Annotated in this window: 52 protein-coding genes (2 of these 52 only partly in view); 30 read left to right on the forward strand and 22 right to left on the reverse strand. The window is 38.3% G+C overall.

Translation table 11 applies throughout. From position 1 onward, the window contains the following. Positions 1-232, reverse strand: partial view of a hypothetical protein gene (locus tag FHR28_RS17360; protein WP_166783160.1) — the beginning only. 797 nt of this gene lie to the left of the window's left edge; 232 of the gene's 1,029 nt are visible here — the first part of the coding sequence; the start codon lies at positions 230-232; its stop codon lies beyond the left edge, outside the window. 217 nt (positions 233-449) lie between these two features. Between FHR28_RS17360 and pheS the strand changes: the two genes are divergently transcribed. The 3 genes from pheS (at position 450) to FHR28_RS17375 (ending at position 4,235) form a co-directional block, all read left to right on the forward strand. After that, positions 450-1,430: a phenylalanine--tRNA ligase subunit alpha gene (pheS, locus tag FHR28_RS17365; protein ID WP_004723046.1), complete on the forward strand. Its 981-nt coding sequence runs from the start codon at positions 450-452 to the stop codon at positions 1,428-1,430. A gap of 130 nt (positions 1,431-1,560) precedes the next feature. Next, the gene (pheT, locus tag FHR28_RS17370) at positions 1,561-3,942 is read left to right on the forward strand and encodes a phenylalanine--tRNA ligase subunit beta (protein WP_166783161.1); all 2,382 of its coding nucleotides are present in this window, start codon (positions 1,561-1,563) and stop codon (positions 3,940-3,942) included. Continuing rightward, positions 3,939-4,235 (forward strand): integration host factor subunit alpha, encoded by a 297-nt coding sequence (locus FHR28_RS17375; RefSeq protein ID WP_004723042.1) that lies wholly within the window; start codon positions 3,939-3,941, stop codon positions 4,233-4,235. The genes pheT and FHR28_RS17375 overlap by 4 nt, the downstream gene beginning before the upstream one ends. Positions 4,236-4,791: 556 nt before the next feature. Here the strand turns inward: FHR28_RS17375 and FHR28_RS17380 are convergent. The 3 genes from FHR28_RS17380 to trxA form a co-directional block, all read right to left on the reverse strand. After that, on the reverse strand, positions 4,792-5,052 hold the full coding sequence (locus FHR28_RS17380; protein WP_004723040.1) for a hypothetical protein: 261 nt from the start codon (positions 5,050-5,052) through the stop codon (positions 4,792-4,794). A gap of 380 nt (positions 5,053-5,432) precedes the next feature. Then, on the reverse strand, positions 5,433-6,701 hold the full coding sequence (gene rho, locus FHR28_RS17385) for a transcription termination factor Rho (protein ID WP_004723038.1): 1,269 nt from the start codon (positions 6,699-6,701) through the stop codon (positions 5,433-5,435). A gap of 344 nt (positions 6,702-7,045) precedes the next feature. Then, positions 7,046-7,372: a thioredoxin gene (trxA, locus tag FHR28_RS17390; protein ID WP_004723035.1), complete on the reverse strand. Its 327-nt coding sequence runs from the start codon at positions 7,370-7,372 to the stop codon at positions 7,046-7,048. Between the two features lie 292 nt (positions 7,373-7,664). Here trxA and ppx point away from each other — a divergent pair, with 292 nt between their 5' ends. From ppx to FHR28_RS17420, 6 genes are all read left to right on the forward strand, one after another. Next, complete coding sequence (ppx, locus tag FHR28_RS17395) at positions 7,665-9,185, forward strand: exopolyphosphatase (protein ID WP_096733198.1); 1,521 nt, start codon at positions 7,665-7,667, stop codon at positions 9,183-9,185. Between the two features lie 102 nt (positions 9,186-9,287). Next, positions 9,288-10,112 (forward strand): acetyl-CoA carboxylase carboxyltransferase subunit alpha, encoded by an 825-nt coding sequence (locus tag FHR28_RS17400; protein ID WP_004819131.1) that lies wholly within the window; start codon positions 9,288-9,290, stop codon positions 10,110-10,112. Beyond that, a complete protein-coding gene (gene tilS, locus FHR28_RS17405) occupies positions 10,049-11,428 on the forward strand; it encodes a tRNA lysidine(34) synthetase TilS (RefSeq protein WP_166783162.1) in 1,380 nt (459 codons plus the stop codon). The genes FHR28_RS17400 and tilS overlap by 64 nt, the downstream gene beginning before the upstream one ends. Continuing rightward, positions 11,425-12,255, forward strand: coding sequence for a pyrroline-5-carboxylate reductase (gene proC, locus FHR28_RS17410; protein WP_004819135.1), 831 nt, complete (start codon positions 11,425-11,427; stop codon positions 12,253-12,255). The genes tilS and proC overlap by 4 nt, the downstream gene beginning before the upstream one ends. A 26-nt stretch (positions 12,256-12,281) precedes the next feature. After that, a complete protein-coding gene (locus FHR28_RS17415; RefSeq protein WP_004723028.1) occupies positions 12,282-12,851 on the forward strand; it encodes a YggT family protein in 570 nt (189 codons plus the stop codon). A 113-nt stretch (positions 12,852-12,964) separates the two neighbouring features. Further along, positions 12,965-13,327 (forward strand): hypothetical protein, encoded by a 363-nt coding sequence (locus FHR28_RS17420; RefSeq protein ID WP_151957190.1) that lies wholly within the window; start codon positions 12,965-12,967, stop codon positions 13,325-13,327. Positions 13,328-13,482: 155 nt separating this feature from the next. Here the strand turns inward: FHR28_RS17420 and polA are convergent, their stop codons facing one another. Further along, entirely contained in the window at positions 13,483-16,245 is a 2,763-nt protein-coding gene (gene polA / locus FHR28_RS17425) for a DNA polymerase I (RefSeq protein WP_166783163.1), read from the reverse strand. Between the two features lie 162 nt (positions 16,246-16,407). Here polA and FHR28_RS17430 point away from each other — a divergent pair, with 162 nt between their 5' ends. Further along, a complete protein-coding gene (locus FHR28_RS17430; RefSeq protein WP_166783164.1) occupies positions 16,408-19,125 on the forward strand; it encodes a DUF2339 domain-containing protein in 2,718 nt (905 codons plus the stop codon). Positions 19,126-19,225: 100 nt separating this feature from the next. Here FHR28_RS17430 and FHR28_RS17435 read toward each other — a convergent pair whose 3' ends face one another. Beyond that, positions 19,226-20,401: a thiolase family protein gene (locus FHR28_RS17435; protein WP_004723023.1), complete on the reverse strand. Its 1,176-nt coding sequence runs from the start codon at positions 20,399-20,401 to the stop codon at positions 19,226-19,228. 117 nt (positions 20,402-20,518) lie between these two features. Next, positions 20,519-20,941, reverse strand: a complete 423-nt coding sequence (locus tag FHR28_RS17440; protein ID WP_228722098.1) for a GspH/FimT family protein — start codon at positions 20,939-20,941, stop codon at positions 20,519-20,521. Between the two features lie 484 nt (positions 20,942-21,425). On the opposite strand from FHR28_RS17440, the gene omp38 reads away from it, so the two are divergent. The 3 genes from omp38 to FHR28_RS17455 all read left to right on the forward strand — a co-directional run bounded on the left by omp38 (position 21,426) and on the right by FHR28_RS17455 (position 23,636). Beyond that, on the forward strand, positions 21,426-22,457 hold the full coding sequence (gene omp38, locus FHR28_RS17445; protein ID WP_056514838.1) for an outer membrane protein Omp38: 1,032 nt from the start codon (positions 21,426-21,428) through the stop codon (positions 22,455-22,457). Positions 22,458-22,574: 117 nt separating this feature from the next. Next, positions 22,575-23,030 (forward strand): OmpA family protein, encoded by a 456-nt coding sequence (locus FHR28_RS17450; RefSeq protein ID WP_166783166.1) that lies wholly within the window; start codon positions 22,575-22,577, stop codon positions 23,028-23,030. Positions 23,031-23,105: 75 nt separating this feature from the next. Next, positions 23,106-23,636 (forward strand): cysteine peptidase family C39 domain-containing protein, encoded by a 531-nt coding sequence (locus FHR28_RS17455; RefSeq protein WP_166783167.1) that lies wholly within the window; start codon positions 23,106-23,108, stop codon positions 23,634-23,636. 75 nt (positions 23,637-23,711) lie between these two features. Here the strand turns inward: FHR28_RS17455 and FHR28_RS17460 are convergent, their stop codons facing one another. From FHR28_RS17460 to FHR28_RS17475, 4 genes are all read right to left on the reverse strand, one after another. Next, a complete protein-coding gene (locus tag FHR28_RS17460) occupies positions 23,712-24,917 on the reverse strand; it encodes an RtcB family protein (RefSeq protein WP_166783168.1) in 1,206 nt (401 codons plus the stop codon). Positions 24,918-25,312: 395 nt separating this feature from the next. Beyond that, positions 25,313-26,776, reverse strand: coding sequence for an amino acid permease (locus FHR28_RS17465; RefSeq protein WP_004723010.1), 1,464 nt, complete (start codon positions 26,774-26,776; stop codon positions 25,313-25,315). Between the two features lie 2 nt (positions 26,777-26,778). Further along, positions 26,779-27,810, reverse strand: coding sequence for a class I SAM-dependent methyltransferase (locus tag FHR28_RS17470; protein WP_166783169.1), 1,032 nt, complete (start codon positions 27,808-27,810; stop codon positions 26,779-26,781). Between the two features lie 69 nt (positions 27,811-27,879). Beyond that, positions 27,880-29,253, reverse strand: a complete 1,374-nt coding sequence (locus FHR28_RS17475) for a uracil-xanthine permease family protein (protein WP_004723006.1) — start codon at positions 29,251-29,253, stop codon at positions 27,880-27,882. Positions 29,254-29,427: 174 nt separating this feature from the next. On the opposite strand from FHR28_RS17475, the gene typA reads away from it, so the two are divergent. From typA to FHR28_RS17490, 3 genes are all read left to right on the forward strand, one after another. Further along, complete coding sequence (gene typA / locus FHR28_RS17480; protein ID WP_004723004.1) at positions 29,428-31,263, forward strand: translational GTPase TypA; 1,836 nt, start codon at positions 29,428-29,430, stop codon at positions 31,261-31,263. A 193-nt stretch (positions 31,264-31,456) separates the two neighbouring features. After that, positions 31,457-31,888, forward strand: a complete 432-nt coding sequence (mscL, locus tag FHR28_RS17485) for a large conductance mechanosensitive channel protein MscL (protein WP_056514824.1) — start codon at positions 31,457-31,459, stop codon at positions 31,886-31,888. A 140-nt stretch (positions 31,889-32,028) separates the two neighbouring features. Beyond that, positions 32,029-32,667, forward strand: a complete 639-nt coding sequence (locus tag FHR28_RS17490) for a hypothetical protein (RefSeq protein ID WP_166783170.1) — start codon at positions 32,029-32,031, stop codon at positions 32,665-32,667. Positions 32,668-32,922: 255 nt separating this feature from the next. Here FHR28_RS17490 and FHR28_RS17495 read toward each other — a convergent pair whose 3' ends face one another. Both FHR28_RS17495 and mutM read right to left on the reverse strand, forming a co-directional pair. Then, positions 32,923-33,207: a peptidylprolyl isomerase gene (locus tag FHR28_RS17495; RefSeq protein ID WP_004819160.1), complete on the reverse strand. Its 285-nt coding sequence runs from the start codon at positions 33,205-33,207 to the stop codon at positions 32,923-32,925. After that, entirely contained in the window at positions 33,204-34,055 is an 852-nt protein-coding gene (mutM, locus tag FHR28_RS17500) for a bifunctional DNA-formamidopyrimidine glycosylase/DNA-(apurinic or apyrimidinic site) lyase (RefSeq protein WP_166783171.1), read from the reverse strand. Before mutM ends, FHR28_RS17495 begins: the two co-directional genes overlap by 4 nt. A gap of 390 nt (positions 34,056-34,445) precedes the next feature. On the opposite strand from mutM, the gene FHR28_RS17505 reads away from it, so the two are divergent. The 4 genes from FHR28_RS17505 to FHR28_RS17520 all read left to right on the forward strand — a co-directional run bounded on the left by FHR28_RS17505 (position 34,446) and on the right by FHR28_RS17520 (position 40,123). Further along, entirely contained in the window at positions 34,446-35,744 is a 1,299-nt protein-coding gene (locus FHR28_RS17505; protein ID WP_166783172.1) for a carbohydrate porin, read from the forward strand. Between the two features lie 20 nt (positions 35,745-35,764). Beyond that, a complete protein-coding gene (locus FHR28_RS17510) occupies positions 35,765-37,942 on the forward strand; it encodes a TonB-dependent receptor (protein WP_166783173.1) in 2,178 nt (725 codons plus the stop codon). Between the two features lie 19 nt (positions 37,943-37,961). Further along, a complete protein-coding gene (locus FHR28_RS17515; protein ID WP_166783174.1) occupies positions 37,962-39,089 on the forward strand; it encodes an NADH:flavin oxidoreductase/NADH oxidase in 1,128 nt (375 codons plus the stop codon). A gap of 110 nt (positions 39,090-39,199) precedes the next feature. Next, a complete protein-coding gene (locus tag FHR28_RS17520) occupies positions 39,200-40,123 on the forward strand; it encodes an AEC family transporter (protein ID WP_166783175.1) in 924 nt (307 codons plus the stop codon). Positions 40,124-40,162: 39 nt separating this feature from the next. On the opposite strand, the gene FHR28_RS17525 is transcribed toward FHR28_RS17520, so the two are convergent. The 5 genes from FHR28_RS17525 to FHR28_RS17545 all read right to left on the reverse strand — a co-directional run bounded on the left by FHR28_RS17525 (position 40,163) and on the right by FHR28_RS17545 (position 44,431). Then, entirely contained in the window at positions 40,163-40,975 is an 813-nt protein-coding gene (locus FHR28_RS17525; protein WP_166783176.1) for a tetratricopeptide repeat protein, read from the reverse strand. A gap of 222 nt (positions 40,976-41,197) precedes the next feature. Next, on the reverse strand, positions 41,198-41,905 hold the full coding sequence (locus FHR28_RS17530) for a DsbC family protein (RefSeq protein ID WP_004819173.1): 708 nt from the start codon (positions 41,903-41,905) through the stop codon (positions 41,198-41,200). A 101-nt stretch (positions 41,906-42,006) separates the two neighbouring features. Further along, entirely contained in the window at positions 42,007-43,746 is a 1,740-nt protein-coding gene (locus tag FHR28_RS17535) for a DKNYY domain-containing protein (protein ID WP_166783177.1), read from the reverse strand. Between the two features lie 110 nt (positions 43,747-43,856). Continuing rightward, positions 43,857-44,177, reverse strand: coding sequence for a low molecular weight protein tyrosine phosphatase family protein (locus tag FHR28_RS17540; RefSeq protein ID WP_166783178.1), 321 nt, complete (start codon positions 44,175-44,177; stop codon positions 43,857-43,859). Further along, a complete protein-coding gene (locus tag FHR28_RS17545; RefSeq protein ID WP_166783179.1) occupies positions 44,174-44,431 on the reverse strand; it encodes a hypothetical protein in 258 nt (85 codons plus the stop codon). The genes FHR28_RS17540 and FHR28_RS17545 overlap by 4 nt, the downstream gene beginning before the upstream one ends. 175 nt (positions 44,432-44,606) lie before the next feature. On the opposite strand from FHR28_RS17545, the gene FHR28_RS17550 reads away from it, so the two are divergent. Both FHR28_RS17550 and FHR28_RS17555 read left to right on the forward strand, forming a co-directional pair. Beyond that, a complete protein-coding gene (locus tag FHR28_RS17550) occupies positions 44,607-44,852 on the forward strand; it encodes a hypothetical protein (RefSeq protein WP_004722984.1) in 246 nt (81 codons plus the stop codon). A 363-nt stretch (positions 44,853-45,215) separates the two neighbouring features. Continuing rightward, the gene (locus tag FHR28_RS17555) at positions 45,216-46,400 is read left to right on the forward strand and encodes a PQQ-dependent sugar dehydrogenase (RefSeq protein WP_166783180.1); all 1,185 of its coding nucleotides are present in this window, start codon (positions 45,216-45,218) and stop codon (positions 46,398-46,400) included. Between the two features lie 250 nt (positions 46,401-46,650). On the opposite strand, the gene FHR28_RS17560 is transcribed toward FHR28_RS17555, so the two are convergent. Beyond that, positions 46,651-47,373, reverse strand: coding sequence for a YgfZ/GcvT domain-containing protein (locus tag FHR28_RS17560; RefSeq protein WP_166783181.1), 723 nt, complete (start codon positions 47,371-47,373; stop codon positions 46,651-46,653). A gap of 238 nt (positions 47,374-47,611) precedes the next feature. On the opposite strand from FHR28_RS17560, the gene acnD reads away from it, so the two are divergent. From acnD to FHR28_RS17600, 8 genes are all read left to right on the forward strand, one after another. After that, positions 47,612-50,218 carry a Fe/S-dependent 2-methylisocitrate dehydratase AcnD gene (acnD, locus tag FHR28_RS17565; RefSeq protein WP_166783182.1) on the forward strand — a complete coding sequence of 869 codons (2,607 nt, stop codon included), beginning with the start codon at positions 47,612-47,614 and terminating at the stop codon, positions 50,216-50,218. A gap of 152 nt (positions 50,219-50,370) precedes the next feature. Beyond that, positions 50,371-50,523, forward strand: a complete 153-nt coding sequence (locus FHR28_RS17570; RefSeq protein ID WP_004722970.1) for a hypothetical protein — start codon at positions 50,371-50,373, stop codon at positions 50,521-50,523. A gap of 169 nt (positions 50,524-50,692) precedes the next feature. Next, complete coding sequence (locus FHR28_RS17575; RefSeq protein WP_004722968.1) at positions 50,693-50,827, forward strand: zinc ribbon-containing protein; 135 nt, start codon at positions 50,693-50,695, stop codon at positions 50,825-50,827. 126 nt (positions 50,828-50,953) lie between these two features. After that, positions 50,954-51,529: a DUF4126 domain-containing protein gene (locus FHR28_RS17580; RefSeq protein ID WP_004722967.1), complete on the forward strand. Its 576-nt coding sequence runs from the start codon at positions 50,954-50,956 to the stop codon at positions 51,527-51,529. Between the two features lie 291 nt (positions 51,530-51,820). After that, positions 51,821-52,024 carry a hypothetical protein gene (locus FHR28_RS17585; protein WP_004722965.1) on the forward strand — a complete coding sequence of 68 codons (204 nt, stop codon included), beginning with the start codon at positions 51,821-51,823 and terminating at the stop codon, positions 52,022-52,024. Between the two features lie 392 nt (positions 52,025-52,416). Continuing rightward, positions 52,417-52,866 carry a hypothetical protein gene (locus FHR28_RS17590; RefSeq protein WP_004722963.1) on the forward strand — a complete coding sequence of 150 codons (450 nt, stop codon included), beginning with the start codon at positions 52,417-52,419 and terminating at the stop codon, positions 52,864-52,866. Between the two features lie 248 nt (positions 52,867-53,114). Then, on the forward strand, positions 53,115-53,582 hold the full coding sequence (locus tag FHR28_RS17595; protein WP_166783183.1) for a hypothetical protein: 468 nt from the start codon (positions 53,115-53,117) through the stop codon (positions 53,580-53,582). A gap of 693 nt (positions 53,583-54,275) precedes the next feature. Next, positions 54,276-55,124 carry a GGDEF domain-containing protein gene (locus tag FHR28_RS17600; protein WP_105713275.1) on the forward strand — a complete coding sequence of 283 codons (849 nt, stop codon included), beginning with the start codon at positions 54,276-54,278 and terminating at the stop codon, positions 55,122-55,124. 558 nt (positions 55,125-55,682) lie between these two features. On the opposite strand, the gene FHR28_RS17605 is transcribed toward FHR28_RS17600, so the two are convergent. The 3 genes from FHR28_RS17605 to FHR28_RS17615 form a co-directional block, all read right to left on the reverse strand. Then, the gene (locus FHR28_RS17605) at positions 55,683-56,216 is read right to left on the reverse strand and encodes a GTP-binding protein (RefSeq protein ID WP_105713274.1); all 534 of its coding nucleotides are present in this window, start codon (positions 56,214-56,216) and stop codon (positions 55,683-55,685) included. A gap of 14 nt (positions 56,217-56,230) precedes the next feature. Continuing rightward, positions 56,231-57,202 carry a hypothetical protein gene (locus FHR28_RS17610; protein ID WP_166783184.1) on the reverse strand — a complete coding sequence of 324 codons (972 nt, stop codon included), beginning with the start codon at positions 57,200-57,202 and terminating at the stop codon, positions 56,231-56,233. 457 nt (positions 57,203-57,659) lie between these two features. Continuing rightward, positions 57,660-57,671, reverse strand: partial view of a hypothetical protein gene (locus FHR28_RS17615; protein ID WP_056514768.1) — the final stretch only. The gene runs 648 nt beyond the window's last position; only the last 12 of its 660 coding nucleotides appear in the window; its start codon lies beyond the right edge, outside the window; its stop codon occupies positions 57,660-57,662.

Below are 57,671 nucleotides of genomic sequence, written 5' to 3' on the forward strand. Positions count from 1 at the left end.
TGCTCGCGCTATGTAAGCTGAGTCGATACACCCCTTGTTTTTTTAGCCCTTCAAGCCAAATCTGAAAATGCTGTGCCAATAGGTGCTGGTTGGTTAAATCACGAAAGCCAAAAGCATGCTGATTAAAAATGGCATGATTGACCCAACGAGAAAAACTGATCCCTTGAGTGAGATACTCATTGCCATAAGTGACGAGTGTAAGTTGACGTTTCCAGATTTGATCGAGTGCCATTTTTTATAGATCTCAGCGACATTAAATCCATTTTATACTTTTTATAAATCAAAGTTCTAGCATTTCAACAGGAATCAAACAGGGAAATATACAAATTATTTAGAATAAGTTGTGACTAATCGTATTTTTTGTAAAGCGGAAACTTCATTCAACTGCATAAAAACTGTTAGAATATAGAGTTATATTATTTTTCTAAAATATTGCTTTGAGAGTTACTATGTCACTGGAAGCCCTGACCACTGAAGCGCTCGCTGCGATTGCAGCAGCTCAAGACCTGACTACACTCGACCAAGTACGAGTGCAATTTACAGGGAAAAAAAGCCAGCTTGCGGAACAATCTAAGGCACTTGGCAAAATGGACCCTGAAGAGCGTAAAGTTCAGGGTGCTGCAATTCATGCAGTACGTGAAGCGATCAGTGCAGCGTTGACTGAACGCCAAACTGAATTACAGAAAGCTGAATTAGAATTAAAGCTAGCAAGTGAAACAATCGATATTACTTTGCCTGGACGTGGGCAAGCTGTAGGAAGTATTCATCCCGTTACTCAGGTTCAAGAACGTATTTGCCAATTCTTTACCAAAGCGGGTTTTACTGTTGCGACAGGGCCAGAAGTTGAAGATGATTATCACAACTTTGAAGCATTGAATATTCCAGGACATCATCCAGCACGTGCGATGCATGATACGTTTTATTTTGATGCAAACCATTTACTACGTACCCATACTTCAGGTGTACAAGTACGCACAATGGAAAACTCGCAACCACCGATTCGTATCGTTTGTCCGGGGCGTGTTTATCGTTGTGACTCAGATCAAACCCATTCTCCAATGTTCCATCAAATCGAAGGTTTATACGTTGCTGAAAATACCAGCTTCGCAGAATTAAAAGGTTTGTTGATTAATCTGCTAAATGAATTTTTTGAGAAAGATTTAAAAGTACGCTTCCGTCCGTCTTATTTCCCATTCACTGAGCCAAGTGCTGAGGTGGATATTATGGATGAGCGTGGTCGATGGTTAGAGGTTTTGGGTTGCGGTATGGTGCATCCAAATGTTCTACAAGCTGCGGGTATTGATCCTGAAAAATATAAAGGCTTTGCATTTGGTCTTGGTGTAGAGCGTTTCGCAATGTTGCGTTATGGCATCAATGATTTGCGTATGTTCTACCAAAACGATGTGCGTTTTTTACGCCAATTTGCTTAACAAATTTATACCTCTCCCTGACCTCTCCTAAAAGGAGAGGGGATGTCTAAGATAATGAGACGAAGGGTTCTGCCTCTTTTTTAAAGGGAGTCAGAGAGGAATTCATAGATATTGAATATAGGTTTTAGAAATGAAAATTAGCGAAAATTGGCTTCGCACATGGGTCAACCCTGCAATTGATAGCGATACCTTGTCTGATCAACTGACCATGTTGGGACTTGAGGTGGATGAACTGGTTCCTGCAGCTAAACCATTTACAGGTGTGGTGATTGGTGAAGTTTTAACTGTTGTACAGCATCCTGATGCAGATCGTTTACGTGTCACCACAGTGAATATTGGTTCGGGTGAACCTTTGCAAATCGTATGTGGTGCGCCAAATGTACGTGTTGGGATGAAAGCACCTGTTGCAACCATTGGTGCAGTGCTCCCGGGTGATTTTAAAATTAAAAAAGGCAAACTTCGTGGTGTTGAATCACAAGGAATGCTCTGCGGTGCTTCAGAAATTGACCTAGAAGATAAAATTGATGGTCTGTTAGAACTTCCTGCTGATGCGCCTGTAGGCACAAATATTCGAGAATATTTAAATCTTGATGATCATGTGATTGATATCAGCATCACACCAAACCGTGGTGACTGTTTCAGTATTCGTGGGGTGGCACGTGAAATTGGGGTAATTAACCAATTGCCTGTAACAGCATCTGAAATTCAAGAGGTTGCGGCTACGATTGCTGATCAGAAGCAAGTTGTTGTGACAACGGATGGTTGTCCTCGTTACTTAGGTCGTGTGATTAAAAATGTAAATACCAAAGCAGCTACGCCTGCATGGATGGAGCAAGCTCTAGCACGTTCAGGTATTCGTCAACACAGTATTCTTGTTGATATTACCAACTATGTGCTTATGGAACTTGGTCAACCGTTACATGCGTTTGATGGTGGTCAGGTTCAAGGTTCAGTGCATGTGCGTCAGGCAAGTGCAAATGAAAAGCTTGTTTTGTTAAATGAACAAGAAATTGAATTGACCAAAGATGTTATGGTGATTGCAGATGATGTAAAAGCATTGGCGATCGCGGGCATCATGGGTGGTTTGTCCTCATCTGTAACAGATGAAACCACTGAGATTTTCCTTGAATCTGCATTCTTTGCACCATTACATATCGCAGGCCGTGCACGTCGTTATGGTTTGCATACAGATGCGTCACAACGTTATGAACGTGGTGTGGACTTTGAATTGCCTATGATCGCAATGCAACGCGCTTCACAATTGATTCAAACTCTTGCAGGTGGTGATTTCGGTCCAATTACTGTATCTGAAAAAACTGAATTGTTGCCTAAACGTGAAGCAATTGAGTTGAATCAAGCACAAGTGGATCAATTGCTGGGTTATCAAGTTCCTACTGCATTTATTACAGATGCGCTGCAACGTTTGGGTTGTGATGTGACTGTAAAAGCTGAAGGTGAATGGACTGTTGTACCACCATCACATCGTTACGATATGGCAATTTATCAAGATTTAATTGAAGAAGTTGCGCGTATACATGGTTATGACAATATTCAAATTAGTCTGCCAGTGATTGATGTAAAACTTGCTAAACATCAGGATCAATTTGAACTGACTCAGTTACGTCAAACTTTAGTAACACTGGGTTATCAAGAGGCGATTAGTTTTAGTTTTGCAGATTTAAAACTTGAAAAACAATTGAATTCACAAGTAAATCCATTAGCGCTTGCAAATCCGATTTCAAGTGATTTGGCGGTCATGCGTTCAACTTTACTTTCAAGCTTAATTCCGTGTGTTCAGTACAATATCAATCGTCAACAAAGTCGTGTGCGTTTCTTTGAGCTAGGGCTACGTTTTGATTATCAAAACGCAAAAAGTATAGAAGATTTGAAACAGATTCCAACTTTGGCTATGATTGCTGTAGGATCAAAACAAATTGAATCTTGGCATGGAAAAGCTCAAGTTATGGATTTCTTTGATCTCAAGGGCGAGGTCGAAGAGATTTTAGCAGCTGGACGTGTTCACGTTGAATATGTTCGTTCTGATCGTGAATGGTTACATCCAGGTCAGTCTGCGGAAATTCTCGTGGATGGGAAATCAGTAGGTTATTTAGGTCGTCTACATCCATCTTTGGAAAATGCACTGGATTTGAGCACAACTTGGATCGCAGAGCTCGACCAATCGGCTGTTTTGCAAACTTATGTATCTAATTTTACAGAATTATCACGATTTCCATCGGTTAGACGTGATATTGCGCTTGTAATTAGTGATAAGATTAATGTTAGTGAAATTCAGCAACTTATCGAAAAAACGGGTGGAGAGCTTTTAGACTCTACTTGGTTATTTGATGTGTATACAGGGCAAGGTGTTGAACAAGGTAAGCGCTCTTTGGCATTTGCATTGTTATGGCAACATCCATCACGTACACTCGAAGATGCTGAGATTAAATCCGGTATGGATCATATTATTCAAGTGTTAGAAGACACTTATCAAGCGACATTGAGGGCCTCATGACAGCATTAACAAAAGCAGAAATGGCTGATCATTTAAGTGAGCTTACGAGTTTAAACCGTCGTGAAGCAAAACAAATGGTCGAGTTGTTCTTTGACGAGATTAGCCAAGCATTAATTGCAGGCGAACAAGTCAAACTTTCAGGTTTCGGAAATTTTGAACTACGTGACAAACGTCAACGTCCAGGTCGAAATCCTAAAACTGGAGAAGAGATTCCAATCTCAGCACGTCGAGTTGTAACATTCCGTGCAGGTCAAAAATTTAGACAACGTGTGGGTACAGAACAAGAAGATTAATCGGCAATTTGTGTGTCGTAAGATGAAAGCTCTGTAATCTAAAAGTTTTGTAAGATAAAAACCCTGAGTAATCTGCTTGGGGTTTTTTATTGCAAAAAATAAACATCATTTGAATTCGGTCAACCAGCTTTGCTGTAATCACTGTGATAAGACTGGAATATTGTTTTTACCCTTATATTAAAAGATCAAATGGTTTACCTAGATGCGGTTTTAATTAACAACAGGGTGGGGAGAGATTTTGTAATTGTTGAATAAAGGCAAGGCCCTTATGCAGGATAAATTTATTTTAAGAAAGTTCTTAGCATCTTTATAAAAATGCAAATAAGTAAACCTATTCTAGTATTGGTTAAGTTGATCTGAATACGCTTGCAATTTTAAAGGGCAATAACCAAAGTAGAGTATAGTGCCATGTTTTTGTACTTATGGGATCTAAGGGGGCTGTAGTGAAAGCTAATGCGGCTTGTTTATGATGATTTAAACTTTAAGGTAAAAAACAAAGCAAAAAAAAAAGAGAACCTAAAAGGTTCTCTTTTCTTGATAATAATCTAAGCGATTATTATTGAGCAGCTGAAGCAGCAGCAGAAGCGTCTGCAGCAGCAGCAGTAGCATCAGATGCAGCAGCAGTAGCGTCAGCAGCAGCATCAGTAGCAGATGCAGCAGCAGCGTCAACAGCAGCAGTAGCTTCAGAAGCAGCTTCTACAGCTTGAGAAGCAGCAGTGTTTGCATCAGCAGCAGCTTCTTCAGTTTTTTTAGCACAACCAACGAAAGCTAAAGTAGTAGCAACTGCAGCAGCAATAGCGATTTTTTTGAATAACATGGCATCACTCTCATAAATTTAATAGAGACAAAAAACCCAAGTTAGCCTGTTTTTTGCTTTTTGCATGAGCAGTCTAACTGGTATGCGAATATGCTATCACTGCGCATTTTGAATTGCTACTGTTTATCTTAAAAAAACTGACCAAATTGATGAAAAAATGATGTTTTTTTAACAGTATTTTACAATCAAGTTGCGTTTTTAGATTGGTTTATTGATAAATAAGTTATTAATAAATATAAAAAATCTTGATGAATAATTTTTATATTCAAATATTTGCAATATCGTGTAACGTTGAAACTCGATGATTGTATATTTATGTAAATAATGTCAACCAAATAAAAAGGCTACTCTTAGAGTAGCCTTTTTAAGTATTTATTGAATTAGTTGGCAGCTTTGCGCTTCATTTGATCAAAGAAATCATCATTGGTTTTGGTTTCTTTCATGCGATCCAACAAGAATTCCATCGCCACTAATTCATCCATAGGATGAAGAAGCTTACGAAGAATCCATACTTTACGTAGGTTTTCTTCGCTCATGAGACGCTCTTCACGACGCGTGCCTGATTTTTTGATATTCATTGCTGGGAAGACACGTTTTTCAGCAATACGGCGATCAAGGATGATTTCTTGGTTACCTGTACCTTTGAATTCTTCGTAGATCACTTCATCCATTTTACTGCCTGTTTCAATCAATGCAGTCGAAATAATGGTGAGAGAACCGCCTTCCTCAATATTACGTGCAGCACCAAAGAAACGTTTAGGACGTTCTAAGGCATGTGCATCAACACCACCTGTAAGTACTTTACCTGATGAAGGAACAACAGTGTTATATGCACGTGCTAAACGCGTGATTGAGTCAAGTAAGATCACAACATCTTTTTTGTGCTCTACCAGGCGTTTGGCTTTTTCAATCACCATTTCAGCAACTTGGACATGGCGAGCTGGAGATTCATCAAAGGTTGATGCAACAACTTCACCACGCACAGTACGTTCCATTTCGGTCACTTCTTCTGGACGTTCGTCGATCAGAAGGACAATCAAGAAACATTCAGGATTGTTACGCACAATAGATTGGGCAATGTTCTGTAATAACATCGTTTTACCCGCTTTTGGCGGTGCTACGATAATTGAACGTTGACCTTTACCGATGGGTGCAACCAAGTCCACGACACGCGCTGTCAAATCTTCAGAAGAACCATTACCCAGTTCCATAACCAATTGCTCAGTTGGGAAAAGTGGTGTGAGGTTTTCAAATAAAATTTTATTGCGTGAGTTTTCAGGGGTGTCATAGTTAATTTGATTAACTTTTAATAATGCAAAGTAACGTTCACCTTCTTTAGGTGGGCGAATCGTACCTGTAATCGTATCACCAGTTCGTAGATTAAAACGACGAATTTGTGAAGGACTAACATAGATATCATCCGGACCTGCAAGATAAGAACCTGCAGCGGAACGTAAAAAGCCGAAACCATCAGACAAAATTTCAAGAACACCATCACCAAAAATTTCTTCGCCATTCATTGCATGGCGTTTGAGGATGGCAAAAATGATGTCTTGCTTACGGTTACGAGCCATTCCTTCAAGGCCCATAAACTCAGCAATTTTAATGAGTTCGCCGATCGGTTTTTTCTTGAGTTCAGTTAAATTCATAAATGGTCAGATTGAATAAGGATGTGTGGAACACAGATAAAGAGAAAAGAAGCAAAAGTCGCCAGCAGTGTAATAGGTGAGTTGAAATTGTATAGACACAAAAACAAACTCAGAATCTATGTAGTTCTTTCGAGGAGAAATATGTAAAACAATTTCTGTTGCCGAACGGCGATCTTATGTGTTGTCCTTTAAGAAACAGGAAGAGAATCCTAATGTTCCTTGAGCATGGAATATAAGTTAGATCAACAAGTTTGTCAAATTATAGTCGAAAAAAAATACGCTAGAAAATCAAGCGTATTTCTCATTTTCCTAGATTTATACAAATAATGTATAAATTCAGCAAATTAAATATTTTCTTCAATGAATGCAGTTAATTTAGATTTTGGCACTGCACCAATTTGTTGAGCAACAACTTCACCATTTTTAAACATCAATAATGCTGGAATGTTACGAATGTTGTAGTTGACCGCAGTTGCTTCACACGCAGTTACATCAACTTTAACGATTTTAACTTTACCTTCAAATTCAGTTGAAAGTACTTCAAGGACTGGTGCAATCGCTTTACACGGTGCACACCAGCCTGCCCAGAAATCTACGATTACAGGAATATCAGATTGAAGTACATCTGCATCAAAGTTGTCATCAGTGGTATTTACGATATTGCCAGACATGGATTTTGCTCCAAAATATTTTAAAGATGAATCTATCTATGGATATAAGTATTACATAGTCATCTTTAACAATGTAGGGGGATGATTAAATTTTCATTCTAATTTGTGAGTTTGTCCAATTGATGCTCACGATATTTACAATCGGATCTTTAGAAAAAGCAGTGAAACTGTCACATAATTGTCATATATGCTGAAAAAATAATGACTCATCAAATTGTCTAAATAAATGGCTTTTAAAAAGCGTGTATGTGAATTAATCTAAGCAGCAATTCAGTATGAGTTTGTATAAATAATGTCTGATTTTTTGATTGATGAAGAATTACTTGCTGCGATTGATATGGGGTCAAATAGTTTCCATTTGGCAATTGCTCGTGTGGATCATGGTGAAGTTAAGAAAGTTGCTTCTATGTCAGAAAAGGTTCAGCTTGCAGCTGGATTAGATGAAAATAAAAACTTAACTGAAGCTGCACAGCAACGGGGCTTGGCTTGCTTAGCGCGTTTTGTTGGGCGTTTAAGTTCAGTACAGCCGACTCGACTCAGAATTGTCGCGACAAATGCGCTGCGTCAAGCGAAAAATGGGCATGAATTTATTCAAAAAGCAGCGGAGATCTTGCCAAAACCCATTGAAATTATTGCGGGACGAGAAGAAGCCCGACTCATTTACTTGGGTGTTTCACATACCATGGCCAATAGTGGTCGACGTTTGGTGATCGATATTGGTGGTGGATCTACTGAACTGATTATTGGTGAAGAGTTTGAGCCGATTCATACTGAATCTTTACAAATGGGCTGTGTGGCCTTTACTAAAGCCTATTTTGCTGATGGCGATATTAACAACAAAGCTTTTGATAAAGCTGTGGTTGCTGCGCGTAAAGAATTATCTTCGATTGCAAATACCTATAAAGCTGCTGGCTGGGATACTGTGGTTGGTTCGAGTGGAACCATCAAAGCCTGTCGCCAAATTGCAGTCAATATGGGCTGGAGTGATGAGCAAGAGAATCTGACCCGTGAAGGTTTAGAGAAATTAAAAGATAAATTGCTGAAATTTAAAAATATTTCAGATATGGAATTTGATGGTTTAAAAGAAGATCGCCGAGCAGTATTACCTGCGGGTTTAGCGATTCTTTATGCTGTATTTGAAGTCTTGAATATTGATAAATTGGTGTATTCGGATGGGGCATTGCGTGAAGGTGTAATGTATGACTTGCTCGGCCGTTTCCAACATGAAGATATTCGCGATCGTAGTGTACAGGCGATGATGGGACGCTATGGCGCAGATGCAAAACAAGCTGAGCGTGTGGTTGAAACAGCACAACATTTGTTTAATGCTGTGGCCAGCACGCTTAACTTAAACAGTGATGATAGTGATCTGTTGCGTCGAGCTGCTTATTTGCACGAGATCGGTTTAGCTATTAGTCATAGTGGTTATCAAAAGCACAGTGCTTACTTGTTACAACATTCAGACATCCCTGGTTTTTCACAAATTGATCAAAACCATTTGTCACATTTGGTCGCTCATCACCGTCGTAAATTACGCGTAGATGCCAAATTAGACGTGTTAAAAGTGGGCGGCAACAAGCTTGTGTACTTGTGTTTGTTACTTCGTCTTGCAGTTTTACTAAATCATAGTCGTAGCGATGAGATGCTTCCTGCCATTGAATTGACGGTAGAGAATGAGCAACAATGGCAACTCAGCGTTTCTGGTGATGCCAAACAATGGCCATTGCTGGTTGCAGATTTGCATGATGAGCAAGTGCAATTTAAGCATTGGGACATTGAATTGAATATTCAGTCGGAACAGTTTATCGATTAACTTAAAGGTTTGGTGATGATGGAATGATCAATCATTTCATATCACTTAAACCTAAACTTCCGATGCGTAATCCATCGGTGAATTAGGGATAATACTCGACTTATGAAAAATAAAGCTGCTCAATCTCAAGCTTGGAAAACGGTTCAAATTGCACGTCACCCTGAGCGTCCGCAATTTTTGGATTACGTAGGCGAAATCTTCACTGAATTTGATACCTTGCATGGTGATCGTCTATACGGTGATGATGGTGCGATGGTGGGTGGATTGGCCCGTTTTAACGGTCAGCCAGTAATGGTTGTGGGTCAACACCGTGGTCGTAGTACGCGTGAAAAATTACAGCATAACTTTGGGATGTGTAATCCTGAAGGATACAGAAAGTCTCAACGCTTACTGGATATGGCGGAACGCTTTAATCTTCCTGTGTTTACCTTTGTTGACACCATGGGAGCATACCCGGGTATTGGTGCTGAAGAGCGCGGTCAAGCAGAAGCAATTGCAACCAGCTTAGCGCAACTTTCAAGCCTTAAAGTGCCAGTCATTGCAACTGTTTTAGGCGAAGGTGGTTCTGGTGGTGCGTTGGGCATCGGTGTTGCAGATCGCGTTATTATGCTTTCACACAGTATTTACTCTGTGATTTCACCTGAAGGTTGTGCATCTATTCTATGGAAAACTGCAGATAAAGCAGAACAAGCCAGTGAAGCACTTGCATTAACTGCTGACAAGCTCAAAGAAATTGGTATTGTTGAATATGTGGTTGATGAAGGTGAGGGGGCTCATTTACATCCTTTTGAGGTTATGGAAAAACTCAAGGATGTGTTAAAACAAGCGCTTGATGAATTACAGCCAATGACTGCGGAAGAACGATGCGAAGCACGTTATCAACGTTTAATGAAGTTTGGCAGCGACAATTTAGGTCTTGCTTCTTAAAACAGTATTCTCAATTTCCTGAAAATACCCGTTTCTTAATCGGATGTAGTGGTGGTATGGATTCCATGCTGTTGCTACATCTGATGACACAACTTTTCCCCAAGAAAATTCGTGCAATTTATGTCAATCATCAACTGCAAAAAATCAGTGATGCGTGGGCTGATTTTGTAGCTCAACAATGCACAGCGCTCAATATTCCTTATATTCTTCAGCCGGTTCAAGTCGCTCAAGGCAATCTTGAGAATCAAGCACGTCAAGCGCGTTATCAAGCCTATTTACAGCATATAGATGAAAATGAGGTATTGGTTCTTGCACATCATCAGCAAGATCAAGCTGAAACGTTAATGTTGCGTTTGCTATCAGGTGCGGGGGTTACAGGTCTATCTGCAATGCAATCCATCGATCAGCGCGATCAATTGCTGATTTGGCGACCTTTACTCGATACTTCCCGTGAGCAGATTTGCCAATGGGTTGAGCAACTGCAAATCGATTATGTGGACGATCCTTCCAATTTAGATATACATTATGATCGTGCATGGTGTAGACACGAACTTTGGCATATTTTGCAAAGTCGTTATCCTAAAATGCAGCAAGCATTGGCACGTACCAGCTATTTAATGCAAGATGCTGCTGAAATTCTCAATGAGGTGGTACAGCAGGATTTAAGCTTTTGTGGTCATCCTGCACAATTGGATTTAGCCAAATTGGCATCACTTTCCCCTGCTAGACAGCGGCAACTTCTCTCTATGTGGATGAAAGGTGAGGGGACATATCGCCCAGCCTTGGACATGGTGCAAAGGCTACAAGATGAAGTAATTGAGTCTAAGACAGATGCGCAAGCCGCTTTACATTGGAATCATTTCTATTATTTACGTTATCAAAATCAGTTGTGTCGAATTGAACAAAACCAATATTTAGCATCAAAATCTAAACAATTGCCTCAAGAACAAGAAGTTCAATTTCAGCTTCATCAACAACTACAATTCACATCTGGTGTGTTTCAGATCGAAAGCTCTAAAATGGGCCTGGCTTTTGCATTATTCAATCATAAGCTAACATTAAAGCCGCGTTTGGGGGGTGAAAAAATTCACCTTTATGGCAGAGTAGGTGCTTGGCCCTTAAAAAAAGCCATTCAAGAAGCACATATTTTTCCGTGGATGCGTCATACAATTCAAATATTAAGTGTAGATAATGTTATGCTTGGGGTGTTTACACCAAATGGTTTTTGGTTGGCGCAATCTGAATATTGTGAAGTGGGTGGATGGCAACCAAATTTAATCTCTGAGCTAAAAACTAAGGTCGAGCGTGATTCATGAGTGCAGCGTTAAATTGTAATATTACTTTCATTGGTGGTGGGAATATGGCACAAGCCTTAATCGGTGGCTTGTTGAGTCGTGGATTACCTGCAACACGTATTACAGTTTCTGACCCCTTTGAAAACATTCGACAATTGCTACAAGAAAAAGATGTTCATGTGACTGATGATAATATCGCAGCAATTAAAAATGCCGATATTGTTGTTTTTGCTGTAAAACCTCAAGTTTTGGGTGGGGTACTTAAACCATTAAAAGGTTTACTCGAAGATAAATTATTGATCTCGATCGTTGCTGGTGCTGAAATTAAAACGATTTCAGACTTAACCGGCAGTGAGCGTGTTGTTCGTGTTATGCCGAATACCCCTGCTTTGGTTCAAACTGGTGCACATGGTATGTTTGCGAAACCAGAGGTCAGTGCTAAAGACCGCGAATTGGCAACACAAGTACTTGCTGCGACAGGTTTAACGCTTTGGGTGAGTTCTGAAGCACAGATTGATGCTGTGACTGCTGTTTCTGGTTCTGGTCCTGCATATTTCTTCTATATGATGGAAAGCATGATCCGTGCTGGAAAAAATATGGGTTTGGATGAAAAAGTTGCAACTGCTTTAACTTTACAAACAGCACTTGGTGCAGCACAAATGGCAATTACCAGCTCAAATGCACCTTCAGAATTGCGTAAAAATGTGACTTCTCCAAACGGCACTACACAAGCTGCTTTAGAAGTATTTGATCGTGCTCAAATTTCTCAAAATATTCAGACAGCTTTAGCTGCTGCGCAGAAGCGTAGTCAGGAACTGGCTCAAGAATTAAGTGACAGCATTAAATAATTATTGATTTTTAGGAACGTTCCAGTATGGGTGCAAATTCTGCGCAAATTTTTGGCATTATTATTAACGTAGCGATTTTGCTCGTATTCTTTCGTTTTTTAATGCAATTGGCCATGGTGAGTCCATACAATCCAGTGGTGATGTCGACAGTTAAAGCGACAAAAATTGTGGATATGTTTGGGCGAATTTTTCCGCCTTTGGCCAAAGGGCGAGTAAATACAGCTGCATTAGTTTTGCTAGTGGTGTTATATCTGCTTAAAATTTTTGGAATGATGTACTTGCAAGGTGCAATACCCAATAGTCCTGTGCATTTGATCATTTTAACTTTTGTTACCATGATCCAAGACCTGATTCGTTTTTGTCGCTATTTAATTTTTGCGACCATTATTCTCAGTTGGGTGGTGATGTTTACCCAGTCAAGATCACCTTATATTGAAGTGATTCAAGAGCTTGCTGAACCGTTATTGGCCCCGTTCCGCCGTATCATGCCAAATATGGGAATGATTGATCTTTCTCCAATTTTAGCGATTTTGGCATTGATCATTGCTGAAAAAGTTATGGATTATGCTGCGATTGCATTGTTAACAGGTCTTTAATTTACCAGTTTAAATAGCAAAAGGACTCAATCGAGTCCTTTTTTTGTGAGATAAAGCAAATGGTGATCTAAGTGGGTTATTAGTAAACTTTAAATGGTAAAAAATAGAATCATATGAAAATTGAAACCAATAATTTAAATGCAGAGTTTTATTTGGCTTCGCTCGCTTTGGGTGTTTTAGAGGCAATGAAACTGGGGGCTGTTCAGCCAGAAGTCGGGATATGGTCATTAGGAAGATTACAAGGTTTACATCAGTTTGAGCATTCATTAGTTCTCTCTGAAGATTTGAAGTATGTGATTGGTTGTTTTGATGAAATTGATGTGTGGTCGAGTTTAGATCCTAAAAATGGTTTAGAAAAACAACAAACCATGATTGAAGAGTTAAAGGTGCTATGTCTGAATATTTTAAGAAATTTAAGCTACAAAGAAATGAGTTTAACAATCACATTATCAATGGAAGAGCATGATTTAGATTAGAGTTTTTGATAATTTAGCTATATTTATGGCAAATATGTTGGATATTTAAATATAGTGATTTGAAAAATATTAGTATTTAGTTGGGATGACAGATATTTAAAAAATATCTGTCATCCCAATTTTCTTCCTAGACGGACTGGGAATGTTGTAAAGGCTTAATGTGCTTCACCCCAATTCTTGCCTTGACCGACTTCAACAACTAACGGTACTGATAAGGTAACGACTTTTTGCATCACATCTTTAATCTGTGCAGCCAATTGATCTGCAATAGCCTCATCAACTTCAAACACCAATTCATCGTGTACTTGAAGTAAAAGTTTGGCTTGGTCTTGAGGTAAGATTTTATTGACTTCAATCATCGCCATTTTAATGATTTCAGCCGCAGAGCCTTGAAGTGGTGCATTAATTGCAGCACGTTCCGCACCTTTACGCACCATCATATTTCGAGCGTCAATATCTGGTGTATATAAACGACGACCTGTAATGGTTTCTACAAAACCTTGTTCCAATGCCACTTGGCGGGTACGTTGCATATACTCATAAATACCCGGATAACGGTGGAAGTATTGCTTAATATAGTTTTGCGATTCTTCACGAGTAAAGCCCAGTTGACGAATCAAACCAAACTCAGACATACCGTACAATAAACCAAAGTTAACGGCTTTGGCTTGGCGGCGTTGATCAGAGGTCACATTTTCCAGCGCGACACCCAAGACCTCAGATGCTGTACGACGGTGTACATCTTGGCCATTTTGAAAGGCATCAACCAAAGCATCATCTTGTGAGAAATGCGCCATTAAACGTAATTCAATTTGTGAGTAATCGGCTGCCAAAAGTACACGACCTTGAGGTGCAATAAAGGCTTTACGAATCTGACGACCAATTTCTTCACGTATCGGAATGTTCTGTAGATTTGGATCGGTTGAAGACAAGCGTCCCGTTGCTGTTAAGGCTTGATGGTAACTGGTATGTACGCGATGGGTATCGGGATTGGCTTGTTTGACTAAGGCTTCGGTATAGGTACTTCTAAGCTTGGTTAAACCACGATACTCAATGATCAGTTCAGTAATTGGATGATCGATTTTTTCTAAAACCGCTTCAGAGGTACTGTATTGTCCAGTTGCAGTTTTTTTGCCACCTTTTAAACCTAATTTTTCAAATAAAACTTCACCGACTTGTTTGGGTGAGCCGACATTAAAAGATTCACCAGCGATTTCGATAATTTGATTTTCAAGATTTTGAATGGTATTGGCAAAGTCCACACTGAGCTGATCCAAGAAGCTTAGATCAAGTTCAATCCCATTTTCTTCCATGGTCGCCAAAACACTGGCTACTGGCATTTCAATGTGATGTAAGATATTGATCAGTTCAGGAATTTCTTTCAGCTTACGTTCTAAAACTTCATAAAGACGGTAAGTGACATGCGCATCTTCTGCTGCATAATGTCCAGCGGTTTCAATCTCGATTTGATTAAAGGTCTTTTGTTTTGCACCTTTACCAGCAACTTGTTCAAAAGTTGTGGTCAAATGGCTCAGATAAACGCGCGCAACATCATCCATACCATGGCGTGTTGTTACTGCATTCAAGACATAAGAGGCCAGCATGGTGTCAAAGTACCAGCCTTGTAAATGGATACCGTGATTTTCAAAAATATGCGCATCGTATTTTAAATGATGTCCAATTTTTTCAACACTTGGATCTTCAAGAATCGGTTTGATCTGCTGAATAATTGCATCACGATTGAGTTGCTCAGGTGCACCTTCATAATCATGTGCCAAAGGGATGTAATAAGCATCGTTGGCATCAAAAGCCACTGAAAAACCAACCATTTCAGCGATACGGTAATCTAAACTTGTGGTTTCAGTGTCAATTGCAAAACGTTTTTCTGTGCTTAAGCGCTGGAAGAGCTTATCCCATGCTTCTTGACTTAAAACAGTATGATAAGTGGCTTCACCAAGACGGTCATCAACACTCGAGCTTGTTGCTTGATCTGTAATTTCATTTTCAACAGGCTGCTCAGTTTTGCCAATACTTTGTGTTGTTTGTTTATAGGCTGAGCTATTTGGATTATTGGGATGATCTAGCGATTGTAATTGATTACGGAATTCAAGTTCAGTATACAAGTTGCGTAATGCTTCAACATCAGGTTCACACAGCTTTAAATCATCATAGCTCAAGCTTAAATCGAGATCGATAACAATACTTGCCAATTGATGATCAAGTGCAATCCCTTCAACATTGTCTTTTAAACTTTGTCCAACTTTACCTTTGATATTGTCAACATTTTCTAAAATGCCAGCAATCGTACCATATTCATTTAACAGCTTCGCTGCCGTTTTTGCACCTACACCAGGTACGCCACGAATACCATCAGAGGCATCACCCATCAAGGTTAAATAATCAATAATTTGATCTGGACGGACGCCAAATTTTTCGATTACACCGTCGACATCCATCGGTTTGTCTTTAAAACTGTCTTCGAGGGTCACTTTATCCGTGACCAACTGCGCCATGTCTTTATCACCCGTAGAAATCAAAACTTGATGACCAGCTTTTTCAGCACGTTTTGCCAAGGTTCCAATAATGTCATCCGCTTCAGCACCCGGAAGCGTATGTAATGGAATACCTAAAGCACGAATTAAGGCATGCAAATAAGGGATTTGTTGTGATAATTCTTCTGGCATGCTTGGGCGGTCACCTTTATATATCGGTGACAGTACATGGCGAAAAGTCGGTTCAGGCGTATCAAAAATAACCGCCATATGTGTTGGTTGCACACGACGCATCAGTTTTTGAATTGCAGAAATTGCCCCACGAATCGCATTGGTCTGTAATCCAGTTGATGTGGTTAAAGGTGGGAGTGCATGAAAAGCACGAAATAAAAAGTATGACCCATCGACCAATACAAATGGTGGCATTGATATTTTCCTAATTCAAATAACCGCTTTATTGTACGTGATTTTTTGCGCTTGCGAAGATGCAACAGTCATCCTTGTGTTACTGAATATCTGATGAATTCACATAATCATCAGGCAAGGCTGTTGTATCATCGAGTTACTCAGGATCGAGAAAGATGAAATATGCTCAAAGGGCAGAGTGAAATTCGCATCATTTGGTTAATGATGCTGATCATTATCGCAGTCAGTGCATGGTTTTTAGATGCACGGATATTGACCTATATCTGTGGTTTGGCATTTGTCATGAGTGTGATGCAGTATGTGGATGCGATTCAAGATCCATTGCAACAGATCGCGCAACAGACACGGGTTCCACTGCAAAGCACCTCGAAAGTGCCATTATATATCTCCTCGATTATCGCCGTTGTGGGTTTAACACTGCATTTGAGCTGGATGGTGGGTTTAGGGTTAACTGCTTGGATTTTCTTTTTTTTACGCTGGTTACGCCGTTTAGAGCGCTATTTGAGCCAAGTTCAATTGCAAATTCAACACTTGAATTTGTCAGAACAGCGATCTCCAGATTTAAACCATCCATCATCTATACAACAAAGCATCGGCACGCCACAAGATTCGTCGCTAAACTTAATGGGGCAAATTCGCCAATGGATTTTTCAAGGCAACCCTGTTTTGAAAGTTGCGATCTTGGTTTTGGTGATTGGTATTGTGTTGCTGCTGCGTTTTGCGACAGAGCATTGGCAATTAAGTTTAGCAGTCAAACTTTCAATTGTTGCTTTGTCCAATGGTGCAATCACTGCGTTGGGTGTAGTACTACAAAATAAAAATCGTAGTTTTGCTTTAGCAATAGAGGGCTTGGGGCTTGCGGGATTATTTTTAACCTTATTCTTTGCCTATTACAATCAGGTGATTCCGAGTCTTTATCTGGCAAGTTTGTGTTTTGCTGTAATTATGGCGCTGACATTGAGTTTAAGCTTAAAGCAGCAAAGCGTGGAATTGGCATTGATGGCAGTGCTTATCGCTTATATTGCACCATTTACGTTGCCTGTGCGAAATGCAACGGTAGCAGAACTGATGGCTTATTATTTAGTGATTAACATTGCGATTGCTGTACTGAGTACATTAAGACCTTGGAAATATTTAAATCAGATCGGTTTTTTAGTGACTGTAATCATTGGTGGTGGTTATGCGTTCTATCATGGCTATAGTCAAGAAAAACAATCACTCACGATACTTATTCTTGCACATCTTGCAGTATTCATTTGGCTTGGTTTTCGATTTAGTCAATTGATCGCCAAACAGGATCTTGAGCAATTTAAACTGAAACCCAGTTTAGATGTTGCGTTGATTTTTGGTGCACCGATAATTGGCTATTTATTTTTATATTTAATGTATTTTCACCAAGAACTGATTCTTGCTGGTTTTAGCCTTGGTTTTGCTGTGGTGTTTGCTGGGATTTATCAGCTTTCAAAACGTAATCAATCTATTCAACTGATTTCTCAAAGTTATTTTAGTTTGGCATTGATCTTTCTTGCTTTAATTCCACCGATTCTTCTGCATGGTCAGTGGAGTGTGGTGGGTTGGGCTGTTGAAGGCCTCTGTATTTTTGGCTTTGCTTTATATCGACAATCGGTGATCAGTCGTTATATGGCGATTGCCTTGTTGATTGTTGCAGGCTGTTCAAGCCTTTATTACTTGTTTGAATTGCCTGATTTTCCAACCACGATGTATTGGTACTTATGTTTAAGCTATATCGCCGTGGTGTTATTGGCAAATAGCCGTGATGATTTTCGCAAACAGATCAGTTCAGTAACGACGTTGTTTTTAAGCCTACTGATGATTTCTGCAACCACGATGATTCTTGCATTATTGCTTGATCTCTTAGAGGGAGAGAATCGATATATATACAGTGTATTGATTGTAGTTATTGCTTATCTGTTGATGAATGAATTGATGTTATGGCTAAAGGCCAGATCAACATGGTTGATTCCAAAATGGATTGGGGTAATTCCCGTCTATGTATTTACACTCATTTTATTGCTGGATATTAGTAAAAATGGCATGTTGCTATGGACCAGTGATATTGAACGATGGGGTATCGCAGTTTCAGGTTTAGTGCTAGCGACAGTCTGGTTAAGACCTGCAAAAGGGCTACAGTTTGAAAGTGAATGGCTCAGTTTAGGTGTTTTAATCAGTTTAAGTCTAAGCAGTCTTAGCTTAATTGCAACGATGCCTTATATCAGCATGGTCATTTTACCTTTAGTGTTTTGTGGATGGTGCTTCTTTCAGAAAAACTCAGAATGGACAATGTTTTGGCAAACGCGCAGCAGTTTGTTACTGATGTTGATTTGGATGATTTGTTCTCAGCTATTTTCACAGCAAGCATTTCAAGGATATTTATTACCAATCTTAAATCCCTTTGATTTGGTTAGTATCGCCATGTTAATTGGTTTTTTCTGGATGCTGAACCTTCAATTTAAACAAGCTTTGAAGCCGGGAGTCGACCATGGAATACTTGCAGTACTATGTGTTTTAAGTTTGTTATGGCTGAGTAGCTATATCGTTCTAAGAGCCTTACATGTGTATTTTGCTACACCTTATAACCAACTGAGTCTTTGGCAAGATGCCACTGCTCAACTGAGTCTAACCTTGCTTTGGGTAAGCTTAGCCTTTATTGCGATGAGCTTTGCTAGCCGTAAATTATTACGTCCTTTATGGATTTTAGGGGGGAGCATTTTGGTGATTGTCACCTTAAAATTGGTACTGTTTGATTTATCTCATATTGGAACGTTAACGCGCGTGATTTCTTTCTTGGGTGCGGGTTTTGTGATGCTGATTATTGCCTATATTGCCCCGATTCCAGAGCAGAACAATTTAAATCCTTAATTATGAATTGAGCGATATTTAAGTTGTTCAGGTGAAAGCAAAATAAAAGAGGCGTCTACCATGTAATAGACGCCTCTTTTTAATTCAAGGATTGAGGTGCTTAAAGAATTTCAATCGCTACAGCAGTCGCCTCACCACCACCAATACAAAGGGCAGCAATACCTTTTTTACCACCAGTACGTTTTAACGCATGAATCAAGGTCAGGATGATGCGTGAACCTGTAGAACCAACAGGATGGCCGAGGGCACATGCACCACCATGAATATTGACTTTTTCAGCGTCCAATTTAAATTCATCGATAGGGCACATGGTAACCATAGCAAATGCTTCATTGATTTCCCATAAGTCAACATCTTGAACATCCCAACCGGTTTTATTCAGTACCTTTTGGATGGCACCTACTGGGGCAATGGTAAATTCAGAGGGATGTTGTGAGTTTGAAGCATAGGCAACAATTTTTGCTAAAGGTTGAAGCCCTTTTGCTGCAGCATGATCCGCAGAGGTTAAAACCAGCGCAGATGCACCATCTGAAATTGAACTGGCATTGGCTGCCGTGATTGTTCCATCTTTGGCAAACGCAGGGCGCAAGCTAGGAATTTTGTCGATATTGGCATTAAATGGTTGTTCATCTTGATCTATAACAACATCGCCTTTACGGCTTGAAACTGTGACAGAAACGATTTCATCTTTAAACCAACCTTCAGTAATGGCTTTTTGTGCACGTTGTAAAGAACGAATCGCAAAATCATCCATCTGTTGGCGTGTATAGCCTTTGCTATTTGCCATATCTTGGGCAAAAGAACCCATTAAACGACCTGTTTCAGCATCTTCTAGGCCATCAAAGAACATATGATCTTTTACTTCGCCATGGCCCATGCGATATCCGCTACGTGCTTTTGGCAAAAGATAAGGTGCGTTGGTCATCGATTCCATACCGCCAGCAACAATCACATCTGCTGAACCTGCTTTGATTGCATCCGCAGCCTGCATAACTGCTTTCATGCCTGAACCACACAATTTGTTAATAGTTACAGCACCGGTTGAATCAGGTAAGCCAGCTTTGCGCATCGCTTGGCGGGCCGGGCCTTGTTTTAAACCCGCAGGTAAAACACATCCCATAATGACTTCTTGTACATCATTTGGTTGTAAGCCAGCACGGGCAATGGCTTCTTTAATCGTCGCAGCACCTAGTTCTGGCGCAGTCAAACTGGTCAGGCTTCCTTGAAAACCACCCATAGCTGTACGCGCACCATTCACAATTACGATGTCAGTCATTGTTTTAATCTCCAAATGATTATTCTGTGAATATATCCAAAACCTAAGCAGTATATAAAAAATAGTATAAGAATAAAGTCTAGCGATTGAATATATGCTGACCGTAGAGAACAGTTTTTAACATTCAGGTGGCGGTCCTAAATTTATTGCACCCATTCGTCCGATTTTGTAGCGCTTATTATTTTCTGCATCATATTGGCTACAATAATAGAAGCTTCCAGGTGAACCTCTGGGCAAACCTGTATCACCTTGTAAAGTCAATACATCTCTACTGCTGGCACTTCCGACCCACGTTAGCTTGCCATATTTAATTTTATTTTCAGTTTTGAGGAGTATGTGATCTTCAGCATCGACTTGTTTGTTTTTATTTTTATCTGTAAAAATAAGTAATCCTTTGTTCCATTTGTCTTTTTCACATCGAATTAAATCTTCGGATGAACAAATGACCACAGTAGTATGTCGGACTAAAGCTTGACTTCTTGCATAAGAAACATGCTGTTGAATACCAGCAGATATGATTCTAATCTCTTGTTTTTGCATCCAATTATGATAGTGAGGCAAACAGATTAGGCTGATAATTGTAAGGATACAAATAGTGGTGATAAGCTCGAACAAGGTTAGGCCTTGCTCTTTACAATAAAAATACATCTTAAGGTCTTCTGTTAAGTCTTGTTTTTTATTTGAAAAATAATGATTTTTCTATTAAATTTAATTGAAATGTTAACGTAGTAAAATATTTATTACTATCAGTTTCTTTTACTGCTAAAATGCACGTAGCAAAAAGATAAGCGATCCACGCAAAAAAATTGAGTAAAAAGTTACCGAATTACAACGGAAATTGTAAGTAATTTTGTCAATAATTTACTTGATTAAAGTTATCAAGCACTTGGAAAAAGCCTCAAGTGTTTGTATGATTCAACGTGAGTAGCTTAAAAATAATACTGGGGTATTAAAATTTATCTCAGGATAGCCAATAAATTTTAGGCTAAGCTTGAACAACAATTGTTATCTCTGGAGGATATCCATGAAATTGAGTCGTATCGCACTTGCTATGCTTGTTGCCGCTCCATTCGCTGCTGCTAATGCTGGTGTAACTGTTACACCTTTACTACTTGGTTACACTTTCCAAGACTCTCAACACAACAATGGTGGTGATAAAGGCGAGTTAACTAACGGTCCTGAATTACAAGACGATTTATTCGTTGGTGCTGCACTTGGTGTAGAACTTACTCCATGGTTAGGTTTTGAAGCTGAATATAACCAAGTTAAAGGTGATCTTGACGGTACTGGCGTAGCTGGTTCTGAATACAAGCAAACTCAAATCAACGGTAACTTTTATGCTACTTCTGATTTGATCACTAAAAACTATGACAGCAAAATCAAACCGTATGTATTGTTAGGTGCTGGTCATTACAAGTACAAACTTGATGACATGTCTTACCATAACAACGAAGAAGGTACTTTAGGTAATGCTGGTGTTGGTGCTTTCTGGCGCTTAAACGATGCTTTATCTCTTCGTACTGAAGCTCGTGGTACTTATAACTTTGACGAAAAATTCTGGAACTATACTGCTCTTGCAGGTCTTAACGTAGTTCTTGGTGGTCACTTGAAGCCTGCTGCTCCTGTAGTAGAAGTTGCTCCAGTGGTTCCAGTTGCTCCAACTCCAGTTGAACCAGCTCCACAAGTTCTTACTGAAGATTTGAACATGGAACTTCGTGTGTTCTTTGATACAAACAAATCAAACATCAAAGATCAATACAAGCCAGAAGTTGCTAAAGTTGCTGATGCGTTAACTACATTCCCGAATGCGACTGCTCGTATTGAAGGTCATACAGATAACACTGGTCCACGTAAGTTAAACGAACGTTTATCTTTAGCTCGTGCTAACTCTGTTAAATCAGCACTTGTAAGCGAGTACAACATTGATGCATCTCGTTTGTCTACTCAAGGTTTCGCTTGGGATCAACCGATTGCTGACAACAAAACTAAAGAAGGTCGTGCTATGAACCGTCGTGTATTCGCGACAATCACTGGTAGCCGTACTGTAACTAAATAATCCTTTATTTAGTGAATAAAAAAGCGACTCAATTGAGTCGCTTTTTTATTTAAAGTCCTTATAATTATAGAATATCTAAATAAAATTGAATCAGAAATTAATAATTACAGGTTAACGATGAAATATATTATTTTAGGACTGGTACTCATGGCATTAAATGCCTGTACGTCGACACCAATAAATTCAAATCGTGTTTCAATCCAAAAACAATATCCAAATGAAGTGAAGTCAGTGAAAAATGGGCTGTCCATATATTTTCAACCGAAATCGACAGACATTGAAGCTGAGTATAAACCTGCTTTATCTGTTGCCTCACAATTATTGAAAGACAATAAAAATTTTGTTCTTTACATTGAAGGTCATACAGACAGTACTGGTTCTTTGGCTGCAAATAATAAAGTTTCTTTAACACGCGCGAATATTGTCAAAGATTTTCTCTTAAACGAATATCAGGTCAATCCAGAGCAATTGATTACGCTCGGTTTAGGACCAACCAAGCCAATTGCTGATAATAAAACAGCTGAAGGTAGAGTGAAAAATAGACGAGTAACGGTGACTTTAAAAATTAAGTAATTTCGATAAAGCCTCTCAATTTGATCATACAGCGTTATAATTGTTGATTGTGATTTCTACAAGTTTGAAAATTGAATGAGTGTGCAACTGCCTAAAGCTTTATTAGACCTCGAATCAAATTGCGGTATTTTTGCTGTTTGGATGTTATTGCAAAATTACTCAATTCAGTTAGATATTCAACAGCTGGTTAAACTTTGTCATCACGATGCAGAGGATGGCACTTTTACGATTGGCCTAGCGATTGGGTTAAAAAAAATAGGTTTTGATCTGTCTTTTTATACAGATGAAGACTTAAATATTCATGGAAAAGAAATCGTCCGTTATCAAGACGCGAAGAAGTTAGGGTTGCAGATTAGTCCAGCGCTAAGCTATCAAGAAATTCAAGCCTATATTGAACAAGGGTGTAATATCATTGTTTTTTATGACACTTTAGAAGGCGTTGGAAATCATTCGTTGGTTTATTCGATAAATGATCAGGAAATTTGTTTCTATGATAATTTTGATGCCATGCCGAAAGCTGTCTTTGAGCAACAACGGTTAGCTGAAGGAATTTGTCAGCAAGCAATTGTGATTTATCCCGATATTCCAGCTGTACGTTATTGTTAATTTAATTAAAAATATGAATCTCAGTAAATCGAAATTTACTGAGATTCATGATCAAAATTGAGGGTTATTTTAGCTTTAGCCTTTAATACACAATACTTGTTTTAGTGTATGAACCACATCAATCAAATCATTTTGATTGACCATAACTTGATGAATATCCTTGTAGGCACTTGGAATCTCATCAACCACACCTTTATCTTTACGGCACTCAACGCCTACTGTTTGTGCAATCAAATCTTGCTGATTAAACAAGTGTTTGGCTTTAGAGCGACTCATTTTACGTCCTGCGCCATGTGAGCATGAACAAAACGAATCTGGATTACCTTTGCCTTTAACGATAAAAGATTGCGCGCCCATTGAACCCGGGATAATCCCATATTCATCGAGCCCTGCACGAATTGCACCTTTACGTGTAACAAAGACGTTTTCACCAAAGTGAAGTTCTTTCTGTACATAATTATGATGACAGTTAATCGCTTCTTTGGTCATTTGAAAACTTGGTAATAAAGGGCGAATCGCTTCTAAAATTAAACGCATCATTTCACGTCGGTTTTCAAAAGCATATTCTTGTGCCCATTCTACAGCTTCTACATAATCATCAAAATTTGTCGAACCTTCTGCAAAGTAGCTTAAGTCTTTATCAGGCACGTGACCAAAACGATGTTGCGCTTCTTTCTTGGCACGTTCGATAAAGTAAGTGCCAATCACATTACCTAAGCCACGACTACCTGAATGCAGCATGACCCAGATATCATCATTTTCATCAATACACAGTTCAATAAAGTGATTACCACCACCTAAAGTCCCGAGTTGCTTTTGCCATGTAACATCAAAACTGCGTAACATACGTTTTAAAGCAGGGTGTTTGTCTGTAATACGCTGGAGCTTTTTATCTAAGGGTGAAAGTGTTGAAGCCTTAGCTTTGATTTGTTTGTGCATTTCAAAGCCGACAGGTACTTTTCTTTCAATGGCATTGCGTAAAGTACTTAAATTATCGGGCAGCTGAGATGCTTTTAGACTAAGTCTTAATGCATTCATACCACAACCAATATCCACGCCAACCGCAGCAGGAATGATGGCATTCTTGGTGGGAATAACACTTCCCACAGTTGCGCCTTTACCCAAATGTACATCTGGCATGACTGCGATATGTGAGTGAATAAATTGCAATTGTGCCATTTTTCGCAGTTGGGTTAGGCTTTTTTCATCCACATCTTTTGTATAAATTTTTACAGGAACGCCATATTCTGCTTTGGCGTTTAAAATCATTTGTATGCTCATTTTTTTTCTCGAAGCAAATTTTTTTATTGTCCGAAGGCGGTTACAACACTATTGTCAAAGTAATGATCGATTCCAATTTTAATGATAATAAAAAACCTAGCGAATGCTAGGTTTGACTGACATTCGGACACTTTGATTAATTCAGTGCCCGTGAGTAGACGACTGCTTAATCTTAATTTAAAGTTTTCTCAAGTTGATGCATGTCGTACTCCTCTACTTTTTGATTTAAAATCAAAGGTGAAAATTCTGATTGGAAATGATCCAATGGGCGTTATTCTATAAAGAAAAAAAACTTTGTCAATGAAACATAGCAAATTAATTTTTAATTCAGGTTGAATTGCTGTTATAAAAAACAATAAAGCAGCTAAAAAGCTGCTTTATTTACATCAAGTGATTTACTCTTTTTCGACTTGAATGGGTTGTACATCCATCTGATCATAAGCGATCAATTTAGATTTGTGTTTCCACTTATAGCCAAGCCAGATAACAAGGAACAGTGGAATGCTGATATAGGTAGACAACACACTCATCCATTTTCCATCAAGCACAGCTTCTGCATTTTGGCCAAGTATAATGATGGCACAAAGAATAAATGCAAACCATGGACCAAAAGGGAAGAATTTTGCACGATAAGCGAGATCTTCAAGTTTATAGCCTTGAGCCAAATAACCTTTACGGAAGCGATAATGTGAGATTGCGATACCTAACCAGACAATAAAACCGCACATACCTGACATGTTTAACAGCCACGTAAACACGACACTTTCACCAATAAAGGTGGTTAAGAAACACAGTGCCGCAATTGCCGTTGTTGCATACAGTGCATTCATAGGTACACCGCGAAGATCGAGTTTAGAGAAAACTCGTGGCGCTTTACCTTCACGTGCCATATCAAACAACATACGTGTTGATGAATACATACCTGAGTTACCTGCAGACATAATTGCAGTCAAAATCACCGCATTCATTAAGCCTGCTGCAAATGCTAAACCTGCTTTTTCATATAACAGGGTAAATGGTGACAGGGTAATGTTTCCATCACCTTCAGCAGCAAGTGCAAGGTTTGGATCTGTATACGCAACCAATGTACCAATGATAAAGATACACAAGATATAAAATAAAAGAATACGCCAAAAGATTTGTTTAATAGCGATTGGAATGGTTTTTTTCGGATCTTTAGATTCACCTGCTGCAACACCGACCATCTCTGTCCCTTGGAACGAGAATCCAGCGATCATGGCAACACCGACTAAGGCTTGAAAGCCACCAACAAATGGCGCTTCACCAACGGTCCAATTCTTGGTAATTGAATCTGTTGGATCTAACATGATTTTACCAATCATGAATAAGCCAATGACAATAAAGAAGATGATGGCAATCACTTTAACCAGTGAAAATAAAAATTCACTTTCACCAAAGCCTTTTACAGTTAAGGCATTGATACAGAAGATAATCGCAAGGAATAGCGCACTCCACCAAAAGCCGGGGATGTCTGGAAACCAAAACTTCATGATGAATTGAACGGCAACCAATTCAAATGCAACGGTAATGGCCCAGTTATACCAGTAGTTCCAACCGAGTGCGAAACCAAAACCTTCTTCTACATACTTATTACCATAGGTAAAGAATGCGCCTGATGTTGGATTGTGGGTTGCAAGTTCACCTAAACTGGTCATCAAGAAATAAATCATGATACCAATCAGGACATAAGCAAGTAATGCGCCACCAGGTCCAGCGGTGGCAATCGTTTGACCCGAAGCAAGGAATAACCCTGTACCAATAGAACCGCCAATGGCGATCATGTTTAAATGTCGTGCTCCAAGCTTACGCTGGAGTTGAGGATGATCTGTTTCGCTCATCGTTATTCCTTACTACTTTTTTGAGTGTTGGCGAACAGCACTTTAAAGCCTTGTTGATCTGCTTTAGTCGTACATTGACTAAAACTCTGCTCAATGAGTAATGGGTAATTTAGGAAGCGGTTTGCCACAATCCATAATTCACCACCTGATTTTAAATGTCGTCTCGCAGTTTTACATAACGTTTCACTGGCATTGTAATCTGTTTGAATACCTTGGTGAAATGGAGGGTTACTCACAATGGCGTGTAAGAACAATGGCGCATCTTCAATCCCTGTGACTGCTTTTATTTCAAGTTGTTCTAAAGGTAAATTATTTTTTTCAAACGTCATTTGCGTTGATGCTAAAGCAAAAGCATCGACATCTAAAGCAAAAATACGATTTTTCGGATTAAGTTTACTGAGATAAGCACTGATGACACCTGCACCACAACCAAAGTCCGCAATCTTACCAGACGTCACTTGTTTGAGATAAGGTAAAAGCACTGCAGTTCCAATATCTAGACGATTTTGGCTAAATACACCAGGGAGTGCACAAATGCTAAGTTCTCCAGCAGGTGTTGGAACATTATAGACTTGCGCCCATTCTGCTAATGGCTTTGCTATCACGGTTTTATCTGTGGTGAGTTGCCACATTTGACAATGACGTGCGCTATCAAGCTTGATGGCTCGACCATAAGGCTGGAGTTGTTTTGCAGCACGTTCTACACCACCTTTTTTCTCTCCAACCAAGAAAATCGAAGCACCAACGGTTAAACGACTGACTAAATTGTGCAAGATATAGTTGAGTAGCTCTTTTGATTTTGGAACAAAAACAACAGCTTGATCAAATTCAGCTTCTGGCAGGTCAGTACCAAAATGTACCGTTGCCTGCTGATTCTGAAAATATTGAAACTCATTGTAATTCCAAGTCCAAATGCTTGCTTCGATGTTATGAGCTAAATTTGAAAGTAGATCATCCGTTGCTGCATTTACAAATAGCACGCGTCCAGAAAGGTAGTCATGCTGTCGAATGACAACTTCGCTTTTTGGCTCCATATTCACCATCCATCAATAAAAATTAGAGCAATGCCCAGTCTAAGCTGGGCATTATAAAGAATAGATTTATTATTTTTTAGTTTCGGGTAAAACTAAATTCAAAATTAATGCAGCTAGCCCGCCAGTTGCGACACCAGAACTAAAAATATTACGCGGTAATTCTGGCAAATGTTCCAAAATTTGAGGAACTTGTGCAACCCCTAGGCCGAGACCTAAAGAGATAGCAATAATCAGTAACGCACGACGGTCTAGTTGAATTCCCGATAAAATGTTAATGCCTGAAGCAGCAACTGCACCAAACATTACCATAACCGCACCACCCAGTACCGCTTGCGGTACCGCCTGAATGATACCAGCAACAGCAGGGAATAACCCCAGAATGATGAGTAGGATTGCAATCCAAATCCCAACAAAACGACTTGCAACACCCGTCAACTGAATTACACCGTTATTTTGTGCAAAGACAGAACTTGGGAATGTATTAAAAATCCCTGCAAGAAATGAGTTGGCACCATTGACCAGTACACCACCTTTAATTCGTTCCATCCACACTGGGCCATCTACAGGCTGATTTGAAATTTTAGAGGTTGCGGTGACATCGCCAATTGCTTCTAAAGACGTGACAAGATAAATAAACGCCATAGGAATAAATAAGCTCCATGAGAAGCTAATTCCAAAATGCATTGGTGTCGGAATTTGAATCAATGGGGCATCTTTTAAACCAGAAAAATCTAAATAGCCCATAAAGCCCGCAAGAATATAGCCAATGACTAAAGCAATAAGAATTGCAGAACTTTTCACCCAAACCACTTTGAAGCGATTGAGAAGGACGATAATTGCCAACACTGTACATGACATGATGAGATTGTCGGCGCTGGCAAACGTATGGCTTTCCATGGCTTGGTAGCCACCACCCATGCTGATTAAACCTTCTTTAATTAAGGTTAAACCAATCAACAGTACCACAATCCCTGTAACCAAGGGCGTGATCAACTTTTTTACCCAAGGTAAAATACGTGAAACACCCATTTCAATAAATGAGCCTGCAATGACCACACCAAAAATAGATGCCATAACCGCTTCTACTGGTGTGCCCGCAGCAACCATGGCTGAACCAATCCCAATCATTGGACCAATAAAGTTAAAGCTTGTACCTTGAACAATCAGTAGCCCTGCACCAAATGGTCCAATTTTTTTACATTGTAAGAATGTTGCTACCCCAGAAATCACCAATGACATGGAAAGAATCATGTTGGTATCTTGAGGAGAAACACCTAAAGCTAAACAAATCAGTAAACCGGGTGTTACAATTGGAACAATAATCGCAAGTAAATGTTGCAAAGCCGCAAAAAAAGCGATGAGTGGTTTTGGGCGATCATCTAGACCATAAACAAGATCAATTTGAGCCTGTTTCTGATTGGGAGAGGGTGTAGAATTGGACATGGCACAGCAATTGGAAGTGGCAAGATGGCGCTATTCTAATCGCTTTACACACTATTACAAAATAAAAAGCCTGCTGTTGTGAAAAAAACTTGTAACTGTCAATAAACTGTCACTACTAAAAGTTAAGATTTTTCTGTATAATTTGCCCTCAAATTTAAAGCGTATCGAATTTACATGTCTGATATTAAAACTCTCCGTAATATTGCCATCATCGCGCACGTCGACCATGGTAAAACGACTCTTGTCGACAAACTTTTACAACAATCAGGTGCACTCGGTGACCGCGCGGGTGAGATTGAGCGTGTTATGGATTCGAATGCGCTTGAGTCTGAACGCGGTATTACCATTCTTGCAAAAAACACTGCAATCAAATGGTTAGACAAGCGTACAAATACTGAATACCGCATCAACATCGTCGACACCCCAGGACATGCTGACTTTGGTGGTGAAGTTGAACGTGTAATGTCTATGGTTGACTGCGTACTTCTTCTTGTCGATTCACAAGAAGGCCCAATGCCACAAACTCGCTTTGTAACACAAAAAGCGTTTGCTCGTGGTTTGAAGCCAATTGTTATCATCAACAAAGTAGATAAGCCAAGTGCTCGTCCAGACTGGGTAATCGATCAAGTATTTGATTTGTTCGATAACTTAGGCGGTAGTGATGAACAGTTAGACTTCCCAATCGTATATGCTTCTGGCTTACGTGGTGTTGCTGGTCCTTCTCCTGAAGAATTAGCAGAAGATATGACACCGTTGTTCGAAACAATCGTAGATATCGTTGAACCACCAGCAGTTGATATTGATGGTCCATTCCAAATGCAAATTTCATCACTTGACTATAATAGTTTCGTGGGTGTAATTGGTGTTGGTCGTATTCAACGTGGTTCAGTAAAAACTAATACACCAGTGACTGTTATCGATAAAGATGGCAAAACACGTAACGGCCGTATCTTAAAAATTATGGGTTACCATGGTTTAGAGCGTGTAGATGTAGATTCTGCTCAAGCGGGTGATATCGTATGTATCACTGGTTTAGATGCTTTGAACATTTCTGACACAATCTGTGATCCTAAAAATGTTGAAGCATTACCTGCATTGTCTGTAGATGAACCTACAGTTTCGATGACTTTCCAGGTAAACAACTCACCGTTTGCTGGTAAAGAAGGTAAATTTGTAACTTCACGTAATATCCGTGAGCGTTTAGATCGCGAATTGATCCATAATGTTGCTTTACGTGTTGAAGATACTGACAGTCCAGACCGTTTCAAAGTTTCTGGTCGTGGTGAACTTCACCTTTCAGTATTGATTGAAACCATGCGTCGTGAAGGCTTCGAGATGGGTGTTTCTCGTCCGCAAGTGATCATGAAAGAAGTTGATGGCGAAACTCAAGAACCATACGAAAACGTTACTTTTGATGTTGAAGAGCAACATCAAGGTTCTGTTATGGAACAAATGGGTAACCGTAAAGGTGAGTTGACCAATATGGAAGTTGACGGTAAAGGCCGTATCCGTATTGAAGCAACTGTTCCATCACGTGGTTTGATTGGTTTCCGTTCTGAATTCTTAACCATTACCTCTGGTACTGGTATCATGACTTCAAGCTTCTCGCATTACGGTACAGCTAAACAAGGTGCAGTTGCGAAACGTCAAAACGGTGTGTTGATCTCTATGGTTAACGGTACTTGCTTAGCGTTTGCATTATTCACTTTACAAGACCGTGGTCGTCTATTTGCTGAACCACAGTTAGAAGTTTATGAAGGTATGATCGTGGGTATGAACTCTCGTTCAGACGACATGACTGTGAACCCAACCAAAGCGAAACAGTTAACTAACATGCGTGCATCTGGTACAGATGAAGCGTTAACGTTAACACCTGCAATTAAATTCACGCTTGAACAAGCATTAGAATTTATTGAAGATGACGAATTAGTTGAAGTAACACCTAAATCAGTTCGTATTCGTAAAAAATTCTTAACTGAAAATGAACGTAAACGTGCTTCACGTGGCTAAGCGTTCAAACTGGGAATAATTCAATTTCTAGAAAAAAAACCGCAATTTTTTAATAAATTGCGGTTTTTTTATATAAATGTAAAAGGATATTGGTTTTTAATAAAAAGCGAGTAAATTAGGCGGAAATATATGTTGAAACATAATGTATACTTCGTCACATAAAAAATACGCAAAATCGGCGTGGAGTTAAAATATGAGTATTCTTTCAGAATTCAGAGAATTTGCTGTTAAAGGCAATATGATGGATTTGGCAATTGGTGTCATCATTGGTGGTGCTTTCAATAAAATTATCGACTCATTAGTGAAAGACGTGATTATGCCTTTAATCACAGTGATTACGGGTGGTGGTGTTGATTTTACCCAAAAATTTGTCGTACTTGGCGATAACCCAAATAACCTTTCATCATTGGATGAATTAACCAAAGCCGGAATTAATGTATTAACCTATGGTAATTTTATCACAATTGTATTGAACTTCCTGATCTTAATGTGGGTGGTTTTCTTGTTGGTTAAATTCCTCAATAAAATTCGTAAACCTGCTGAAGAAGCTCCAGCTGCTACACCAGAAGATATTGCATTACTGCGTGAAATTCGTGATGAATTAAAGAAACGCCCTGAAGCTTAATCTTCATTAAATTGATTCAAATTACAGTATTTTAATATATCTAAACCCTGATAAAGGTATTAAATCATTGTAAAAGAGTTGAATGAAACGGTACGATCAAGTACCGTTTTTTATGCAAGCAAGAAAATAGGGATGGGCTGATGAAAAAAAACATAGGGATTATGGCAATACTTATCAGTTTGTATGCATGTTCAGAGCATCCAAAAGAGCAGCAATCCGCTGATACTCAAACATCTACACAAGCGGATCGAAACCGACCTGCCAGTGGTTTAACCTTTAATGAGATGCTAAATGAAGATACCAGCTATGCCACTATAGAAACCGACTCAGTGGATGAAAATGAAACATTACTGTTGGCCCTACAAACACGTTTATTAAAAGCCAATTTTGAGTTTATAGAAAAAGACAGTGGTAGTTCTTGGTCTGAAAATGATTGTTCTCTGAATAAAGTGATTCAAGTAAAAGGTGAGGGCATTCGCTCTTATAAGGCAATCAGTAAAGTTAAGTTAGGTGATGAAAAACAATATCGTCCAGATTTTGTTTTGCTGGTTTTTGCTTTTAAGGATGAACAGCTTGCTGAGCAAAGTTTTCAAATGCTTAAGTCTGCTGTCTATTCAGCAGGAGGGTACTGTAATGGTAAATCTCCTGAAACCATCGTCAGAAATGGCAATGAAATATTTTACTTTACCACTCGGGAAGAAGCATTTAGATCATATATTGATGATTATGCGAAGTTTATTCATGAATTTAAACCTGAGCAAATTGATTCGAAAATATAGGATGGTTTAAAGTGACTAGAACAGCTCAGATTTTTATTGTTTTGTTGTCTTAATAAACAATAAGGTTTAAAGCAAATATTAACATCCTTGTCATTGCGCTACGTGATAGACACACTTTGAAAGCCTGAATGATCGAAAAGCAAAAGTATTTTAATTTAGCTTCAGTGATGGTGGTTGTTGTGACTCTAATTTGAACATTGCTGATAAATAGTGGAACATTCTCTCAATGTCTCCAAAAGAATGTAAATCTTTAAACTAAAAATCCATGCGAAATTTAATCTCAACCAAGTGAAAGCCGAATTGGCTTTTTACTGGGCCATGAAGTACACGTTCAGCAGCGGTAAATACCAGTTTATCAATCACAGGAACAAGTTGTCCTTTTTTTACTTCACCCAGTTCACCACCACGTTTTGCTGAATTACATGTGGAATGCTGTTTGGCCACTTTGGCAAAATCAGCACCATCATGGATCTTCTTCTTAAGTTGTTCAGCCAAGTCCTTATCTTTGACGAGAATATGTCGAACGATTGCAGTTTTCATTTACTTTTTCCTCGTGGTTTTTGTGAGATGCTCTTCGCGATCTTTAATGGCTGGCATTGTGGGCAAAATACACTGGCTCTTTGTCCTAACTTTAAATTTTCTAAAGTGGTTTCACAGTTAATACACATCTCACCCGCACGACCATAAGCCAATAAGGTCTGCTGAAAGTAGCCATTCTCACCCATGGCGTTGCTATAGTCTCTTAAGGTTGAACCACCCAAATCAATCGCTTGCTTTAAAATTCGTTTAATTTCGATGACCAATTTTTGAATTTGCGCTTTCGTCAAACTCGAAGCAGGCTGTGCAGGGTGAATCCCTAAATTAAATAAGCTTTCGGTTGCATAAATATTGCCTACACCCACAACAATATGATTATCCATGATTGCAACTTTTGTGCCGACATTTTTATTTTTAAACTTTTCTGCTAAATATTCGGCATGAAATTCATCACTCAATGGTTCAGGCCCTAAAGTATCAATCAATTTTGTTTGGCTTTCTTCATTCAGCCAAATGATACAACCAAAACGTCGAGGGTCATGATAGCGCAGCTGTGTGTCTTCAAACTGAATGATCAGATGGTCATGCTTTCTAAGCGCTTCATGTTCATCACAGATTCTAAAACTACCCGACATACCCAAATGCCATAACATGCTATGGGTTTCAAACTCTGCCAAAATATATTTTGAACGACGTGTTAAGCGAACGAGTTTTTGACCTTGAAGTTGTTGAATATCTTCGGGTATAGGCCAGCGTAACCGTGACTCACGCACTTGAACATGAAGAACTTTCTGGTCGATCAGGGGGAGTAAACTGGTTTTTGTTGTTTCAACTTCAGGTAATTCAGGCATGCACTTGTCACATTGGTGTGAGGACTGAATATTGTATGCAAGAATTGCATTGCGTTAAAGGGCGGTTGTGTTGAGCCTACGACTTTAGGTTAAAATTATAGATATGATCGTTGAATAAGATTGAACTATTATTTCTAAGTGATTGTTATCTAAAATAAAGTTTATTAATAAAATAAAGTTTTCCAATTGATAAAAAATATCTGATAGTTATATGTAAAAAAATGTGTAAATTTCTAGTGAATTGTTTACTGAAATAATTCTTTTTATCTCGATATTTCAGGAAAAAATAGTCATTTTAAAGCTGGAACTTTCTATTAAATTTAGACGGTTAAAGTGATTGAGAGTTGACTGGTTTATCTTTATTCGTTTTGTTCCTGATTAGGCTTTCCCATGAAAAAAATTGCTTATCCGTTATTGGCAATCTCTGCATGTAGCATGATGTCTTTTGCATCAGCTGAAGATGCGTTTAATTTACACGGCTCAACCATGACGGGTGATTGGAATGGGAGTCGGACTGAACTTGCAGAAAAGGGAATCAAATTTGATGGCACCATTGCCATGGACAGTTCATATCTCGCTGATGGTGGTTATGATGCGCACCAAGCGCCAACATTTGCGACACAATTCGGACTGGGTACAACCTTAGATATGGGGAAACTGGCGGGTTGGAATGATGTGACTATTCGTGCTTTAGTTACAGCACGTCAAGGTGAAAGTACTTCACTCAGAGGTATTCAAGCACCAGATGCACCACAATGGGCAAACTCGCAAGCCAATTGGGGACGTGGTAATTCAGGGAGCCGTCTCAGCGAATTATATATAGAAAAGAATTTTAAGGATCAAGGACTAAGCTTGCGTTTAGGTCGTATGGGTTTAGGTACTGAATTCAATACCATGGCTTGTGATTTCCAAGGCAATGCATTTTGTGCAGCACAGATGGGGAAATGGCAAGGCAAGCTTTGGTATAACACACCAGTCTCACAATGGGGCGCACGCTTAAAATATCACATCAATCCTGAACTATTTGCACAAGTGGGGGTGTTTGAATACAACCCTGATAATGCTTTAGAGCGACAAGGCTGGAATTTGGATACAAAGCATGCCGATGGTGTCAATATTCTTTCTGAAGTGGTGTGGTCACCTAAGCAGGGTGTGAATGATTTACCAGGCAGTTATCGTATTGGTACGCTTTACAATACTGCTGATGAGGCTAAAAATCAGTACGATGTTGCTTATAAAGCAGGAACTAAGGCTGAAGATCGAACATATGGCGGTTGGATTGCGTTTGAACAGCAATTGACTTCAACTGGAGAGGGGAAACGTGGTTTACATAGTTTTGGTAACTTCACCATTCATGATCGTACGACGACAGCCGTAAATGATTCACAGCAACTTGGCCTAAAATACTATGGTCTGTTTGATGCTCAACCAAACGATATTCTTGGTTTGGCTGTAAATCGGGTACATTTGAACGATCGGTATACTAATTATGTGAATGGTGCTCGTTTAGGAACAAATTTAAGACAGTTGAATGAAGATGCAGAGTATAATGTTGAGTTGAATTACTCATATTACCCTGCCAAATGGTTCATGCTTCGTCCTTTAGTGCAGTATGTGGTACATCCTGGTGCAACCAATCAGGTGGACAATGCGTTTGTCGTTGGCTTGGGGTCTAAAATTATTTTTTAATACCACCCGAGGACACCTTTATGCAAAGAGTGAAACATCTAAAAATTAATACAACACTACTTTGCTTAACGGTATGTATCACACAGAGCTTATATGCTGAAGTGGAATCTCAAGATTCCATTCAGCAAGATTCTACTCAGCAACTTCCAACCATCAAAATTGAAGCAACACGTTCTGATACCAGCATATTAAACACCCCAGCATCGGTATATAGAGTCGATCAGCAACAGAATCAAAATAATATTGGGATAAACCTCACTGAAACACTCAAAGGTATTCCGGGTTTACAGCTCAATAATCGTGAAAATTATGCCCAAGACTTACAACTGTCTATGCGCGGATTTGGCGCACGTTCAACTTTTGGGGTACGTGGAATTCGTCTTTATGTCGATGGGATTCCTGCGACGATGCCAGATGGACAAGGCCAAACTTCAAATATTGATTTAACGAGCTTAGATCATATTGAAGTACTTGGTGGGCCCTTTTCATCACTGTATGGAAACTCCTCTGGGGGGACTATTCTCACCACGACCAAAGAAGGAACAGGGCGTGATTCGGTAGAGTTAGGATATTCAGGTGGCAGTAATAATAAAGGGCGTGCTGACATCACCTTACAAGGTGGTGCAGATAAAGCCAATGAACCGAGCTATGTGATCAGTTCTTCTTATTTTGATACTGATGGTTATCGGGACCACAGTGCCGCAAGAAAAGTGTTGAGCAATGCCAAACTCACGTGGGATTTGGATGATGGTTCTAAGATCAATTGGCTGATCAATCATGTGGATATTTCCGCTGATGATCCACAAGGTCTGACTCGTAAGCAATGGAAGCAAAATCCTAAACAAGTGAACGACAGTATAAATGAATATAATGTCCGTAAAGATATTAATCAGACACAAACAGGTATTAATTGGACTAAACCCATCAACGACCAAAATGAAATCTATTCGATGGTTTATGTAGGTCATCGTGAAGTGACCCAATATCAGTCTATTCCTAATACTGCTCAAGCTAATCCTAGACATGCGGGTGGTGTAATTGATTTTTCTAGAGATTTTTATGGTGCTGATTTACGTTGGACAGGCAAAGATTTATTGCCGAATACACGGATCAGTGCAGGCTTGGCTTATGATGCGATGAATGAAAATCGCCAAGGGTATGAAAATTATATTTTAGATAATAATAAAAAACCTCATTATGGGGTAAAAGGTAATTTACGCCGTGATGAACGAAATACCTTATGGAATTTAGATCCTTATCTTCAGGCATCTTGGCAATTTTTGCCGACTGTACGTCTAGATACAGGGTTACGCTATAGCAATGTCCATTATGAGTCGAAAGATCACTACATCATTGGTTTGAATGGCGATGACAGTGGTCAAACCGATTATAAAAAACTACTCCCATCGGCTGCCTTTACTTGGGAAGTTACTCCAGATCTTAGTACTTATATCAGTTATGCCAAAGGTTTTGAAACACCAACCTTTACCGAAATGGCCTATCCAACAGAAGGAACGGCAGGAATTAACTTTGCGCTTAAACCTTCAACCAGTGATAACTATGAGCTTGGTTTAAAAGCACAAAATCGCCTAGGTAATTTTACCGCCGCAGTTTTCCAAAGTAATACTCAAGATGACATCGTTTCTGCGGGAACACTCAATGGACGTGCAACTTATAGGAATGCTGATAAAACACTGCGCCAAGGGGTAGAGCTGTCATGGAATAAAAAGTTGTGGAAAGAGTTAACAGCACAAGCGTCTTATAGTTATTTAGATGCCAAATTTGATTCAGATATCCCCATAATTTTAAATGAAAAAAATGAAACTGTTGCACCAGCAATTGCTAAAGATAATTACATTCCTGGTATTGCAAAGAACCAAGCTTTTGTATCTTTCGGCTGGTTGCCTGAGCAGGGCTTTAATGCAGGTGTAGATGTTCGATATATGGATAAAATCTATGTAGACGATCTCAATACAGATACTGCACCAAGTTATACAGTAACCAGTATGAATGTCGGTTATATCTGGAAAAACAATGATTGGAAAGTGCGTAGTTTTGCTCGAGTCGATAATTTATTCGATAAAAATTATGTCGGTTCAGTCATTGTGAATGATTCAACTAAGCCTTTAGGGCGATTCTTTGAACCTGCTGATGGTATTAACTGGAGTGCAGGACTCAGTGTCACCAAACAGTTCTAATTCATTGGGAAAATAATTTATGTCTGCTCAACCAAAGTTATTTGAATCTATTCAATTTGGTTCACTCTCCCTCAGCAATAAAATTATTATTGCACCAATGTGTCAATACTCGGCAACAGATCAGGGTGAAGTGACCTATTGGCATGAACAGCAATGGGCAAGTTACGCTTTGTCAGGTGCGAGCTTATGTATTATTGAAGCAACAGCGGTTCAAGCCGAAGGGCGGATCAGTTATGCCGATGTGGGACTTTGGAATGATACCCAACGAGATCAAATCAAGGCTTTACTCAATAAGGTAAAAAGCATTGCTCCAACACCTTTTTCTATTCAGCTTGCGCATGCAGGTCGTAAAGCTTCGACTGAAAAGCCTTGGTTGGTGAAGCAGGGGAAAGGTCAGATTGCGCCCGATCATGCACACGGATGGCAAACTGTATCAGCCAGTGATATTGCTTTTAGTCCGAATGATATTGCTCCGCATGAATTAACCATTGATGAAATTAAAACAATTATTCAAGACTTTGCGCAAGCAGCGATTCGTGCAGTAGATGCTGGTTTTTCACTGATTGAAATTCATGCAGCGCATGGGTATTTACTGCATCAATTTATGTCGCCATTGTCTAATCACCGAACTGATGAATATGGTGGAAGTTTTGAAAATCGTATTCGTTTTACATTAGAAGTTTTTCAAGCCATTCGAGCAGTTGTGCCAACTGACTATCCTGTAGGTGTACGTATTTCTGCAACTGACTGGATGGATGCAGAAAATAGTTGGAATGTTGAATCAAGCATTGGCTTATCAAAAGCTTTAGCGCAACTTGGTGCTGCTTATATCCATGTATCCTCTGCGGGATTACATATTCAACAAGATATTAAAGTGGGTGCAAATTACCAAGTGCCTTTTGCAAATGCGATTAAAAAACAGGTGAATATTCCTGTCATTGCGGTGGGCTTAATTACCGAAGCTGAACAAGCTGAACAGATCCTTCAACAAGGCGAAGCAGATGCAATTGCATTGGCAAGAGCGATTTTATATGACCCACGCTGGCCTTGGCATGCTGCCGCAAAATTGGGTGCAAAAATCTCGATTGCACCACAATATTTACGTTGTCAGCCGCACGGAATCAAAGATTTGTTCTCAGCATATTGATGGCATAACAGTTTTGATTCACTCATTATTCTTTAAACGTATTTAAACTGAATAAAGATATATTCTAGGATATATCTTTATTTGTATGATCTGGAAAAGGAACGGCTTGAATGATTTTTTCGGTAATTTTTCCAGTATTTTTCCTGTTATTTTTGGGTTTTATATCTGTCAAAATCCAATTGATCTCTAAAGAGCAAATTACTGCAATTGGTGCTTTTGTAATCAAAATTGCATTACCTGCTTTATTACTTCATGCACTGGCTGCAAAAGATTTACATGAGATTTGGTATCCTGCTTATTTCTTTGTTTATGCAGGCGTCACTTTTAGTCTATTTATTTTGGCCTTTATTTTAGGGCAAAAGTTTTTTAACAATCATTTTACCCATGCTTCTGTGTTTTCACTTGGCGCATCAATGTCCAATACCGGGTTACTGGGCGCAGCAATTTTGACTTTGCTGATGGGGAGTGAAGCCATGATTTATATTTCACTGATTGTGATCATTGAAAGCGTATTTCTTGTGCCACTGATGTTAACCTTGGCAGAAATAGGGCGGCAAAGACAAGCCAATTTAGCCTCCATTTTAAAAACAACATTTCTGACTTTATTTAAAAATCCATTGTTCTTGTCAGTGATGATTGGCATGAGCTGTGCGATCTTCGAAATTCAAATTCCACATGTATTAGACCAAGTATTTGCCTTGTTAGGTCAGACTGCTTCACCTTTAGCGTTATTTATTATTGGTGGTGGGATGGTTGGAATTACGATTCAATCACTTAATCTGCAAACCATTTATTTGGTGGTTTCTAAAAATATCTGTATGCCGATATTGGTCTATTTAGGTTTGACTCATTTAACAGATTTGGATCAAAAGATGATTTATGCAGGTACCTTGATTGCGGCTTTGCCTATGCCTTCTATATTTGGAATTTTTGGGCAAGTCTATGGTTTAAATGAAAAAGCACTGACACCATTGATGATTAGTACGTTATTGAGTTTTATTGTGGTAAGTGTTTTGATTGGTATTTGGTGGTAAAAAAATACTCTCTTGCGAGAGTATTTTTTTAAGCGTTGCCTATTTTTTTGCTGGTGGTGCGGGAGCAGGTGTTTTGCCTTTTTCAGCAATCAGTTTGTTTACAACATCCAAAGACTCTTTTGCCTTAGGCACATTATTTTTAGCCAGTTCTGAGAAAATCTTTTGTGCTTCTGGCAGATTTTGATCAATGATATTACCATTGGTCAGCATATTTCCGACAGCCATTAATGCTGGGATATATCCTTTTTTAGCTAAATCTTGGATTGATTTTAAACCTTGATTAACTGCTGCTGCATTCTTCTTCTTTAAACCATCGGTGATGTCATACAACGCTTTCGCATGAATTGCAGGTGCAAAATCTTTTTTCACTAAAGGATCAAGTTTTTGTAAGCCAAGTTTGTCAGATGCGGGTGTGCCTTCAGCAAATAATAAAACCGCAAGTTCCACTGTAGCATCATCAAATCCTTGAGCAGAGGACTTTTCTAAGTATTCCCGAACTTTCTTTTCATCTTTTGCTAAGCCCAATTGACCTACCGCATAGCTTTGCGCCAAGACGTAACTTGCAACAGGGTAGCCTTTTGCTGAAGCATCTTGATAATATTTCAAAGCTTTCTTATCGTCTTTGGTTGTGCCTTGTCCCGTTTGGGTTAAATAGCCTAAGTTATATAGCGCTTGAGCATTACCTGCTTTTGCAAGACGTTCAAGTTCTTGATACGCCGCAGGGTAGTTTTTTGCTTGGATCAGCTCTTGTGCTTTGGCAAATGTAGGGTCAACATTACCTTTAGCTGTATCTGCTGCAAATGCAGAAATACATGAAAAGCTGAGCAGTGTAGCGAATAGAATTTTTTTCATTTTGACGATATACCTTGTTTTAATTTCAACATAATTCCATTTATGGTGTGAGAACATTGTTGAGGACGTTTTTATCATAATTTGAAAATTATAAATGTAAACATGCCTATTGTATAAGTTAGTGTATTTAAATTTTAATTTATTTATAAATAAGAAAGAATTAAGGATATTTTAACAACATTAAAGCCTAGAGAAATTTTTTATTCTCTAGGCTGTGGGCTGTTATTTTACTGCTTTGAGGAGTAATTCAATTTCGCCTGCTTCACGTGCGCCTGAAATACGGGTGCCATCTTGTAAGAAGAATGTTGGTGTACCATCGACTTCGAGTGATTTTGCTAAAGCAATATTTTTCTCAATTGGGTTCGTACATGACTTGTTTGAAGTCGGTTGTTTCTTATCAATCAAATAGTCTTCCCACGCTTGGTACTGGTTTTTAGAGCACCAAATTTGCTGTGAAATACTTTCAGCATTTGGATGTAAACGGGTGATTGGGTATAAAAATAAGTAAACTGTTAGGTTGTCGATATTTTTTAATTCTTTTTCAAGATGTTGGCAATATGGACAGTCAGGATCACTAAATACGTAGATTACACGTTCACCTTTACCTTTGACATGCTTAATGGCTTGTTTCAAAGGTAATGATTTTACATCAATACTTTTTAGCGCTTGCATACGTTCTTCGGTCAGGTTTTTTTGTTCTTTAAGATCAATTAAATTGCCGACAAAGAAATATTTTGCTTCTTCATTGGTATAAACAATACGCCCACCCATATAGACTTCATAAACATCTTTAATTGGTGAGTTTTGTACCGATTTCACCTGAATCTCAGGATATTTGGTTTTTAAGTTTTGCTGCAAAGTTTGAATATCTGCATGTGCAGAAGAAAAGGTAAAAAGACCTAAAGTTAGAAGAGATAACCAGATTTTCATGTTAAAGCTCAAAATAATAATGTGGATATTGTGCACTCAATAATGATCAAAAATATATTGAGATCATGTAATTGCCAATGCGATATTTAGTTGGTACCACGCTAACTTCGTATTGTATTCTGGATACCATGGCGTGTTAACTCATTTCTGAGTTGTTGGATATATTGATTTAATTCTACTTGTGAGTCACTCCGTAAACGTAATTGCGTACTAAAATTAAAGATTCTGCTACGTTTGCCATTGCGCTGTAAAATTTGAAAGTGCCCAAGATAACCTCCATTCGCTGTAGTCATACGGGTACTAAACTCAACGCATGTGATCTGATCTAAAGGGTAAGAGGTCATCATCAAGTTACTGACGATCAGTTTATGATTACGTATATAAAATGGGGAAAAATTTAAATTAAACCGTTTAAATATCCACATCAGCATACTAAAAAATGCTACGAAAATGATCGGAATAAACAAGCCCCAATATTTGTCTGAGCGGTTAGTTGTCTCTACTTCGAGCAATTCTGTGTGTTTGGCTTCAACCATCTTTTGCTCTTCAATCCATTGTCGAATATCGTCAGTGCGTGGTTGAGTTCTCAGTAAATTCTGAATCGTTTGTGGGTCACGAATATGATAAATCGTGGCCTTAACCAGTTGGCTATTTCCCAACTGATCAAAATAGTAAAATGCATTGCCATTTTTCCATACAGTGCCATAGTTGTAATTTACATCTCCAAGTTTTTGCCATGTGGAATGAAGTGGTTCAGCTAATTTTAGAATATGGGTGGATTTAGAAGAGGCTGATCCTTTATTGCTGCGATATTCACTGGCTTGTAGATAGAGTATTTGTGTGCCATCAGAAAAAATCAGCGGTGCGATTTCTTTAAACGCGTTGCCTAAAAACGGATTATCACCTGCGCGATGCATTTTTTTCTTATTCAGATCAAAATAGTAAATCCCCGTGTCGTTATAAAACAAAGCATGGTTAATGTGATCGCCATGTTCGCTTAAGAGATGATAGGGGGCGTATTTGGGATCAAAGGCAAATTCGTTGACATAGACCATACCATCGACAGGATTGAGTAAATAATATTGGTTATTTAAACCGTCTATTTCAATACTATAAAGTTTTCCATTGTCTTTTAAATCGAGCAAAGTGTTGTTGTAATAGACGTTTTTACCATCCACTCGATAGGCATAGTTACGTTCGCCTAAGACAAGTTTGAGTTGGTCTGGATTGGCTCCAGAAAGCAATTTCCCTTGAAAATAGGTGAATGTCCCATTACTTGCCGTATCATTTTCGGAATTAACACGATAAGGCCAGTTGCCTCGTTCAAGTTTAAAATAGGGGTAGAGATAGCTTTGTGGTTTTGAGCCTAGGGCAAAATTTTGTTGCATGATTTGCCAAACTTCTCGAAGCGCAGCTAAATCCTTATTTCGTTCGGTGGAGGGGGAGCAATACCAAGTGTCTTTTCCAGCAGTAAAATAACCATCCCCAATGGTCTTCACCTGTTGAGGTTGCACACCTTTTAGGATGATATTGCCACAATAGACATGGTGTTTATCTGCACCTAGTTGTCGGTATTGGTAATTATCATTGGGTAAATAAAAACTTTGAATATCTGCTTCTGGGATCAAATAATCACCATTGCTGGGTACAGCTGCATAGATTTGGTTGTTATATTTTTCAAATATCCCAAGTTTTTCTGTAGTCGCAGTAAAAGGAATCTCATCTGAATTTGAGTCAGAAAATCTAAATATAAAACTAAAACTGAATAGAAGCGCGCATATCACCAAGATAAGCGTGAAGGTTTTAAGGATAGAAAATATTTTTAGCGGATTCTGCATCATTTATTTTATTGTTAAATATTGATCGGGTTGAGTTATGGCAATTTAAGGTTGTTTTGTCATCATTTTGATTATGAATTGGTCATGCTGATTGATGGCAAGGTCTTTATCATTTAAGGCAAATAGGGTTGCATAGTCTCTGTTAAAATTTCGATTAACTCTTCATCCATATAGTGATAATCGTCTGGAATATCCAATACCATGACTTTTTTATGTTGTAACTGGTTGGGGAATTTCTCTTTGATATTTTGTTTATGTTTTTGCTCCATGACAAAAATCATATCTGCCCAGGCAATATCTTTGGCAGAAATACGATGTTTGGCGTGTTTACTTGTTCCAGCGGAACGTGTGGAAATGCCATAGCCCACTGCAAAGACACGCTCGGCAGTGGGGCTACGCCATTGGTTACGACTACAAATAAAAAGGGTATTCAATCAGCAGTCTTCCAAAAATCATATTGTGCTTGTTTTCGTCTTTTGGCAGAAGAAATACGTGGATATTCAATTCTTAATTGTTTCGAGCGAGATCTTTTTAACGATCTGTTCCAAAGCAGCTTCCAGTCTTTTTCTGGTTTCCAAAGGCTTGAAGTATGTCTGCAATCTCGACCACGGTGTAAATAATTTACCTTACGTCTCCAAGCGCGATTGCGGTTTAATTCATTTTCAAAATATTCTTGTGTAATGTCCATAGATAAAACTCATGAGTTGATCGGGTTCAGCAGCCGCGATAACACATGATTGGGCTATTTTATAAGTATTTTTCTGGGTAAACAAGCTGAATGATTTTGATAATGTTTATTTAGAGCCATTTTAAAGGCAATGAAAAGGGTATAATTCTGGCTAAATAGAATGTGTGAGTAGACGATGTTTATTAAAGGCATTAGACGTAATTATGACAAAGTCAGCCAAGATGACAGTATTGCTGATGAAGATAAGATAGATGCTTTGTTGATCAAACTGGGTGGTGAGTTTCTTGTCAGTAAGGATGACCGTGTTTATATTTTTGAAAAAGATGGTCAGACGGCCAAGTTTGATGCAAAACATGCACGGGCATTTCACTTTAAAGATTATTTGTGTAAAGACATGAATAAATTATTTCATGGGTTTTAATATCCATTGAAAATTAGTGAACTGTTCAATTGGGCTATAAAAATATTTTAAGCACTTGGATGAGCCCTCTCCCGATGTATTAATGGTGATTAGGGCTTTCTAAAGTAATAACTTTTGATGTTGTCATTGTTTATTTTCTTAGTTCTGTTTTTTTATGCGCTGCGTGCCGTAGAACTAGAGTCAATGCATTAATCCACTACAACAATACTTTCGGCGCTTGGCTAAAAACAATATAAAATAATGGTTTGTATTTGGATGGTCTTTGTATTTTTCTAGCAAAATTATTTGACTATATACTCGTGCTTCAAGTTATATAATATAAAAAAGAAGGCTGTTTTTGTTAAGATTAATCGAGACGTATCTATGATGAAAGTACTGTCAATCTTATTCATAAGTTTAGTTTGTTCAATGGGGATTTTAGCTCAACAGCCAAATCTTGTGCCTCATCAGGTTAACTTAAAAAATGGGAAGCGCTTTTCTTTAAATCTTCCAGCAAATTACGAAATTATTCCAGCGGCTGAGGGCTTAAAGCGAGTTCGTTTTTTTAGCAAAGCTCCCGATGGCAGAATGTTTGTAACAGATATGTACGATTTGACTGATAATAAAAAAGGCATCGTTTATATTTTGGATGAATGGAACCCTGAAACGGGAAAATTCGGCAAAATTATTCCTTATATGACGGGGCTGAAGAACCCTAATTCAGTCCAATTTTATACAGATTCTTCAGGACAAGATTGGTTGTATTTAGCGGAAACTAATCAACTGACCCGACGAAAATTTACCAAAGGTGAAATTAAACCAACCGATAAAGCCGAAGTTTTAGTGACTTTTCCTGACTATGGTTTAAGTTATAAATATGGTGGTTGGCATCTAACGCGAACAATTGCTGTGGGTGGGAACGGGAAAATTTATGTTTCAGTCGGCTCAAGTTGCAATGCTTGTACTGAGAAAGAAAAAGTTCGGGCAACAGTATTAGAAATGAATCCCGATGGTTCGCAACAAAAGATTTTTGCTACAGGTTTACGCAATGCAGTCGGTTTGAAATGGGTTGGTAATTTTTTATTTGCCACCAATCAAGGTGTGGATCATTTGGGTAAAAATAAGCCTGATGAAACTTTTTATGCACTCAAACGTGATGCAGATTATGGTTGGGCTTCATGTTATTCGTCGAATGGTAAAATTTTGGCAGATCCAAAATTTAAACGTCCGTTAGGTTGCAAAAATGTATTGCCTCCTTATGCCTATTTCCCTGCGCATTCATCTGCACTTGGCTTTGATTATTTTGATCATCCCGATACAGACGATACCATCAAAAATTCTTTTTTAGTTGCTTTACATGGTTCTACGGATGCCACAATTGGTCATGGTTATAAAATTGTGATTATGCGTAAAGGGCAAAAATTACAGACATTTATGGATGGTTTTTTAGTGGGCAAAAATGTCTATGGTCGCCCTTGTGATATTTATCGGGTAGATGAAAATTCATTTTATTTTTCCGATGATAAGAGTGGTGTGATTTATTATGTGAGGCAGAAAGAATCTTCCTAAACTTTGAACTTTTCTAAAATTTTAGGAGTTAGTAAAAAGAGCATGGCTGAGAATACAAAATTCAGGTGAAAGTAAAAATATAAATTGTCGATAAATCTTTGGAAGCAGTACTAGATTAGTAAAGTATTTATCTATGGAAGTGAATCTAAATAGTTATTATTATTGAAATTATTGTGATTGAATTAATCGTTTAATTCTCTAAATAAACCTACAAGGTTGTAGGTTTATTATTGTAGAAAATTTTGAGAAATTACTGCGGTCTCGCCACATCACCACTTAAGCTTTCAGGTAATGCTAAAACAGTCACGTTTAACTCTTCTAAAGCATCAGGACGGGCAACCACAAGCGCAATATAACCATTTTCAAATGCTGCACTGTTTACTACTTGAACACCTTTATTTAACTGTTCAGCTTGAGCAGGGGCAGGACCTGTACCTTGAATGACATGTAACCATGCTTTTGGTTTTGCCTTAAACCAGAGGCGTGCAATCACTTCCTGACCAAGGTAACAGCCTTTGTCATAATTGATTCCTTCACGTTGGTGTAAGCGTAATTCTTGTGGTTGAAATACATGTTCAATTGCTTGATTTATATAAGCCTGACCAGTTTGAATTGCAGCAATTTCCCATACTGAAATATCGGTTTCTGTAGCAGAAAAATCAGTCGTTGAACCATTCAATGTTGGAAAAACTTGTCCAGTTTCTTCAAGCTTCATTTTAGAAAAAGCGCCGTATTTTTTAATATGTTTAGCAAATTCTTCGGCTTGATCTTGAGTCGTAACAATCTCTAAATGTTCAGGATTAATTTTTTTAAGCCATAAGCCAAAATGGATACGGCCTTTAAGATCACAAATCGCAGTGTATTGGGTGATATTTTCAGCCAAAGCTTCAACGTTTACAGTCACTTGACCTTGTAGAAATTTGATTGCATCAACACCAATCAAGGTAAATGAAGAGAAAGCTAGATCGCTCATGAATTGCTCGCTTATCTTAAATCTAATACTAAAGAATTAATCTTATTTTCCGCTATTTTTCAAAAAAAAGCAGATTTAGTGCAAATATTTTAATGAAGTTGTTACTAAATATTTCCAAAACCCCCGTTTTTATATCTAAGTTTATGAAATATAAACGATTTGGGAAATGGGTTTTCGACAGTGTACTATGCCAATCATTAGACACGCAGTACAAAATGATGCAAGAGGCACAAAACTAATGAATAACAACTATCGTAAACCACTGCAAGGTACCCAGCTCGAATACTTCGATGTGCGTCAAGCCGTAGAAGATATCCAGCAAGGCGCATATGCAAAACTTCCATACACTTCAAAAGTATTGGCCGAACAGCTGGTACGCCGTTGTGATCCAGCTATTCTCGAACAGTCTTTAAAAGAACTGATTAATCGTAAACAAGACCATGATTTTCCTTGGTATCCAGCACGTGTGGTATGTCATGACATCCTTGGGCAGACAGCATTAGTCGACCTTGCAGGTTTACGTGATGCGATTGCAGACCAAGGCGGTGACCCTGCTAAAGTTAATCCTGTTGTACCAACGCAGTTGATCGTTGACCACTCTCTAGCAGTGGAATACGGTGGCTTTGACCCAGATGCATTTGAAAAAAACCGTGCTGTAGAAGACCGTCGTAATGAAGATCGTTTTCACTTTATTGAATGGACCAAAACAGCATTTGAAAATGTCGATGTGATCCCAGCAGGCAACGGCATCATGCACCAAATTAACTTGGAGAAAATGTCTCCAGTGATTCAAAACCGTGAAGGTATCGCATTTCCAGATACTTGTGTCGGTACAGATTCACATACACCACATACAGATGCGCTAGGTGTAATTTCTATTGGTGTTGGTGGTTTGGAAGCTGAAAATGTCATGCTGGGTCGTGCATCTTGGATGCGCCTTCCAGACATTATCGGTGTGGAATTGTTGGGACAGCGCAAAGCTGGCATCACTGCCACAGATATCGTTTTAGCGCTGACAGAATTCTTGCGTAAAGAACGTGTAGTGGGTGCATATTTAGAATTCTTTGGTGAAGGCGCGGACAGTATGTCTGTAGGAGATCGTGCAACGATTTCCAATATGACTCCAGAATATGGCGCAACTGCGGCAATGTTCTATATCGACCAGAACACCATTGATTATTTAACCTTGACTGGTCGTGAATCTGACCAAATCAAATTGGTAGAAAGTTATGCCAAAGAAATTGGTCTTTGGGCATCGGATATGCAACAAGCAGAATACCCTCGGGTACTTCGTTTCGATCTTTCAACCGTAACACGTAATATTGCAGGTCCATCAAACCCACATGCACGTGTATCAACAGCAGATTTAAAAGAGAAAGGCATTGCAGGCGTAGTTGAAAACCGTACTGATGGTTTAATGCCTGATGGTGCAATCATTATTGCCGCGATTACCTCTTGTACCAATACCTCTAACCCTCGTAATACAGTTGCCGCGGGTTTGTTGGCACGTAAAGCAAATGAATTGGGCTTAGTACGTAAACCTTGGGTGAAATCATCATTTGCACCAGGTTCTAAAGCTGCTGCACTTTACCTTGAAGAAGCTGGCGTACTGGAAGATTTAGAAAAGCTTGGTTTTGGTATCGTGGCTTATGCATGTACGACCTGTAACGGTATGTCTGGTGCTTTAGATCCAAAGATTCAGCAAGAAATTATTGACCGTGATTTGTATGCCACTGCGGTACTTTCAGGTAACCGTAACTTTGATGGTCGTATCCATCCTTATGCAAAACAAGCATTTTTGGCTTCACCGCCATTGGTGGTGGCTTATGCAATTGCGGGCACAATTCGTTTTGATATTGAAACGGATTCATTGGGCAATGACAAAGACGGTAATCCAGTTTACCTAAAAGATGTTTGGCCATCGGATGCTGAAATTGATGCATTGGTTAAACAATCTGTAAAACCTGAACAGTTCCGTAAAGTGTATATCCCGATGTTTGATTTGGGTGTGACAGAAAAATCAGAAAGCCCGTTATATGATTGGCGTCCGCAAAGTACTTATATTCGCCGTCCGCCGTATTGGGAAGGGGCTTTGGCTGCACCACGTACATTGTCAAATATGCGCCCACTTGCGATCTTACCTGACAACATTACCACGGATCATTTATCACCATCGAATGCAATTATGATGGATTCGGCAGCAGGCGAATATCTGCATAAAATGGGTGTTCCTGAAGAAGACTTTAACTCGTATGCAACGCATCGTGGTGACCATTTGACCGCGCAACGTGCAACTTTTGCAAATCCAAAACTGTTTAATGAAATGGTGGTTCGTTCAGACGGCACCATCAAACAAGGTTCTAAAGCGCGTGTTGAGCCAGAAGGCGAAGTGATGCGTATGTGGGAAGCGATTGAGATTTATATGAATCGTAAGCAGCCACTGATCATCATCGCTGGTAAGGACTATGGTCAAGGCTCTAGCCGTGACTGGGCTGCGAAAGGTGTTCGCCTTGCTGGGGTTGAAGCGATTGTGGCTGAGGGCTTTGAACGTATCCACCGTACTAACCTTGTCGGTATGGGGGTGTTACCACTTGAGTTTAAAGCAGGTACTGACCGTAAAACCTTAAAGCTTGATGGTACTGAGCTGTATAGTGTGATTGGTAATATTGCGCCACGTACAGACTTAACTTTGGTGATTGAGCGTGCCACGGTTGATGGTAAGAATGAAGTGATTGAAGTTCCTGTAACTTGTCGTTTGGATACTGAAGAAGAAGTGCATGTGTATGAAGCGGGTGGGGTATTACAACGCTTTGCACAGGATTTCTTGGAAGGGCAAGTGGCTTGATGAGTTCCGTTCTTTAAATCCTCCCCCAACCCTCCTTTGAAAAAGGAGGGGGTTCTGCTCTTTTAAAAAGAAGATTAATTGAGGATTAAAAGTAATTGATAGTGTTGTAAAAAAGCCCTACTGTTAAGTGGGGTTTTTATTTGGGGAATAAAATGTCTTTATTACGAAAAACTCAAAGTGATACGGTAAATTCTGATGAATCAATCACAGCTGAGCGCCTTTTAAATGTATTGTCACAGATGCCTGATGATTTTTATGAGGAAGAAAGAACAGATGAGCCATCTCAAGAAAGAGAAGAGCTTTAAATGGTTTACGATACTTAATGATTAAGCAGTAGCTCTCAAAACAATAAATTTCTCTCTTGAAATCATTTCTTGCAAAAATGACACCATCATTTTTGGAAATAGACAGTAGACATACATCAAAATATGGTTATACTTTATTCACCATTTCTAAAACCTATGGAGAACAAAAATGGTTACTGCTGGCGAAAAACCCGGAACAGGCTTCTATTTTTGTGTCCAATGCGGACATCGCACTTACTTAGAAATTGGTACAGATCGCTTACCCCAGTGTACCAAATGCCTTGGCAATCAATTTAAAAAATAAGATTGCTAAGCCGCACAGATAAAACAGATACTCCCTGTTTTAAGCAAAAGCCCTATCCAGTGATAGGGCTTTTTGTTAATTTAATAATAGTTGAAAAGATAACGAGAAAAAGGCAGATAAATCATTATGGAAACAATCCTGAGTCTATGTATTGGCATTGGTTTAAGTGCCGCCTGCGGTTTTCGTGTATTTGTACCGTTATTGGTGATGAGTGTTGCATCACTGATGGGCTGGTTTGAGCCAATGAAAGGTTTTGAGTGGTTAGCGATACCATCGGTATGTATTGGCTTAGCTGTCGCAACCATTTGTGAAATTGGTGCGTACTATATTCCTTGGGTCGACAATGCTTTAGATACTATTGCCACGCCAGCAGCGATGGTGGCTGGAACATTGACCACCATGGCGGTCAGTACAGGTGAAATGTCACAGTTTGCAAGCTGGGCGGCTGCGATTATCGTTGGTGGTGGTACAGCAACAGCCGTACAAATGGGCACGGTTGCGGTTCGTGGTGTATCTACTGCAACGACAGGCGGAATAGCCAATCCTTTGGTGTCTACAGGTGAGTGGATTGGGGCAATCGTGGTATCGGTATTATCACTTATCGTTCCTGTATTGGTGGTGATTGTTGGTATTATTTTGATGGCGCTAGCGGTTCGCTGGTTAAGAAAGAAAAAACAAGAAAGCGTTGTTCATCCATTGTAGTTAGTGTGTTTTAGCATTTGTGAATCAACTGTTTATCAAGATTCGAAGAGGATGATGACTCAATTCAATTGGGTTGAGTCATTAAATTGGATTAAGTGTTCGCTGTTTTTGACATAGAAAGTTGATTCACTCTAAATCGAATACAAAGACAAATTTCCCCAAACAATAAATCAATAAAAGAGAGATTGATTTTTGCACCATAAAGGCATACTTTTATTATGGGATTAATGAAAACATCATCTTTATGGATTTAATCTCAAAGTCTTTTTAAGAGTACTGGGGGAAACTTTTATGATGGACAAGTTTATTATCAATATAAATGCGCAAGCCAATGGTGTATATGAGGTACACAATGCAAGCAAAGCTTGTGAGCATTTACCTAAGGCGGAAAATCAAAATCTACTGGGATTTTTTGCGACAAGTGAGCTGGCAATTAAACGAGCAAAGATGAATTGGCCTCGTGAAAAAATTAAGGGATGTGTTTGCTGTTGTTAAGAAGCTCATAGCCTTTAACCATCACCAAGGTTACCTGCCGTTCCATCTTTATGTGGTGGAACTGCATAATATTAAAAGGGATAGAGCGTATACCTATTCAATTGAAATGTATATTTTAAACGTCAATTGTTTGAAGTCACGATGAAAGCTTATGCTGACTCATCTTTTTAAAAATACCTTGGGGATTAAAAGTATGCTGATACTTTTTACTGTTTGATATAAAAATAGAAAAATTAATAAAAACTTCATCAATAAATAATCTAATTTTTGTGATGTGTATTTGATAAAAAGTAATAAATTTTAATGATTTAACATAAATATTTGTTTTAAAAAAAAGATATAAATGCTATTAATAGCTCATAATATAAACATCACATGGATAGGTGAGAACAATGAGAAAGTTCGAGGTCGAGATCAATTTGCCTGCGCAAGATATCGTGTCATTTGAGGCAGAGGACATTGAGCAAATTCGTGCAAAATTTTATGCGATCAATTGGCGTCGTTTATTCCTGATACAGGGACAAGTTGAAAATTCTGATATTTCCTTTGCTGTACAGGACACGGAGACAGAACTTTATTTACATATTCAGTTAAATACACACTCGAGTAAAGCAGACCCTGTTTTTCAGATCGATAGCAATATCCAACTGGTTGTTGAAAGTAAAGAATTTCTGGGGCTTTTAACGCGTAAAAAGAAATATGATGTGGTGTATAAAAACTTAAACCAATCGCAAGTTTCAGAACAGCTCAGCTTATTCCTAAATGGTCAAATCGAAGAGATGACAGAACAATATCGCCAATTAATGCATAAAAAAATGCTGCAAGAGCATCGTTTGGCATAACGACTAGAGGTCGCATCTTCTATAAAAAATAAGGAAGCGTGAGCTTCCTTATTGATCTGTAAAAAAAGTAATAAACGGGCTTGATTATTTGACCAATGGATAAAATACACTTAGTACATATAAAAGTTAAATATAGTGAGCGATTATGCAATTTACACTTTAAAATCAATGACTAATTTATAAAAATTTGGTTTAAATTGCTATTAATTTCAATGAGTATTGTTACACTACAAATAGATTTTAAAGGTATGCGTTATAAAATAATGAACAATTTTGAAATTCAAATTCAGTATCCTAATCACACAGATGAGCGTGAGATGGAGTATGAGAGCGATTTAGATATTGCTGAGATATTGGCGAAATTTGAAAGTATCAGTTGGCGCCGTCAACGTGTTTTACAATTACAACTGGATGGTCGAAATACTATTTTTACAGTGTTGAACCCAGCGTCAGAAGCATTTTTAAAAATTACATTAAATGCTTATGCGAAAAGTGAAGATTTTGAATTTAAGATAGAAAGCAATATCAAATTGATTTTCCCACAACGCGAATTATTTGGCTTGATGACGCGGAAAAATAAAGAAGTATTTGCAATCAAACACAGTACGCTTGAACAGGTAAAAGCGAGTTTAACCGCATTTTTAAATCAGGATACCAAAGGCTTAGAAGATATCTTGCGTGACAGTAAAGCAACTTCACTAAAAGATGCGTCTTAACTCAGCAGATTAAAGCGTGTGCCAATTGAAATAGAGTGACTAAAATGCAAATTTATAAATTAAATTTGCATTTTTTTTAGAATTCATGCAATAAAAAATCATTAAATATACTTTCTTGGAAAATTTTCTTTATTAAGTGACTTTCGAAGGAAAATTTTCCTAAAAAATAAAAAAATTAATCTATCTTAGGAAAATAATCCCGAGCCGATTTCGTTAATATTTATCTCAAGGATGTAAGGGATCGAAAAGAGTAGATTGCTACCAGTTACGTACAACGTGAGTGTAGTACTTACCCACAAGGTCTCGATTCGGCTTAGGACGCTATAAATCAAAAGTTTATAGGCAATAGGATTAAAACTTACAAAGTTTTAATAGTTGAAGTAAACCAGAGTTGTTTTCCCGCTCATCCTGAAAAATTTGATAAAAATTATACTGTACAATTCCTTTTATTTGATCTAATTAACCTAGCTACAAAGTAATTAAGAAATTATCTATAAGAAGCTAAAAATCATCATACTCAAAACTTTACTTTATTGAATATTTTAACTATAAGTGACTAATGAAGTCTGAATTTTATTATTAAAATTAATTAAAACATAGCTTTAGTTCGGTTTCGTGGTGTTGTTGTTTTTGGTTTTTTATATTCAAGCTGTTTCAAAAACTTACTGCTATTGGTCAAGGAATGATGTCTAAATGATTAAACAATTGGAGACCTATCTGTTGATGAGTTCGATGGTTGTACGTCGTATTAGTTTGCTTTTTATCATCATCATTTTAGGTGCAATTGATCTGGCGACTGGCTATGAATACTCATTTGCAGTGTTTTATCTGATTCCTGTTTCTATCGCTGCATGGTATGACAACAAGCATATCGCGATGATTGCGGTTATTTTATCGGGGATTACTTGGTTATATGCTGACTATAGTGCAGGGCACCAGTATACAAATTCGATTATCCCTTTCTGGAATGCTTGTGTAAGGCTTGGCTTCTTTAGTGTTGTGGCTTTTTTATTGTTGAGAATAAAAAATAATTTAAATGAAATGACCTTAATGGCAATGAAAGATTCTCTGACATCGCTGAATAATACTCGTGCCTTTAATTTAGAGTATCAGGCTCTAAAAAAGCGTTATTGCAAAAAAGAACATACCTTAGCTGTCGCTATTATAGATTTAGATGGCTTTAAAGCGGTAAATGATACCTATGGACATAGCAAAGGTGATGATGTTTTAGTCGAGTTCGCTCATGTATTGCAAGCTGCGACACGCCATTCTGATGTGGTTGCTCGTATGGGCGGTGATGAATTTGTAGTGATCTTACAAGATACTGATTTAAAAGGAATCGAGGACTACGCAAAACGACTTAGAAATAGTTTTTTATTTAGTGGCTTAAAGCAAAAATTCGGTATCGATTTTAGTATGGGGATTGGTATTTACAATGAATTACCTGACGATGTTGATGATGCAACGCATCAGGCAGATCTATTGATGTATCAGTCTAAAGCACAAGGGAAGTCACAAACAACAATTCATGCAATCTTATAAACAGTAGCCTTACAAACAGTAATAAGGCTAAAGATTTTATTCCTTTATGCTATCAAGTGGATTCGGTTTTATTTCTCCATTGCTTAAATAAAGGCTTTAAATATAGTTAACCTGTCAAAAAACGCATACACAAGAATATAATTTTTATTAATTAATATTTTTAATTAAATCAATTATATGTAAAAAAATCAATTGTTTAATTATAAAAAAGCTTGCAATGCCACACCTTAAATTCAACGTTTAAATCCCTTTGCGTAGGCGATGCCTCACTTTTCAGAGATGAAAAGTGACAAAAATCTTTAGTTGGGCGAGGGGTACGTCCTATACCCCCACCCAACGGCGACATCCATGTCGCCCCGCGGTAGGATAACCATCTAGGATTCAAAGTACAAAAAATCAATTGATAACCAAAATTCCCTAAAAGTTCATATAAAACATAAGCTTAATTTATGATCAATGACTTGATAGATATCACTTATATGAATAATTAATTGGTTTAAATATAGTGACTTTTCAGTATCCGAATACGTTTACAGTAAGCGGATACATATCAATAGTCTATAAATATTTTACTTCTAATGTGGTGATTAAGGTTTCTAAGAGCAATAACACATCGGCTTTCTTGCGTGCATCAATAAAAAACACAGGTAAATTTAGATCGCGTTCCATCAACCATTGACGGTATTGGTGCGTTGGCTTATTCATATCATCATCGATATGGGTGACTCCAATCACAATGTTTTCACCATACTGTTTAAAAATATTGAGGTAATATTCAAGTTCATCTAAGGGTGTTGCTAAGCTATGATCAATCAACAAAATCGTACCAATCGCGCCTTTGCATATCACGCCCCACATAAAGTCAAAGCGACCTTGTCCTGGTGTGCCATACAGCCCAACTTTACTGCCATCATCAAGGGTTACTTCGCCATAATCGATTCCCACGGTTGTGTTTAGTTTTTTATGGCTACGATCATCGGTGTTAAATGCTTCAGTTGCTAATACAGGTACTTCTGATAATGATTTAATCGCTTCAGTTTTACCTGCCCCCATTGAACCTGCAAAAACAATTTTATACTTCTGAATAATCATCGTGTATTTATCCCTTAAAATTTAAATCGACTTTTTAATTTGTTAAAAAAGCTTTTTAAAACTCCTTTTTCTTCCGTTTGCTCAGTATCACTTGATGTTTTATCAAATAGGCTTTCTTTTGCTGAAATCAGTTCAGCGTTATGGATGGCTAAATTCGCAGCAACAAAGTGCTGCACGGTTGTGACTGGGATGTTGAGTTTGTCTGAGACGTGTTGAATCTCAGCCCCAGAAATAAAACATGCACTTAGTTGTAACAGTAATTTCTTATCCAGCTCATTGGGTTGAACCCAAAATTTGAGGCGATAATATTTATCAGCTGCAGGTACGGTAATTAAATTGGGATTTTTCCAAATCAGGTTAAATAACCAATTTTCTAAATTGAATTGTCGTTTACGAGAGACTTTTATAAAGTCCGCAGTGACTGCCGCGGTGTAGTGTATCGAGCGATCTGTTTGGTATTCTTCACGGGTAGCTTCTAGCCATGCCAGATGCGCATGATGGTCGATAATCGCAATCGTACCGAGATGATCATTTAATATAACTTTGCGGCTGTCGTGATGGAAAAGCGCTGCAAAAAAATCAATTTCTTTGATTTCAAGTTGATCATCAGCTTCATCATCTGGAGTTTGGCTAAGTTCAGATTGTTCTGTTTCAGTCTTATGCAGTAATTTGATATTGACCCAGTTTTTCAGTGTAAATTCGTCATAAATCGGGATGCAGAGTAAATTATCTTCAGCACTTTCTTTATGTTCACTATGTTTTGAAATTTTTAAATAAGGAATATTTTTATTTTGGATAATATTCTGGATATTATTATTTTCAAAAAACTGCTCATTGATCAAAATACAATTTATATTTTGATCTGAAACACTTGTCCAATTTATACCAATGTTGGTTGGTAAAATTTTTCTAAGTCTTATTTTAAGATCGTCAGAGGTGGTTAAACCTAAGCCTGAAATTGCGATATTGATACATTGATTGTTCATAATATCACTTATCTAATATTAAAAAATTAAAGTGTAAACTGTTTTTTAACGGTCGTAGTTAGTTTAAGTTAACGCTAGATTTGTTCTTTTTCCAGTAAAATCATTTTTTTAATGTTTAATTGCTTGGCATTTAATCAGTATATTTCTTGCATTATTATCCTCCTGTGTAAACTGTTAATTTTTCTTAACGTTTAGAGAGTTTCATGGCTTTAAATTAACATTAGTTATTATAAAAAATCTATCTTAAAGTTAAATAAATTGCTTAGTTATTTTTATCAATAAAAGCTTAACTTAATAGTAATTTGAATGTTTATTATGATTGTGCATATTTTATCATTTATAATATTATTACTGTGATTTTAATCACGTGAAATGATTAAAATTACTTAAGTATTTTTTACATGAAAAAAAGCGATCATTTCGATCGCTTTTTATAATTTTTGATTATCAGACTAAATTAAGCAAAAAG

This window comes from Acinetobacter sp. BIGb0196, assembly GCF_011759595.1.
In the GTDB taxonomy this organism is placed as follows: Bacteria; Pseudomonadota; Gammaproteobacteria; order Pseudomonadales; family Moraxellaceae; genus Acinetobacter; species Acinetobacter guillouiae.

What these genes read in the sequence shown, in the direction of transcription:
- pheS (WP_004723046.1), top strand. Translation starts at nt 450, where the DNA reads ATGTCACTGGAAGCCCTGACCACTGAAGCGCTCGCTGCGATTGCAGCA.
- pheT (WP_166783161.1), top strand. Translation starts at nt 1,561, where the DNA reads ATGAAAATTAGCGAAAATTGGCTTCGCACATGGGTCAACCCTGCAATT.
- FHR28_RS17375 (WP_004723042.1), top strand. Translation starts at nt 3,939, where the DNA reads ATGACAGCATTAACAAAAGCAGAAATGGCTGATCATTTAAGTGAGCTT.
- FHR28_RS17380 (WP_004723040.1), bottom strand. Translation starts at nt 5,052, where the DNA reads ATGTTATTCAAAAAAATCGCTATTGCTGCTGCAGTTGCTACTACTTTA.
- rho (WP_004723038.1), bottom strand. Translation starts at nt 6,701, where the DNA reads ATGAATTTAACTGAACTCAAGAAAAAACCGATCGGCGAACTCATTAAA.
- trxA (WP_004723035.1), bottom strand. Translation starts at nt 7,372, where the DNA reads ATGTCTGGCAATATCGTAAATACCACTGATGACAACTTTGATGCAGAT.
- ppx (WP_096733198.1), top strand. Translation starts at nt 7,665, where the DNA reads ATGTCTGATTTTTTGATTGATGAAGAATTACTTGCTGCGATTGATATG.
- FHR28_RS17400 (WP_004819131.1), top strand. Translation starts at nt 9,288, where the DNA reads ATGAAAAATAAAGCTGCTCAATCTCAAGCTTGGAAAACGGTTCAAATT.
- tilS (WP_166783162.1), top strand. Translation starts at nt 10,049, where the DNA reads ATGCGAAGCACGTTATCAACGTTTAATGAAGTTTGGCAGCGACAATTT.
- proC (WP_004819135.1), top strand. Translation starts at nt 11,425, where the DNA reads ATGAGTGCAGCGTTAAATTGTAATATTACTTTCATTGGTGGTGGGAAT.
- FHR28_RS17415 (WP_004723028.1), top strand. Translation starts at nt 12,282, where the DNA reads ATGGGTGCAAATTCTGCGCAAATTTTTGGCATTATTATTAACGTAGCG.
- FHR28_RS17420 (WP_151957190.1), top strand. Translation starts at nt 12,965, where the DNA reads ATGAAAATTGAAACCAATAATTTAAATGCAGAGTTTTATTTGGCTTCG.
- polA (WP_166783163.1), bottom strand. Translation starts at nt 16,245, where the DNA reads ATGCCACCATTTGTATTGGTCGATGGGTCATACTTTTTATTTCGTGCT.
- FHR28_RS17430 (WP_166783164.1), top strand. Translation starts at nt 16,408, where the DNA reads ATGCTCAAAGGGCAGAGTGAAATTCGCATCATTTGGTTAATGATGCTG.
- FHR28_RS17435 (WP_004723023.1), bottom strand. Translation starts at nt 20,401, where the DNA reads ATGACTGACATCGTAATTGTGAATGGTGCGCGTACAGCTATGGGTGGT.
- FHR28_RS17440 (WP_228722098.1), bottom strand. Translation starts at nt 20,941, where the DNA reads ATGCAAAAACAAGAGATTAGAATCATATCTGCTGGTATTCAACAGCAT.
- omp38 (WP_056514838.1), top strand. Translation starts at nt 21,426, where the DNA reads ATGAAATTGAGTCGTATCGCACTTGCTATGCTTGTTGCCGCTCCATTC.
- FHR28_RS17450 (WP_166783166.1), top strand. Translation starts at nt 22,575, where the DNA reads ATGAAATATATTATTTTAGGACTGGTACTCATGGCATTAAATGCCTGT.
- FHR28_RS17455 (WP_166783167.1), top strand. Translation starts at nt 23,106, where the DNA reads ATGAGTGTGCAACTGCCTAAAGCTTTATTAGACCTCGAATCAAATTGC.
- FHR28_RS17460 (WP_166783168.1), bottom strand. Translation starts at nt 24,917, where the DNA reads ATGAGCATACAAATGATTTTAAACGCCAAAGCAGAATATGGCGTTCCT.
- FHR28_RS17465 (WP_004723010.1), bottom strand. Translation starts at nt 26,776, where the DNA reads ATGAGCGAAACAGATCATCCTCAACTCCAGCGTAAGCTTGGAGCACGA.
- FHR28_RS17470 (WP_166783169.1), bottom strand. Translation starts at nt 27,810, where the DNA reads ATGGAGCCAAAAAGCGAAGTTGTCATTCGACAGCATGACTACCTTTCT.
- FHR28_RS17475 (WP_004723006.1), bottom strand. Translation starts at nt 29,253, where the DNA reads ATGTCCAATTCTACACCCTCTCCCAATCAGAAACAGGCTCAAATTGAT.
- typA (WP_004723004.1), top strand. Translation starts at nt 29,428, where the DNA reads ATGTCTGATATTAAAACTCTCCGTAATATTGCCATCATCGCGCACGTC.
- mscL (WP_056514824.1), top strand. Translation starts at nt 31,457, where the DNA reads ATGAGTATTCTTTCAGAATTCAGAGAATTTGCTGTTAAAGGCAATATG.
- FHR28_RS17490 (WP_166783170.1), top strand. Translation starts at nt 32,029, where the DNA reads ATGAAAAAAAACATAGGGATTATGGCAATACTTATCAGTTTGTATGCA.
- FHR28_RS17495 (WP_004819160.1), bottom strand. Translation starts at nt 33,207, where the DNA reads ATGAAAACTGCAATCGTTCGACATATTCTCGTCAAAGATAAGGACTTG.
- mutM (WP_166783171.1), bottom strand. Translation starts at nt 34,055, where the DNA reads ATGCCTGAATTACCTGAAGTTGAAACAACAAAAACCAGTTTACTCCCC.
- FHR28_RS17505 (WP_166783172.1), top strand. Translation starts at nt 34,446, where the DNA reads ATGAAAAAAATTGCTTATCCGTTATTGGCAATCTCTGCATGTAGCATG.
- FHR28_RS17510 (WP_166783173.1), top strand. Translation starts at nt 35,765, where the DNA reads ATGCAAAGAGTGAAACATCTAAAAATTAATACAACACTACTTTGCTTA.
- FHR28_RS17515 (WP_166783174.1), top strand. Translation starts at nt 37,962, where the DNA reads ATGTCTGCTCAACCAAAGTTATTTGAATCTATTCAATTTGGTTCACTC.
- FHR28_RS17520 (WP_166783175.1), top strand. Translation starts at nt 39,200, where the DNA reads ATGATTTTTTCGGTAATTTTTCCAGTATTTTTCCTGTTATTTTTGGGT.
- FHR28_RS17525 (WP_166783176.1), bottom strand. Translation starts at nt 40,975, where the DNA reads ATGAAAAAAATTCTATTCGCTACACTGCTCAGCTTTTCATGTATTTCT.
- FHR28_RS17530 (WP_004819173.1), bottom strand. Translation starts at nt 41,905, where the DNA reads ATGAAAATCTGGTTATCTCTTCTAACTTTAGGTCTTTTTACCTTTTCT.
- FHR28_RS17535 (WP_166783177.1), bottom strand. Translation starts at nt 43,746, where the DNA reads ATGATGCAGAATCCGCTAAAAATATTTTCTATCCTTAAAACCTTCACG.
- FHR28_RS17545 (WP_166783179.1), bottom strand. Translation starts at nt 44,431, where the DNA reads ATGGACATTACACAAGAATATTTTGAAAATGAATTAAACCGCAATCGC.
- FHR28_RS17550 (WP_004722984.1), top strand. Translation starts at nt 44,607, where the DNA reads ATGTTTATTAAAGGCATTAGACGTAATTATGACAAAGTCAGCCAAGAT.
- FHR28_RS17555 (WP_166783180.1), top strand. Translation starts at nt 45,216, where the DNA reads ATGATGAAAGTACTGTCAATCTTATTCATAAGTTTAGTTTGTTCAATG.
- FHR28_RS17560 (WP_166783181.1), bottom strand. Translation starts at nt 47,373, where the DNA reads ATGAGCGATCTAGCTTTCTCTTCATTTACCTTGATTGGTGTTGATGCA.
- acnD (WP_166783182.1), top strand. Translation starts at nt 47,612, where the DNA reads ATGAATAACAACTATCGTAAACCACTGCAAGGTACCCAGCTCGAATAC.
- FHR28_RS17570 (WP_004722970.1), top strand. Translation starts at nt 50,371, where the DNA reads ATGTCTTTATTACGAAAAACTCAAAGTGATACGGTAAATTCTGATGAA.
- FHR28_RS17575 (WP_004722968.1), top strand. Translation starts at nt 50,693, where the DNA reads ATGGTTACTGCTGGCGAAAAACCCGGAACAGGCTTCTATTTTTGTGTC.
- FHR28_RS17580 (WP_004722967.1), top strand. Translation starts at nt 50,954, where the DNA reads ATGGAAACAATCCTGAGTCTATGTATTGGCATTGGTTTAAGTGCCGCC.
- FHR28_RS17585 (WP_004722965.1), top strand. Translation starts at nt 51,821, where the DNA reads ATGATGGACAAGTTTATTATCAATATAAATGCGCAAGCCAATGGTGTA.
- FHR28_RS17590 (WP_004722963.1), top strand. Translation starts at nt 52,417, where the DNA reads ATGAGAAAGTTCGAGGTCGAGATCAATTTGCCTGCGCAAGATATCGTG.
- FHR28_RS17595 (WP_166783183.1), top strand. Translation starts at nt 53,115, where the DNA reads ATGCGTTATAAAATAATGAACAATTTTGAAATTCAAATTCAGTATCCT.
- FHR28_RS17600 (WP_105713275.1), top strand. Translation starts at nt 54,276, where the DNA reads ATGATTAAACAATTGGAGACCTATCTGTTGATGAGTTCGATGGTTGTA.
- FHR28_RS17605 (WP_105713274.1), bottom strand. Translation starts at nt 56,216, where the DNA reads ATGATTATTCAGAAGTATAAAATTGTTTTTGCAGGTTCAATGGGGGCA.
- FHR28_RS17610 (WP_166783184.1), bottom strand. Translation starts at nt 57,202, where the DNA reads ATGAACAATCAATGTATCAATATCGCAATTTCAGGCTTAGGTTTAACC.